The organism is Microbacterium sp. ZOR0019, from assembly GCF_000800925.1.
GTDB lineage: Bacteria > Actinomycetota > Actinomycetes > Actinomycetales > Microbacteriaceae > Microbacterium > Microbacterium aurugineum.
Map to the genome: position 1 here is coordinate 1 of NZ_JRKC01000044.1, position 57061 is coordinate 57061.

General features: G+C 67.8%; 51 protein-coding genes (1 of these 51 cut by a window edge). 36 read left to right on the forward strand and 15 right to left on the reverse strand.

Annotated features, from left to right (window positions below; genetic code table 11):
- The coding region (locus tag L978_RS09445; protein WP_047522759.1) for a hypothetical protein at positions 1-574 on the reverse strand (574 nt) is incomplete at its 3' end.
- Between the two features lie 60 nt (positions 575-634).
- Entirely contained in the window at positions 635-1138 is a 504-nt protein-coding gene (locus L978_RS09450) for a DUF4188 domain-containing protein (RefSeq protein ID WP_047522760.1), read from the reverse strand.
- Between the two features lie 70 nt (positions 1139-1208).
- On the opposite strand from L978_RS09450, the gene L978_RS09455 reads away from it, so the two are divergent.
- From L978_RS09455 to L978_RS18740, 7 genes are all read left to right on the forward strand, one after another.
- Positions 1209-1823 carry a MerR family transcriptional regulator gene (locus L978_RS09455; RefSeq protein ID WP_047522763.1) on the forward strand — a complete coding sequence of 205 codons (615 nt, stop codon included), beginning with the start codon at positions 1209-1211 and terminating at the stop codon, positions 1821-1823.
- 317 nt (positions 1824-2140) lie between these two features.
- A complete protein-coding gene (locus L978_RS09460) occupies positions 2141-2734 on the forward strand; it encodes a hypothetical protein (protein ID WP_156118266.1) in 594 nt (197 codons plus the stop codon).
- Positions 2731-3801 carry a hypothetical protein gene (locus L978_RS09465; RefSeq protein ID WP_047522766.1) on the forward strand — a complete coding sequence of 357 codons (1071 nt, stop codon included), beginning with the start codon at positions 2731-2733 and terminating at the stop codon, positions 3799-3801. The genes L978_RS09460 and L978_RS09465 overlap by 4 nt, the downstream gene beginning before the upstream one ends.
- Before the next feature lie 5 nt (positions 3802-3806).
- Positions 3807-7823 carry an Eco57I restriction-modification methylase domain-containing protein gene (locus tag L978_RS09470; RefSeq protein WP_052193516.1) on the forward strand — a complete coding sequence of 1339 codons (4017 nt, stop codon included), beginning with the start codon at positions 3807-3809 and terminating at the stop codon, positions 7821-7823.
- Positions 7820-11269, forward strand: a complete 3450-nt coding sequence (locus L978_RS09475; protein WP_047522768.1) for a helicase-related protein — start codon at positions 7820-7822, stop codon at positions 11267-11269. The genes L978_RS09470 and L978_RS09475 overlap by 4 nt, the downstream gene beginning before the upstream one ends.
- Positions 11270-11401: 132 nt before the next feature.
- Positions 11402-13153, forward strand: a complete 1752-nt coding sequence (locus L978_RS09480; RefSeq protein WP_197055639.1) for an AIPR family protein — start codon at positions 11402-11404, stop codon at positions 13151-13153.
- A gap of 110 nt (positions 13154-13263) precedes the next feature.
- A complete protein-coding gene (locus L978_RS18740) occupies positions 13264-13425 on the forward strand; it encodes a hypothetical protein (protein ID WP_156118267.1) in 162 nt (53 codons plus the stop codon).
- A 97-nt stretch (positions 13426-13522) separates the two neighbouring features.
- On the opposite strand, the gene L978_RS09485 is transcribed toward L978_RS18740, so the two are convergent.
- Both L978_RS09485 and L978_RS09490 read right to left on the reverse strand, forming a co-directional pair.
- Positions 13523-15358, reverse strand: coding sequence for a DUF262 domain-containing protein (locus L978_RS09485; protein WP_047522776.1), 1836 nt, complete (start codon positions 15356-15358; stop codon positions 13523-13525).
- On the reverse strand, positions 15355-16644 hold the full coding sequence (locus L978_RS09490) for a hypothetical protein (RefSeq protein ID WP_047522779.1): 1290 nt from the start codon (positions 16642-16644) through the stop codon (positions 15355-15357). Before L978_RS09490 ends, L978_RS09485 begins: the two co-directional genes overlap by 4 nt.
- 151 nt (positions 16645-16795) lie before the next feature.
- Here L978_RS09490 and L978_RS09495 point away from each other — a divergent pair, with 151 nt between their 5' ends.
- Positions 16796-17311: a hypothetical protein gene (locus tag L978_RS09495; RefSeq protein WP_047522781.1), complete on the forward strand. Its 516-nt coding sequence runs from the start codon at positions 16796-16798 to the stop codon at positions 17309-17311.
- 19 nt (positions 17312-17330) lie between these two features.
- Here the strand turns inward: L978_RS09495 and L978_RS09500 are convergent, their stop codons facing one another.
- Positions 17331-18560 (reverse strand): MFS transporter, encoded by a 1230-nt coding sequence (locus tag L978_RS09500; protein WP_052193497.1) that lies wholly within the window; start codon positions 18558-18560, stop codon positions 17331-17333.
- Positions 18561-18642: 82 nt separating this feature from the next.
- Between L978_RS09500 and L978_RS09505 the strand changes: the two genes are divergently transcribed.
- The 10 genes from L978_RS09505 (at position 18643) to L978_RS09550 (ending at position 30485) form a co-directional block, all read left to right on the forward strand.
- Positions 18643-18951: an ArsR/SmtB family transcription factor gene (locus L978_RS09505; protein ID WP_047522783.1), complete on the forward strand. Its 309-nt coding sequence runs from the start codon at positions 18643-18645 to the stop codon at positions 18949-18951.
- Positions 18952-19016: 65 nt separating this feature from the next.
- On the forward strand, positions 19017-19583 hold the full coding sequence (locus L978_RS09510) for a TetR/AcrR family transcriptional regulator (protein ID WP_047522785.1): 567 nt from the start codon (positions 19017-19019) through the stop codon (positions 19581-19583).
- A 100-nt stretch (positions 19584-19683) separates the two neighbouring features.
- Complete coding sequence (locus L978_RS09515) at positions 19684-21102, forward strand: MFS transporter (RefSeq protein ID WP_047522788.1); 1419 nt, start codon at positions 19684-19686, stop codon at positions 21100-21102.
- A 223-nt stretch (positions 21103-21325) separates the two neighbouring features.
- Complete coding sequence (locus tag L978_RS09520; protein ID WP_081996997.1) at positions 21326-22324, forward strand: Rossmann-like and DUF2520 domain-containing protein; 999 nt, start codon at positions 21326-21328, stop codon at positions 22322-22324.
- Positions 22321-23208: a pantoate--beta-alanine ligase gene (panC, locus tag L978_RS09525; RefSeq protein ID WP_047522790.1), complete on the forward strand. Its 888-nt coding sequence runs from the start codon at positions 22321-22323 to the stop codon at positions 23206-23208. Before L978_RS09520 ends, panC begins: the two co-directional genes overlap by 4 nt.
- Positions 23205-24074 carry a 3-methyl-2-oxobutanoate hydroxymethyltransferase gene (gene panB, locus L978_RS09530; RefSeq protein ID WP_047522792.1) on the forward strand — a complete coding sequence of 290 codons (870 nt, stop codon included), beginning with the start codon at positions 23205-23207 and terminating at the stop codon, positions 24072-24074. Before panC ends, panB begins: the two co-directional genes overlap by 4 nt.
- 224 nt (positions 24075-24298) lie before the next feature.
- Positions 24299-25639 carry an HNH endonuclease gene (locus L978_RS09535; protein WP_047522793.1) on the forward strand — a complete coding sequence of 447 codons (1341 nt, stop codon included), beginning with the start codon at positions 24299-24301 and terminating at the stop codon, positions 25637-25639.
- 257 nt (positions 25640-25896) lie between these two features.
- On the forward strand, positions 25897-26559 hold the full coding sequence (locus L978_RS09540) for a PadR family transcriptional regulator (protein ID WP_197055640.1): 663 nt from the start codon (positions 25897-25899) through the stop codon (positions 26557-26559).
- Positions 26560-26607: 48 nt separating this feature from the next.
- Positions 26608-28347 carry an ABC1 kinase family protein gene (locus L978_RS09545; RefSeq protein WP_047522795.1) on the forward strand — a complete coding sequence of 580 codons (1740 nt, stop codon included), beginning with the start codon at positions 26608-26610 and terminating at the stop codon, positions 28345-28347.
- 137 nt (positions 28348-28484) lie between these two features.
- A complete protein-coding gene (locus L978_RS09550; protein ID WP_047522797.1) occupies positions 28485-30485 on the forward strand; it encodes a BCCT family transporter in 2001 nt (666 codons plus the stop codon).
- Between the two features lie 4 nt (positions 30486-30489).
- Here L978_RS09550 and L978_RS09555 read toward each other — a convergent pair whose 3' ends face one another.
- On the reverse strand, positions 30490-32028 hold the full coding sequence (locus L978_RS09555; protein ID WP_047522798.1) for an SDR family oxidoreductase: 1539 nt from the start codon (positions 32026-32028) through the stop codon (positions 30490-30492).
- Between the two features lie 183 nt (positions 32029-32211).
- Between L978_RS09555 and L978_RS09560 the strand changes: the two genes are divergently transcribed.
- Both L978_RS09560 and L978_RS09565 read left to right on the forward strand, forming a co-directional pair.
- Positions 32212-32694, forward strand: coding sequence for an SRPBCC domain-containing protein (locus tag L978_RS09560; RefSeq protein ID WP_052193500.1), 483 nt, complete (start codon positions 32212-32214; stop codon positions 32692-32694).
- Complete coding sequence (locus L978_RS09565) at positions 32691-33008, forward strand: ArsR/SmtB family transcription factor (protein ID WP_047522800.1); 318 nt, start codon at positions 32691-32693, stop codon at positions 33006-33008. The genes L978_RS09560 and L978_RS09565 overlap by 4 nt, the downstream gene beginning before the upstream one ends.
- Positions 33009-33011: 3 nt before the next feature.
- Here the strand turns inward: L978_RS09565 and L978_RS09570 are convergent, their stop codons facing one another.
- Together L978_RS09570 and L978_RS09575 are read right to left on the reverse strand one after the other, a co-directional pair.
- Complete coding sequence (locus tag L978_RS09570; protein WP_047522802.1) at positions 33012-33764, reverse strand: SDR family NAD(P)-dependent oxidoreductase; 753 nt, start codon at positions 33762-33764, stop codon at positions 33012-33014.
- A 132-nt stretch (positions 33765-33896) separates the two neighbouring features.
- On the reverse strand, positions 33897-34649 hold the full coding sequence (locus L978_RS09575; protein ID WP_197055641.1) for a GntR family transcriptional regulator: 753 nt from the start codon (positions 34647-34649) through the stop codon (positions 33897-33899).
- A gap of 233 nt (positions 34650-34882) precedes the next feature.
- Here L978_RS09575 and ehuB point away from each other — a divergent pair, with 233 nt between their 5' ends.
- The 13 genes from ehuB (at position 34883) to L978_RS09635 (ending at position 48925) form a co-directional block, all read left to right on the forward strand.
- Positions 34883-35776, forward strand: a complete 894-nt coding sequence (gene ehuB / locus L978_RS09580; RefSeq protein ID WP_047522804.1) for an ectoine/hydroxyectoine ABC transporter substrate-binding protein EhuB — start codon at positions 34883-34885, stop codon at positions 35774-35776.
- Between the two features lie 12 nt (positions 35777-35788).
- Positions 35789-36508: an amino acid ABC transporter permease gene (locus L978_RS09585; protein WP_047522806.1), complete on the forward strand. Its 720-nt coding sequence runs from the start codon at positions 35789-35791 to the stop codon at positions 36506-36508.
- Complete coding sequence (gene ehuD / locus L978_RS09590; RefSeq protein WP_047522808.1) at positions 36505-37161, forward strand: ectoine/hydroxyectoine ABC transporter permease subunit EhuD; 657 nt, start codon at positions 36505-36507, stop codon at positions 37159-37161. Before L978_RS09585 ends, ehuD begins: the two co-directional genes overlap by 4 nt.
- Entirely contained in the window at positions 37145-37936 is a 792-nt protein-coding gene (gene ehuA, locus L978_RS09595) for an ectoine/hydroxyectoine ABC transporter ATP-binding protein EhuA (protein WP_081996992.1), read from the forward strand. Before ehuD ends, ehuA begins: the two co-directional genes overlap by 17 nt.
- A gap of 324 nt (positions 37937-38260) precedes the next feature.
- On the forward strand, positions 38261-38350 hold the full coding sequence (locus L978_RS18560) for a potassium-transporting ATPase subunit F (RefSeq protein WP_081996993.1): 90 nt from the start codon (positions 38261-38263) through the stop codon (positions 38348-38350).
- On the forward strand, positions 38350-40020 hold the full coding sequence (gene kdpA, locus L978_RS09600; RefSeq protein WP_047522810.1) for a potassium-transporting ATPase subunit KdpA: 1671 nt from the start codon (positions 38350-38352) through the stop codon (positions 40018-40020). The genes L978_RS18560 and kdpA overlap by 1 nt, the downstream gene beginning before the upstream one ends.
- A 2-nt stretch (positions 40021-40022) precedes the next feature.
- On the forward strand, positions 40023-42179 hold the full coding sequence (gene kdpB / locus L978_RS09605) for a potassium-transporting ATPase subunit KdpB (protein WP_047522812.1): 2157 nt from the start codon (positions 40023-40025) through the stop codon (positions 42177-42179).
- Positions 42180-42202: 23 nt separating this feature from the next.
- Positions 42203-42817: a potassium-transporting ATPase subunit KdpC gene (kdpC, locus tag L978_RS09610; protein ID WP_047522814.1), complete on the forward strand. Its 615-nt coding sequence runs from the start codon at positions 42203-42205 to the stop codon at positions 42815-42817.
- A 2-nt stretch (positions 42818-42819) separates the two neighbouring features.
- Entirely contained in the window at positions 42820-45324 is a 2505-nt protein-coding gene (locus tag L978_RS09615) for an ATP-binding protein (protein ID WP_047522816.1), read from the forward strand.
- Positions 45321-46016, forward strand: coding sequence for a response regulator (locus L978_RS09620; RefSeq protein ID WP_047522818.1), 696 nt, complete (start codon positions 45321-45323; stop codon positions 46014-46016). The genes L978_RS09615 and L978_RS09620 overlap by 4 nt, the downstream gene beginning before the upstream one ends.
- A 40-nt stretch (positions 46017-46056) precedes the next feature.
- Positions 46057-46446 (forward strand): ArsR/SmtB family transcription factor, encoded by a 390-nt coding sequence (locus tag L978_RS09625; protein ID WP_047522820.1) that lies wholly within the window; start codon positions 46057-46059, stop codon positions 46444-46446.
- Position 46447: 1 nt separating this feature from the next.
- Complete coding sequence (locus tag L978_RS09630; RefSeq protein ID WP_047522822.1) at positions 46448-47425, forward strand: SRPBCC family protein; 978 nt, start codon at positions 46448-46450, stop codon at positions 47423-47425.
- Positions 47426-47572: 147 nt separating this feature from the next.
- A complete protein-coding gene (locus L978_RS09635; protein WP_047522824.1) occupies positions 47573-48925 on the forward strand; it encodes a flavin monoamine oxidase family protein in 1353 nt (450 codons plus the stop codon).
- Here the strand turns inward: L978_RS09635 and L978_RS09640 are convergent.
- A complete protein-coding gene (locus tag L978_RS09640; RefSeq protein ID WP_047522826.1) occupies positions 48916-49641 on the reverse strand; it encodes a Pr6Pr family membrane protein in 726 nt (241 codons plus the stop codon). The genes L978_RS09635 and L978_RS09640 overlap by 10 nt on opposite strands.
- A 29-nt stretch (positions 49642-49670) precedes the next feature.
- The gene (locus L978_RS18355) at positions 49671-50234 is read right to left on the reverse strand and encodes a TetR/AcrR family transcriptional regulator (protein ID WP_052193505.1); all 564 of its coding nucleotides are present in this window, start codon (positions 50232-50234) and stop codon (positions 49671-49673) included.
- A gap of 37 nt (positions 50235-50271) precedes the next feature.
- Here L978_RS18355 and L978_RS09650 point away from each other — a divergent pair, with 37 nt between their 5' ends.
- Complete coding sequence (locus L978_RS09650) at positions 50272-51462, forward strand: FAD-dependent monooxygenase (RefSeq protein WP_052193506.1); 1191 nt, start codon at positions 50272-50274, stop codon at positions 51460-51462.
- A gap of 15 nt (positions 51463-51477) precedes the next feature.
- Here L978_RS09650 and L978_RS09655 read toward each other — a convergent pair whose 3' ends face one another.
- The gene (locus L978_RS09655; protein WP_047522828.1) at positions 51478-52230 is read right to left on the reverse strand and encodes a ribonuclease H family protein; all 753 of its coding nucleotides are present in this window, start codon (positions 52228-52230) and stop codon (positions 51478-51480) included.
- Between the two features lie 79 nt (positions 52231-52309).
- Between L978_RS09655 and L978_RS09660 the strand changes: the two genes are divergently transcribed.
- On the forward strand, positions 52310-53395 hold the full coding sequence (locus tag L978_RS09660) for a mechanosensitive ion channel family protein (RefSeq protein WP_052193508.1): 1086 nt from the start codon (positions 52310-52312) through the stop codon (positions 53393-53395).
- Here the strand turns inward: L978_RS09660 and L978_RS09665 are convergent.
- The 4 genes from L978_RS09665 to L978_RS09680 form a co-directional block, all read right to left on the reverse strand.
- Positions 53347-53598, reverse strand: a complete 252-nt coding sequence (locus L978_RS09665) for a hypothetical protein (RefSeq protein ID WP_194239324.1) — start codon at positions 53596-53598, stop codon at positions 53347-53349. The two genes, L978_RS09660 and L978_RS09665, sit on opposite strands and share 49 nt — an antisense overlap.
- An 82-nt stretch (positions 53599-53680) precedes the next feature.
- Entirely contained in the window at positions 53681-53995 is a 315-nt protein-coding gene (locus tag L978_RS09670; protein ID WP_047522860.1) for a protealysin inhibitor emfourin, read from the reverse strand.
- A complete protein-coding gene (locus L978_RS09675; RefSeq protein WP_047522830.1) occupies positions 53970-55040 on the reverse strand; it encodes a M4 family metallopeptidase in 1071 nt (356 codons plus the stop codon). The genes L978_RS09670 and L978_RS09675 overlap by 26 nt, the downstream gene beginning before the upstream one ends.
- A gap of 157 nt (positions 55041-55197) precedes the next feature.
- The gene (locus tag L978_RS09680) at positions 55198-55641 is read right to left on the reverse strand and encodes a hypothetical protein (protein WP_047522832.1); all 444 of its coding nucleotides are present in this window, start codon (positions 55639-55641) and stop codon (positions 55198-55200) included.
- A 160-nt stretch (positions 55642-55801) separates the two neighbouring features.
- On the opposite strand from L978_RS09680, the gene L978_RS09685 reads away from it, so the two are divergent.
- Positions 55802-57061: the 5' portion of an ABC transporter substrate-binding protein gene (locus L978_RS09685; protein ID WP_052193510.1), read on the forward strand. It continues 51 nt past the right edge of the window; only the first 1260 of its 1311 coding nucleotides appear in the window; the start codon lies at positions 55802-55804; its stop codon lies beyond the right edge, outside the window.

A 57061-nucleotide genomic window follows, 5' to 3' on the forward strand; every position in this document is an offset into this window, starting at 1 on the left:
GGGGGACGGTGTCGGCGGGGAAGGGCACGGCTTTCGAATACGGAGGTGCCGCCTCGCGCTCGGCCTCGCGGGCATTCAGCGAGGTCAGGTCGGACTGGATGAGGGAGAGGCGTTCGCTGATGTCCCCGCCCTGGGTAGTGACGGTGGCTTGCAGATCTTCCAGGCGTGACCGGGTGGCGGTGGTCGTGTCGTCGATGTGGGTGGTCTTGTCGCGGGTCTCGGTGACCTTCTCCTCGACCTTCTCGACCAACTTCTTGAGCGTGACGCCGAACGCGCTGAACTCCGAGAGGTCCGGCCAGAGCAGCAGCAGGACGAAGACGACCGTAGCGAGCACGCCGGCGCTCGTGAGGTTCGGGCCGGCGCAGGTGCGGGTGATGCCGTCCTTCTCGGAGTCGACCACTTCGCACACCTGGAACCATCCGGTGAGCGACAGGTAGACGGCCAGCCCGACGATGACGAGGACGAGGAGGTAGCGGAGGACCCGTCCGCCGGGGCTCTTCAGCGCGTCGTGGAGCTTCTCCAACCGGCCCGGCGTGGGCTTGGGGTCAGGGGTGGGAGGGGTGTCCGCCGTCATGGGGCTCATGGTGGCAGAACTCCGGGTGCTCCGGAAGGGGTGCCGCGGAAGGGAGCTGCGTCAGGACTCGGTGGCGGTTGAGGCCACGGTCCGTCCGTCCGCGAATCGCGCCTGGGCTCGGTCGTGCCGCTTGCCGACAGGGACCAGCTCCGTGGCCTTCGGCAGGCCCATCGGCTTGGTCGAGACGTACACGCTCTCGGCAGTGTCGACGCGGAAGGTCTCGTGCCAGACGCCCACGGCTCCCGGCGCCTTGCGGGCTGCGCGGTTGAAGGCGGTCCAGGCGGGGCGGTGCTCCTGATTCGGGTTGGAGGCGTAGGCGTAGAGCTTGTCGATCGATGACCAGTACTGCACGACGTAGGGTCCGCCCGAGCCGAGGAGCAGGTGGTAGCCGAGCAGGCCCGAGTCGGGTTCTGTGCTGAGTTCACGCAGCATCCGAGGCATGGCGACGAAGGCCGGCATCCACAGGTCGGGGCGCCACCAGCGGTTGATCTGCATCCCGATGTGGAACACGACGAGCTCGCCCTCGTGGCGGTGGGTCATGCGACCCGTGATGACTTTCGACATGGAGTCTCCTTGATTAGATAGCGTCACTATCCATAATGGATAGCGCTACTATCGATGTCAAGAGGTGGCCATGAGAATTTCCGAGCTGTCAGCCGAGGCCGGCGTGACCGTGCCGACGATCAAGTACTACCTGCGCGAAGGGCTGCTGCCCGAGGGCGAGCGGACGTCGCCGACGCAGGCCGCCTATGGCGAGAAGCACGTGGAGCGGCTGCGGGTGATCCGGGCACTGCTCGACGCCGGGGTGAGCATCGCCGAGACGCGGCGGGTGCTCGGGGCGCTGGACGATCCGCCGGCGAATGCCCATGACCTGCTCGGAACGGCGCACGCGGCGATCACTCCGCCGGTCGAGGACTCACTGGATCTGGCGGAAGCGGAGGCGCTGGTCGCCGGGCTCGGGTGGAAGCGGGGGATGTGCGATCAGGCGGTGCTGCACGCGGTCGCGCGCGCGATGCAGGGGCTGGAGCGCGTCGGGTTCACCGTGCCGGACGCGGTGATGGCGGAGTACCTCGCGAGCATGCGGCGGATTGCGGACGCCGAGATCGCCGGGGTGCCGGAGGAGTCTGCGGAGGCGGCCGTGCGGTACGTGGTGCTCGGGTCGGTGTTGGGGGAGCCGTTGTTGTTGGCCCTGCGGCGGGTGGCGCAGCAGGTGAGCTCGGGGGAGCGGTTTGGGGGAGGACGTCTGTGAACCGAGCCGGGAGCCGTTCCATCCGCACTAACGAGTGATCGAGAAACGAGGCTTGAGTTGGCCGGCCGACATGGCGTCGCTTCGATGGCGGCGATGCTCGGGTGAGGCTCTGGATAGGATCGGGGCCATGGCCTCCGCCGTTGAGACTGAGGGAGCTTGCACAAGAATCGGCGTCGTTGCGCGCCGACCGACTCAGCATCGAATATCAGCTGGAGTGATGGAACGGGCATCAAGGTAGACCAACCAATGTCGGAGGTCGGGCATAGCCTGAAAGACTTTCGCGCCACAGACCGAGCAGCGAAGGGAGGAGAGCACGAATGAACAGCTTCACTATAGGGCCGGCGCGTGTCGAGGTTCTGGAAGGTCAGCACGCGATTGCGGTTGTCCCGCCGAGCCAGTGGCATGGCGATAGGCAGGAACGACCCGCTCACGCAGTGCTCGCCAACGTCAAGGCCGACGATGGTCTCCGCGCACAGGTCTCGCTGGTCCGCTGGGATGACAGCGACGAGATCTCGCTCGGCTTCGCCGAGCTGCTTGCTGGCCCGTCGGACTACGAGCGGTTGGAGGATGCCGGAGCGATCTCGCCGAAGCTCGTGGAAGGCAAGCTGGTCGCACGGATTCGCGCGTTGCGCTACGGAAAGACTGGGCGGGCAACCGGCGCGGCGGTCGAGTGGTCGCAGATCAGCGAGTGGGCTGGCGGTGACGCGCAGGGGATGCTGGCCGACCTCGGAGCGACGCGCACGGGCGCGTATGGCGTGCTGCTGCCGAGCGCTACGCGCTTCAAGGCCGAGCCGGCTATCGAGGTGCCCATCGCTGACCCGGCGGCACTATTTGCCGTCTACGCGCTCACGCGCGTCGTGCCGATCATGACCGGCTACGGCAAGGAATCGGTGGAAGGCCCGAACGCATGAGCGGCGTCGACGTCTCCATCGCGCTGCCCGAGGACGAGACGCCTGGCGAACTCATCAAGGGCTACTTCACCCTCATGCGCGCATTCGGGTGGGATCTCTACGTCACAAGCCACTTCACCCTGCGAGACTCGTTGGGGTCGCAGTGGTTCGCGGCCCGGATCAGCGAGCTGAAGGACTCGGACCCGAAGAACTGGCGGCCCAACCACCGCTTCGAGCCGCAGGACCCCGGTGTGACCCTCCGCGACTACATCCACGAGCAGGACTCGCCGTATCTGAGCGTGTTCGGCGGACAGTTCCAGAAGCAGACCGCCGCTAAGAAGATCCTCGCCACGAGGAACACGTGGTTTCACTTCGGCGACGATCCGACGACCGCCCAGCTCGAGGAGGCGGCGAAGGTCGTGCGCGGATTCGTGCAGTCCAGCGACATGCACATCGTGGGGCGTATCGACGCGCTCATCGAGCGCCTGAGTGACCTGCGAACCGGACGCTATCCCGCGGATGCCGTGCCGAGTTCCCTTGCGCCGGTTCCTGCCGTCGTAGAGCCCGCGCCGCTCGATGCGCCAGAGGACTTGCCGCGCCCGAGTATCGGCGGCACCTGGGTTGGCCCCATCCCCGAGCTGCGCTATCGCATGACTCGCACGGGCGAAGTCGTGCACCCCGACACGATGGAATCCGTGCGCTCCAGGGTCACCGGCGACTTCGCTGACAAGGTGCGCGCTTGGACGGCCGTCGAGCCGCGTGGCCGCGAGCTGTGGATCGACACGGACGGGGCCGTTGGTGGGTTCATCGGCGCAACGCCGCGCCTGCTCGGCTACCTCGGCCCCGACCCGTCTGGCGACATCGCACGTGGGTTCTTCACCCCGCACTTCTACACCGTCGAGGGCGACGAGATCGCCGACGTCGACTCGGGAGAGCGCTGCAAGACACCTTTCGCCCAGGGGCTCGCGGACGGCGCGATGCTTCGGGCAACGACCTATGGTGATGTGCTGCTGGTCGGGGATGAGGGCGCTATCGACTGGGTGGCGACGGTGACGCCAGCCGAGTGGTTTCCAGGGCACCTCGGGTGAGCATCATGGAGAAAGCAGGGGACGTGTCGGTATTGCAGCTTGATGGATCGAGCACAGTTGTGTGGGCGGATGCGCCCGCGGGCGCGACCGATGCCATTGTCGTCCTCGGCCGGGATGACGCCGGGGCAGGAGCGGTCCAGGTCGGTGTCGCCCGCCTGGTCACGCGGCCGACGAAGGGCCTGCTGGACGACCTGTGGAAGTCGCGCGGCACGCGGGCTCCGATGGGCTTCATCGTCGCAGCCGTCACGCCGGACGGCGTGTGGATTCACTACCCGTCCGCGGACGCCCCGCCCATCGGTCCGATAACGGTCGGTCAGGCGGAGCGCCAGCTCCAGTCCGTGCTGGAGGAGGGGAACGGCCTCGCCGCCCACGGGCGCATTCGCGCCATCCAGGAGGCGATGTCCTCGGCGGGCACTGACGGTTTCTCCAACCATTTCCTGTTCGCCACCTATCACCTGAACCGCGACGTGCCTCGCCGCCCGGATTGGGAGTCTGCGAGCCAGAAGGCGACGCCGATCCTGCCCAAGCGCGGCATCGAGCTGGTCACCGCGCTCGGATTCGACGCCGAGCCCGCGGGGTCGGAGCGGGTGCTCGTCCTGCGCACCTCCAGCGGTCCGCGCCGCGCCGTCGCGGTGCTACTGCGTGACGACGAGCACTTCGATCAGAAGTCCACGACGTATCAGCTCACGCCCGTTGCCAAGGCGCTCGAGATCGCTGGCCGTGAGGACGTGCCGTGGGTGATCGCGCTGCGCAAATCCACCCTGCGGCTTTATCCCGGACGTGATGGCGTCGGCGTCGGCCAGCGCGGGCAGTCCGAGACCTTCTTCGAGCTGGACCTCGATCTGCTCGCACCCGAGCAGGCCGCGCTGCTCACGCTCATCTTCTCCGCCGATGCCCTCGACTCGGATGGCTCTGCGCAGCAGATCCTCGACGGCTCGGGCAAGTACGCTGCCGATCTCGGCACACGTCTGCGCGACCGTGTGTACGAGGGCGTGGTGCCTCGGGTCGCGCTCGCCATGGCCGATCAGCTCCCGTCGCTCGGACTCGCGCTCGACGCGTCCGGCCTCCAGACCGCGTACCGGCTCACGATGCGCATCCTGTTCCGCCTGCTGTTCCAGGCATACGGGGAGGCGACCGAGCTGCTGCCTGCGGGTCGCAACGACCACTACGACGCGAATTCGCTCCAGGCGTTCATCACCCGCGAGATTGGCACTTGCCCCGACCAGTTCTCCACCGAGTCGGCCGCGATCTGGTCGGACCTCACGCAGGTGTGGGAAGTCATCTTCCACGGCAACTCCCGCTGGGAGGTGCCCGCCTACGGCGGCAGCCTGTTCGACCCGGCCACCGAAGAAGGCGCGCTGCTGGCCCGCGTCAAGCTCACTGACAGCGTGATCGGCCCTGCCCTCCAGGAACTCCTCAGCGAAGAGACGGTCGACCAGACCTGGGGACCGGTCGACTTCCGTAGCCTCCAGGTGCGCGAGTTCGGCACGATCTATGAGGGCTTGCTGGAGTCCAGCCTTTCGCTCGCTGAGCAAGACCTCACCGTCGACAAGAACGACGCGTACGTCCCTGCGAAGGAGGGGGACAAGATCATGGCGACCGCGGGTCGCCCGTACTTCCACTCGGCGTCGGGGGAGCGCAAGGCGACCGGCTCGTACTACACGCCCAAGATCGTCGTCGATCACCTCATCGAGCGGTCGGTCGAGCCCGCGCTGAGAGCCCACCTCGACCGTATTCAGACGCTGATGGACGAGGGCAAGGAGCGTCAGGCCGCAGACGTCTTCTTCGACTTCCGCGTCGCCGACCTGGCGATGGGCTCCGCGCACTTCCTGGTCGCCGCCGTGGACAAGATCGAGCGCGGCATGCGCGACTTCCTCACCGCCACCGAAGTGCCGGGCGTGCGAGCCGAACTTGCGCGCCTGGCGGAGAAAGCGCGCGAGGCGCTCGGTCAGGACACGGACGGCGCGAAGGCGATCACGGACGGCCAGCTCCTTCGCCGTCAGGTGGCACGTCGCTGCATCTACGGCCTCGACATCAACCCGCTCGCCGTAGAGCTGTCGCAGCTCGCCCTCTGGATTCACACCTTCGTGCCCGGCCTGCCGATGTCGAGCCTCGACCACGGGCTCGTCCTCGCCAACTCCCTCACCGGGATCGGTACCATCGACGAGGCGATGGATGCTCTGAAGGCCGACGGCCTGTTCGAGCAGATCATCCGGGAGCCGCTGACGGCCGCACGCGACCTTCTCATCGACTACGCGAACGCTTCCGAGGCCGACAAGTCGGAGGTAGCCGCCGGTGCGGAGATGCTGGCGAAGGCACGCGACGCAGCGTCTCCGGCGAAGGCGATCTTCGACGTGGCCGTCGCCAAGCGCCTCGGTGTGACGATTGACGAGGCATGGGACGCCGAGCAGTTCGTCGCACTCGCAGCGATGCGGGAGGTGCGTGAGGCTGTCGACCCGCTCCGGCCTGCTCACATGCCATATCTCTTCCCCGAGGTGTTCCTCCGCGACCGGCCCGGCTTCGATGTATTGGTTGGGAACCCGCCGTGGGAAGAACTCGTCTACGAGGAGATCAAGTTCTGGACGATCCGGTTCCCCGGGCTAAAGGGACATCGGCCAGCGGATCAGAAGGCCCTGATTGAGTCGTACAGGGCGAGCCGTCCCGACCTCTTAGCGCAGATGGAAGTGGAAAAGGCAGCCACGAACGGCTTGAGGACGGTACTTGCGTCCGGCCCGTTTCCGGGGCTTGAGCGTGGACACGCTGACTTGTACAAGGCGTTTAGTTGGCGATTTGTCCACCTTGCGCGAGTCCGCGGTCGCTTCTCGGTCGTCCTGCCTCGCACGGCAGTTTCGGCCCTCGGGTCATCCGAGTGGCGGCAGACTATCCAGCGGTCTGGTCACTTCGAGGAAGTCGTCACATTGCTCAACACCGCGGGATGGGTGTTTCCCGGCGTCGACGGCCGATACTCGATCGGGCTGGTCTCGGTGCAGGCGGGGTCCAAGGGAGAGACAGCGGTTGCAGGCCCCTACGCGAGCCCATCCGCTTTCGAATCGGTTAGAGAGGACGCCAAGGCCCTGAGAGTATCGGGTGCAGCAATTAGCGCGTGGACGGCGTCCGCTGCTTTTCCTCAGCTCCCCAGCCCGTCGAGCCTCCCTGTGTTCGTGACCCTTCGTCAAGCACCCAACGTTGTCGGGGAGCGAACCGACTTGGCGTTTGCTCCTGTCCAAGGAGATTTCAACCAGACAACCGACTCCGACTTGTTCCATATCGGCGCTACCGAGGGGGAGGTTCCGGTACTGAAGGGCGCATCCTTCGACATTTGGAATCCGGACTTCGGCGCAGCCCACGGGTATGCCGACTTCTCCCAAGTCCGGAACAAGATCGAAGGCCGTTTGCCTCGGCAGACACGGACGTCTAAGAGCGCATACTTCGGCCTCGATGCCGCCGCGCTAGTCGCCGACCGTGCGCTGCCGATGGATAGGGCTCGAATCGTCTTCCGCGACATTACGAATCAGACCAACACGCGAACGACTGTGGTGGCGCTTGTTCCGCCCGGCGTCGTGCTCATCAACAGCGCTCCGTTCCTCGTCAATCGAGCCGCAAATGCGAAGTCCGAGGCATACCTGCTTGGCGTTCTTAGTTCGATACCGCTCGACTGGTACTCACGGAGGTATGTGGAGCTTCACCTCAACTTCCACATCTTCAACGACCTCCCGGTTCCGACTTATCAGCCGGGGACCGTCCTTGCAGACCGGGTGGTGGAGGTCGCGGGTAGTCTCGCAGCAGTCGATGAGCGGTACACGACGTGGGCCGAGGCGGTCGGTGTCGCGGTCGGTACAGCCAACGCGGAGCCGACGAAGACAGAGCTGATCGTGGAACTCGACGCGCTCGTGTCGCTCCTCTACGGCTTGACGCAGGAGCAGGTGGAGCACGTCTTTGCGACGTTCCATCGTGGCTGGAACTACACCGCGCGGCTGGAGCGTGTCCTCGCGTACTACGAGCAGTGGAAGGACGCGGTATGACCGAGCAGCTTCCGGTCTTTGCGACGAACCGGATCGCGCCGCCAATGACGGTGCGCGAGGAGGTCCGTCTACTGTTCCGGGTCAACAGGGAGGCGCTTGCGGTGCCGCCGAGCGCCGCGATTGCGACGGCGTACATCAACCCGGCCGGGTTCTTGCTGCTCGCCGATGAGCTGGAGAAGCTGCCGCGCATCCGCGTCTTGCTCGGTGCCGATCCGGTGCCCGATCCGCTGTTGCCGGTGGATGCCGACGCGGCACTGCAGAAGCGGCTTGATGCGGCGCTGACCGACCATGTGCGCTGGCTGAAGGCGGAGCGTGACGCGCTCGGCTTCGAGCTGAAAGCTACGCAGTCGGCGGGGCGGCTCGTGGCGTGGCTGCGCGCCGCCGATGAACGTGGTGAGCCGATTGTGGAGATCCGTCGCTACACGGGTGGGTTCCTGCACGGCAAGGCGTTCATCAGTCACCACCCGACGCATCCCGCGTATCTCGCGGGGTCGTCGAATCTGACCTATGCCGGGCTCACCCGCAACACCGAGCTGAACGTGGGTGCGTCGGGGCAGCACGGGTCGACGCCGCAGGTGATCGACTGGTTCGAGGAGTGCTGGGCCGACTCCGAAGCCTTCGACCTCGCCGGGTTGTACGAGCCGCTGTGGGCCGAGCACACCCCGTGGAGCGTGTTCCTGCGCATGCTGCTGGCCCGCTACGGCGAGCACCTCGACGACGAGCAGGCGGGTCCCACGCGGTTCGAGCTGACCCGGTTCCAGGCCGACGGCGTGAAGCGGATGCGGCGCCTGCTGGACGAGATCGGTGGGGTGCTCGTCGCCGACGAGGTGGGTCTCGGCAAGACGTTCCTCGCCCTCGAAGTGATCGCCGCCGCCACCGAACAGCAGCGGCAGCGCGTGCTCGTCGCGACCCCCGCTGCACTCAAGGCATCGGTCTGGGACCCGGTTCTGGAACGGTACGACATCTCCCGCCGTGTCTCGGTGCACTCCTACGAGGAGATCCGCAGCCGCATGGACCCCGAGCACCCGGAACACCTCGGCTTCTACGAGCGCGCCGAGGATGCCGCGCTGGTGATCGTGGACGAAGCGCACAACCTGCGCAACGCGGGAGCGGCGCGCTCGGAGGCACTGGATCGGATCATCCTCGCCGGGCGGCACCCGAAGAAGGTCGTGCTGCTCACCGCCACACCGGTGAACAACTCGCTCATCGACCTGGAGACGCTGGTCAAGTACTTCATCCGGGATGATGCGCGCTTCGCCTCCATTGGCATCCCGTCGATCCGCAAGTACATTCGCGATGCGCAGGCGCTCGATCCCGAGGCGCTGACGCCCGCGCACCTGTTCGACCTGATGGATCAGGTCGCGGTGCGGCGCACCCGCAAGTTCGTCAAGGACAACTACCGCGGCGAGACGATCGCCGGGCCCGGCGGCAAGAAGATCCCGGTCGAGTTCCCCGACGCCGACGTGCGCCGCGTCGACTACCAGCTCGATGAGCCGGGTGAGGCGTTGGTCGATGCGGTCACCTATGCACTCGACATCCCGGACGATGAGACGCACGTCGCGTCGTTCAGTGTGCGCCGCAGCGACCCAGGCCGTCTGTTGCTTGCGCGGTACGTCCCGAGCCGATATCTGAGGACCGAGGACCTGAACAAGACCGAGGTCTCGAACATGGGGCTGCTGCGCTCCGCCTTGCTCAAGCGGCTCGAATCCTCACCGACCGCACTGGCTGGCACGCTCGGCGTTCTGATCCAGACGCACGAGGCTTTCCTCTCGGCGCTCGGGAAAGGCACCGTGCTCGTCGGCGGCGCGCTGCGGGACTATGTGAACTCCGAGTCGGAAGACCTTGACGAGATCGTCGCCGGTCTCGACGAGAATGCTGAGCATCAAGCCACCACTGCTGAACTGTATGACGCAGAGCTGCTGGCATCGGATGTCGAGCGCGACCTCGTATTGATCCGTCAACTCCAGTCACTCGCCAGGGCCGCAGCGCAAGACGGTGAACCGAAGGTTGCGGCGCTCCTCGCAGAGCTGGAGCGAATTTCGGCCGACGCCGACAAGCCCGCCGTAACGAACGCACCCAGCGGCGACCGGCGGAAGGTCATCGTCTTCTCCACCTACGCCGACACCATCCGCGACCTGCACGAGCGGCTCATCCACGCGCTGGACGCGGTGCCTGACGGCTCGCCGCTCGCAGCGTACCGAGGCCGGGTCGCGCCCGCGGTGATCGGCGAGTTTGCGTCAGGTAAGACAGGCGGGATCAACCAGACTGCCCGAGCGAGGGCGGTGGCAAACTTTGTTCCGCGAACGGCAGGAGCGCTCAAGACCGATGGAACACCAGTGGAGAAAGACCTCTACGACATCCTGCTGACGACCGACGTGCTCGCCGAAGGCGTGAACCTTCAGCAGGCCGCGCATATCGTCAATTACGATCTGCCGTGGAACCCGATGCGCATCGTGCAGCGCCACGGCCGCGTCGACCGCATCGGCAGCCAGCACAAGTCCATCGAACTTGACGTCTTCTTCCCCGCCGAGCATCTCGACGAATTCCTCGGGCTGGAGCAGACCCTGATCCGCAAGCTCCGGCAGGCTGACGCCGCGATCGGCGCGGGCAAGGTGCTTCCCGGCGTCTCCCACTACCCGCCGCAGGAGCACCACGACCCCGACGCTATCGTCGGCGAGATCGAGGAACTCATTGATCAGGGCGGCGGCTCGGCGGCGGGATCAGGGGAGGAGTACCGGCGTCGCCTCGCCAACGCGCTCGACGCCGACCAGGCGCTCCGCGGACGGCTCGAGGACCTGCCGTACGGTATCGGCGGCGGGTTCGTGAACCCAGCAATCTCCGGCCGCTCCTTCGTGTTCTGCATGAAGATGGGCGACAGCGGCCACATCTGGTTCCGCAACGTGAATGCCGACGGCGCCTGGCAGCCTGTCGCCGACGAGGATGGTCGGATCGTGGTCGACGACACCTTGATTTCGCTCGTCACGGCTGACCCCGGCAGGCCTGACAGGCCGCGCTCTCTGCCCGACGAGGCGTTCCGCGCTGCCTACGAGGCATGGGCGCTCGCACAGGAGGATGCGCACGACGAGTGGATGCGCTCCACCGACCCGAATGCCCTCGCCGCCGAGATCCCGGCAGCCTTCCGCGACGCGCGGGAGATCATCCTGAACAAGGGCGGACACCTCGGCGCGGCACAGCTTCAGACCATCATGCGACTCAACACCGTGCCGACCGCCAAGGCGAGGAGGGCGATGCGAGCTGCGCTGCGCGCCCCCGGGAAGCCCGAGGCTGTTGTCGACGCGATCATCCAGGTGCTCGACGGTTTCGGCATCCAGCCTGCCGAGAAGGTCGAACCGCTCCCGCCCATCGCGCTCGACGACGTGCGCCTCATCGCTTGGATGGCGGTCGAGGGGACGAAGGCGACGGAGACCCGAGGAAGCGCGTCGTGAGAGCTATGGTCACGTTCTGTCTCCGGCTCACCCCTGGAGAACTTGGTCCTCATCGCGTTCCCACCGGTGAGTGCATCCTCCTCATCCCCGTAGCAAGAAGTGGAAAGGTCGTCGACGGCAATGAGTAATGAGGTGGTGCTTGTCGATCAGTTCATCAAGGCCGCGCAGGACAGCCGGGATGCGCCGTTGCCAGACGACGTTGCTTTCGAGCTGTTCGCTGCAGCGACTGTCCTCAATGGTCACAACATGAGTGACGAGGAGGTAGAAGCGGGGCGCATCGGAGGCGGTCTAGACGGTGGCCTGGACGCCGTGTACACCTTCCTCGATGGTCGTCTCCTCAGCGAAGACGCGGAGATCTTCGAGGATGGGTTCAAGCCGAGTGAGATTCGGAAGGGTGCTGAGCTCTCGCTTTGGTTGATCCAAGCAAAACGGTCCGAGGGGTTCGGAGAAGACGCCTTTGATAAGGCCGGGGCGAGTATGAAGAAGCTGCTCGACCTGAACTTCACCGACGAGCAGCTCGTTGGGATCTACTCGGCTGATGTAATCGAGCGCGTGCGCATTTTCACTCGTGCGTGGACTTTGCTGAGTATCCGGTCTCCGCGTATCTCGATTACGTTCGCGTACGTTTCGCGCGGCGATACGGCGAGCGTCTCTGGTGGCGTGGCGCAGAAGATGGCCGATGTGCGCACGGAACTCGGCGCTTTGGTCCCCGGTGCTGAAATCGATGTTCGCGTCGTGGGCGCCAAGGAGCTTTGGGCGATGGCGAGCGCGACGCCGGAATACGATCTTCAGCTCCGATTCAGGGACTACATCTCGGAAGGGGACTCCTACGCGGGCCTAGTCTCGCTGCCGGAGTACTTTCGGTTCCTGTCAGATGACAATGGGGCGCTGCGGGGGCATCTCTTCGACTGGAACGTGCGAGATTTCCAAGGTGCAGTTACCGTGAACAGGCAGATGAAGGCGACGCTGGAAGCTGATGACGACAGGGATTTCTGGTGGCTCAATAATGGAGTCACGATCCTATGTTCTGCGGTCAATATCGGTGGTGAGAAGACGTTCACTCTCTCGGGCGTCCAGACCGTCAACGGGATGCAAACGTCGCACGCGATTCATGACGTGCTCACGGCCACGGGTGCGGAGCTTGATCGGCATAAGCGCCGATCTGTACAGGTCCGTGTGATCAAGACCCTGGACGAGGCGACGCGTGATGACGTGATCAGGGCTACAAACAGCCAGACGAAGGTTCCTGACGCATCGCTTCACGCGACCGAGGATCTCCATCGACAGATCGAGTCGCACTTCGCCGCAAGGGGCTGGTACTACGACCGGCGGAAGAACTTCTACAAGAACGCCGGTAAGCCCGCGGACAAGATCATCAGCATCCCCACACTGGGCCAGGCAGTCATGGCAATCGGTCTCAGCCGTCCGGACGATGCGCGCGCGCGTCCGTCAACGCTGCTCAACAATGAAGCGGACTATGCCGCGGTGTTCAGCGTGTCATTGAGCTTGGATGTCTACCTCTGGATTGCCGCTGTTCAGCGGCGCGTCGATTCGCTCCTTCTGACTGAGGGCGTCGCAGATGCCCCGACTAGGACGAACACCCGCTTCTATATCAGCAGCTATCTCGTGACGAAGGCGCTGGGCGCGCAGATTTACAACCCGAGCCAGCTAAAGGCCCTCTCGCAGGTACCACTCTCTATAGACGTCGACGACGTCAAGGCTGCACTTTCTGTCGTCAGCGCGGAGATCCAAGGCATCGCCGATGATAACTCTTGGCAGGTCGATCGCGTGGCGAAGAGCGACATGCTGACAAAAGCGGTTGTTGCGCGGGCAGTCGCGGACGCAACCGAACAAGCCGAACCGGGTGCGAAGGAAGCCTCCTGAACGCTTCCTTCTAAGCCTGGGTCTGCTGCCGCATCTTCGGGTGCTGCGCCAGTGTCACCGCAATACACGCAACTGACGCCGTCGAGCATGCGGAGGATATCGAGCGCCTCGTGGATCTCATCAGCCCGGGGCGGGACCTCGGGTGTCAGGACATCCACGGCATCAGTTTCCGGGAGATCTTGCGAGAGCCGCAGTTCCTGGGCATCACGGCCGACCTGGTCGATCTGCTCTCACGGCGCTTGGAGTCGTGGCTCGCCGAACGCTACGCCTGATCTACCCGGGTAGATCAGATCACTGACGATGCTTCAGGTCCGAGCTGTGCTTCCCGATCTCCGCTCGAGTGTGGGCGAGGTCGATCCCCTCGACGAGCTAGCCCAAGACTTCGCCGAGCTCCGGCCCCTCGCCCTCACACAGTCGCGTCATCGCGCGAGCCACGGCTTCCGCGCGCAGCTCGATAAAGTTCGCGAAGTCCGGCCCGACCTGCGCCATAAGCTCGGCCCCGACGACCTCGTCCGGATACGGCCCTGCATCTCGAAGAGCCGTGACGGGGATCACGTGACTCCGCAATCGTGCCTCAACCGACTCCGCGCTCGGCGCAGCCTCGGCGCGCGCAGCCAGATAGGCGATCGGGTCGAGTCGACCGATCGTGCGATTCGTCCGCCACGTGATGAGGGCGCAGTTCAGTGCCAGGTTCGGATCGATTCCGGCGTCGCTCAGCAGCTTTGCCGGGAAGAGGTGGTGGTACTCGCGCTTTCGGACGTTGGAGGCGCTGAGTGGCGAGTCATCCGCGAAATCACGCGCACCGAAGTAGTTGGTCGCGGCGAGTATCGCGCGCGCGAGGCTGCTCCGCCCACTCGGCCACCCCGCGGCCTGGAGAGCCCGAGTACTGGGAAGCGGGTACACCTCGCGGTTGAGGACGGGCACGGTCGAGTCGAGCAACGCGAGCGCACCGGGTGTCGGCGCAGACGCGAAGGTGAGGAGCGGCTTGGCGTCTGCATGCGCACGAGTCGCCGCCGCGCCGTCGTAGCGTCCGGTGAAGAACGCGGTCCACAGGTACTTTCGGCCGACATGTTCGACCAGCCCTCGGGCGTCGCCGAGCTTAGGGGCACGAACGAACATCGCGGCCACGACAGGCACTGCTACGGCAGTGGGCAGTCGCTCGGCATCCCAGATTCGCATCTGCCCGAGAAGCTCGATCGCGTCGAGGAGGCCTTGTAGCGTGAGGTCCCATTCCTTGACGAGTCGATCGGCATCGATGCTGAAGAAGCCAGACTTGTTCGGCGAGAGATCCTGGTGCAGCGCGATCGTCTGAAGGAGGAGATCGGACACGGAACCGAAAGGGCCGACGTGCGGATGCTGCGCGACGAACGTGTCGATCATCTCCTGCAGCCGAGCTCCGGTCGCGTTCTCCACCTCTGCGACGACGATGTCGAACGGGCGAAGCGGCTTTGCATTGGTGTTCATATTGATGAACACCTCGAGAGCGACCGACTTGGGTGTGCTGGCGGGAAGATTCAAGTACGGGAGTCGATAGTGCTTGACCGTCTCACGGAGTGGAGAAACGACGTCGTCCTTGAGGAACCGTCGCCGCGCGTCGTAGGCCTCCATGGCGGCGAAGATCTGTGTCGCATCGGAATCGGCGTGGAGCGCGGGCTTGAGGTGCGAAGTCGCCTTCTCGATCCACGCGCCTACCTCATCATCCGACGCGGGGTCCAGAAGGTGCACGGGAACCAGACCTCGCTGTGCGCATTGAGCGGGGTCTTCGGTCCAGCGTGGCATCAACTGCCCGTTCTTGTTCTTCCACGTCGTGTACGACCAGACGTCGACGCCGTCATCATCGTTCTGGGGGTCCTCGTCGAGCAGTGGGTGATGGACGAAGAACTTGCGATCCTCGTAGTTGCCTTTGAGTGAGCGCCAAAGCGCGGTGAGTCGTTGCTGCCCGTCGAGAAGGTGCTCCGTGACCTTCGCATGCGTCTGCGGAGCGGTTACCAGCGGCCGCGAATGGAACTGCTCTTCCTCGCCGACGTCGAGGACAAGAGTGATCCCCAGCGGAAGATCACGGATGATCGTGCGCAGCATCGACTCGATTCGGCGTCGGTCCCAGGCCTCACCGCGCTGAAAACTTGGAAGGTGAAGCTTGCCGGCAGCGATATCGGAGAGCCACTGGTGGACGGGCCGATCAAGCGCTTTGCTCCCGGTGCTCATGACTCGCCCACCTCGCTCTTCGCGCTGCGGCGTCTGAATGTGCGTCCGGCGAAGTCGGCGAACGATCCCGCGATCTCCTTGGCCTTGTCCACGCCCTCCGCGCCGATGCGTGTCGCCGCCTCGATGCCTTCGGTGCCGAGGCGGAGCGCCGTGTCTACGCCGTCGCTGCCGGCTCGGAGCAAGTCATCGCGGGTGTCCGCAACTGCGGCCGACCAACGCCGGGACTCAAGCTCGTCTGGGGCCGCTTCGACGCCGAGGTGATCGTGGAAAGTTCCGACAGAGTCATTGACTGCGTTCCTCGACCGAACAATCGCCGGAGACTCGATGGGATTGAAGAGCACCTTCGAGTTCGCAAGCGACGCTGCCACATCCATGCGATTGAGGAGCTGCCGCGTGGCTTGTGTGATCACCTCCGCGCGGTTGGCCCGAGCCGTTCGGAGCGCGATTCGGTGACGGTCGAGTTCCTCGGGAGATGTCTGGAGGACGCGGTCGAGTTCGATGACCCCTGTCGCCTCCTGCAGGTAGAAGCAGTGTGCGAGCACAGCGAGCCAATCCTGCACGCGACAGTCGACGTTCTTCGACAGGTCGGCGAGGTCATTGACGGACTTGCTCTCAAGCTTTTCCGCAAGGGCATCGATCTGGCGCAAGGCGTATGCCTGGGTGCGCGCGATCGTCATCGCCGATCCCTGCACCTTTGACCAGGTCACGTCTGAAACGCCACCGACTTCCTTTCGGATGGTCAGCGCCTCTTCGAGCATCATGTCCACGCCGATCATGTCCGCGAGCACAGCATCTTTCTGCGCTCGGAGCACGTCATCGACCTTCTCGTCTATGACGGCGAGATAGTCGGTGATCTCTTCCATGGTCTGCTGCATCGCGACCTGGGCCATGATTCCCGCGACGCCCGCCAGCATGGCTGGGTTAGTCAGCATCGATCCCGGTGTCTTGAGAAACTGCAAATTCTTCGCGAACTGCCCATTGGGAGCACGGAGAGTTGCGTGCAGGTTTCCGCTTGAGGAGTTCGTCACCTTGGGTAGCTTCTGAGCAGCAGCCCACGACTCCTCAGTCAGCTTCATCCAGCGCCCGGAGTTCGCTGTGAGCTCGGAGCCTGCCTTGAGAGCAGCGGCGCCTCCTCCGAAGGCGCTCCCAAGCCGCGGAAGTTCAAGATCGCGAGACTCGAGGCGATTGGATGTCAAGAACTGTTCCACGCTGGACGCTGGGCCGATCAGCGCGAGCCCATCCCCGTCGGTGATCAGCTCGATCTCGGAGAGATCTACGTCGTCCATACGTGATGCCCTTTCGTGCGAAACCCATGCGCGCCTATGAAGATCATGGCGTATGCGAACGACAGCGCGACACTGCGCACCTCCCGGCCCTCTTCCCCCGCCCCCGGTTCCTCCGACATGATGAAGAGGACCGACCTCGAAGGAGCCCGCCGTGTCACTCACACCGTCCCCGGCGCCGCAGCCCGACACCACTGCCGCCGGGCTCCCCGGAGCTGTGGTGATCATAGGCATCCGGCGGCTCCTGATCTGGGCGCTCGTCGCGGGAGTCCTCTACTCCTCCTTGATGAGCGGCAGCAAGGGATTCTGTCCGGGCGGTATCGATGCCGACGGAGGTTTCATCGACTCCGAGGGCCGATCGGTCGAGCAGGCTCCGATGTGCGTCTCGTTGGCGCTCCGTCCCAGCGTGTTCGTCTATGTCGGCATCGCGCTGATCGTCCTGATCGCGATTGGGCGCGTCACCAAGGCATCGGATGAGCGGGCCGCCCTGAGGACGCTGGAACGCGCGATCCAAGGATCCGGTCTGCTCATCGCCATTGCGCTCGTGGTCTCGCACGTGTGGTTCCAGCTCACCCCGCTCGAGCACTTCTCGTCCGAGTCGTGGTCTTACTTCAGTCCGTTCCCGCTCGGGGTCGTCGACGTCGTGATCGAGCCGATGACGGGACCCTGACGGCCGGACGGCGCGCTGCCTACCGCCCCGCCCGTACCCGCAGTCCGAATGCGATCCCCGCGAGCGCGATCACCACGATCCCGTACCCGACGCACACCGCTTCGAGCCCGAACACCCCGACCAGCGCACCGGCGATCACGGCCGGCACTCCGAAGGCCAGATACGCCAGCACATACAGGACGGCGAAGGTGTCGGCCCGCTGCGTCGCCGGGATCTGCGGAGCCAACGACGCGACGACTCCTGAGAACGCAGTCCCGAAGCCCATGCCGGTGACCGCCGCCGCGACGAGGTAGAACGGCAGCGACCCCACCCCCAGCGCGATCAGCGACAGCAGCGTCCCGACCCCGAGCGCTGACGTGCCGAACAGCACCATCGATCGCGCGGAGATCCGCCGCAGCACGAAGGCCGTCACCGCACCGACACCGGCGAGCAGCACGACGCCGAGCCCCTGCCACACGTGCGCCTCCCCGCCGAGCTCGCCCCGCACGATGTTCGCGCCGAGCGACAGGAAGAGTCCACCCGTCGCCCACCCCGCGATCACGGCCGGAGCCCCACGCCCGAAGTCGGCCCGAATCGCCGGAGGGATCGACAGCCGGAAGCTCAGCGACGCCCACACTCCGGGCGTGCGCGGCGCGGTCTCCGGCACCAGCAGGAACAGCGCCGCCAGTACGAGGTAGACCGAGCTCAAGGGCGCGAACACGTCGAGCAGGGCCTCGCCGCTCACGTCGAGCATCACCCCGGACGCGAGCGCCCCGAGCGCGAGTCCGATCCCGGGGCTCAGTGCGTTCCACAGCGCCGCGACCCCGGCACGCCCGCCCGGTGCGAAGTCGAGCACCGTCGCCGACAGGGCCGAGATCAGCAGACCACTCGCCACGCCCTGCAGGATGCGCGCGAGGAACAGCACCGCGACGGCATCGACGTGCCAGAAGAGGAACATGCTTCCGGCCAGCAGCAGGAACCCGGCGATCGCGACCGGACGACGACCCACGTGATCCGAGAGCGAACCGGCGGTGAGGAGCGTGAGCAGCAGCGCCACCGCGTACACCGCGAACACGGCGCTGATCACCACAGCCGGGAACCCGATGTCCTGCGCGAGCACCGGATAGAACGGCGACGGCGCACTCGCCCCGACCATCATCAGGATCTGCGCCACGATCGCCAGCACGAATCCGAACCGCGCCCGGGGGACTGCACCGGGCGCGGTGCTGTCCGCCATCGACGGACGGATGATCGGCGCGGTGCTGGTCATGGCGACTCCTCATAAGGTTCGAGAATCATCGAACTATCGGAGCGTACTCGCCATCCTGCGATTGTTCAACTATTCTCGAACCATGCCTGGCGATCTCCCTCACCCGGAGCGCTCCGAGATCCAGCTCACGGACGTGCTCTTCGCGCTCAGCGACCCCGAGCGCCTCGCCATCGCGCGCCAGCTCGCCGACGGACCCCTCGACATGGCCGCCTGCCATGCCACCGATCCGAACCTCCCGAAGTCGACCAAGTCGCACTTCATGAAGGTGCTGCGCGAAGCCGGAGTCATCCGCAACGAGCCCCACGGACGCCGGCGGATGCTGACGCTCCGACGCGACGACCTCGACGCGCTCTTCCCGGGACTGTTGGATTCGGTGCTGCGCACTCCGTGACCGCCCACCGGCCGTCGCGCGTGGATTCGTTGCCCGCCCGTGAGAGTGAGTGTATAGTCACTCATATGTCCAGCACTCGCAGTTCCATCCTCTCGACAGCCGACGCCCGTCGGCCCCTCGTGGCTGCGGCAGCGCTGGCGGCGTTCGCACGCGGTGGCTATCACGGCACGACCGTCGCCGACGTGGCGCGCGAGGCCAAGATCTCGCCGGCCTACGTCTTCAAGCTGTACTCCGGCAAGGAGGCGCTGTTCGTCGTGGCGCTCGAGGCTTGCTTCGACGCGATCCTCGCCGCTCTCGAGGAGGGGGCGGATGCCGCCGCCGACACCTCGCCGGAAGGCGTGCTCGACGCGATGGGTGATGCCTACGCGCACCTCATCTCCGACCGGACGCTGTTGATGTTGCAGGTGCACGCGCAGTCGGTCGCCGAGATCCACGCCGTGGGTGGGGCGCTGCGGCAAGGGCTCGAACGCGTCACGACGTTCGCGAAGACCCGTTCACGGGCGAGCGACGACGACGTGCAGCGTTTCATCGCCTACGGGCAGCTCTGCCACCTGATCGTCACGACGCAGCTCGACGGACGCCCGGGGGACTGGGTCGCCCTGCTGACCAAGGGGATCACGCACCCCGACTGATGCTTCTGTCGGAGGCGGGTCTCTTTCCGCGCCCTCAAGAGTGAGTGAGCAATCACTCAATATCTTTTCCACCCACAAGAATCCAGAAACGGAGCACGACATGACCACCCTCACTTCCCTCCCGGCGGTCGCCGCACCGCGCAGCACGCGTCGCTGGGTCGCCCTCAGCGTCCTCGCCCTCGCCCAGTTCCTCGTGGTGCTCGACGCCTCGATCGTGAACATCGCCCTCCCCGTCATCGGGCGGCAGCTGGGCATGGATACCGCCACCCTCTCTTGGGTGATCACCGCCTACGTGCTCGCGTTCGGTGGCTTTCTCCTCCTCGGTGGACGCCTTGCCGACCGCTACGGGCACCGCCGGGTGTTCCTCCTCGGAGCGGCAGGGTTCGTGGCAGCATCCGCGCTCGCCGGGTTCTCCTTCTCGAGCGAGATGCTCCTCGCTGCACGCGCCCTGCAGGGTGTCTCGGCCGCGCTCCTCGCCCCGGCCGCTCTCGCGCTGCTGACCCAGCTCTTCCCGGACGACGCCGAACGCACCAAGGCACTGGGCGTGTGGGGAGCGGTCGCCGGCGCCGGATCCGCCGCGGGGGTGCTGCTCGGTGGGGTGCTCACGGCGACCCTCGGCTGGCAGTCGGTGTTCTTCGTGAACGTGCCGATCGGCGCACTCGTGCTCATCGCGATCCCGCTGCTCGTCACCCGTGACGGCCTCCGCGTCTCCGGGCGCCTGGATGCTGCCGGCGCCGTGACCGTCACCGCCGCACTGGTCTCGCTCGTCGGTGCCCTCAGTGCGGTCGAGCAGGTCGGGTTCGTGCACCCGTTGCCGCTGGGTCTGCTCGCCCTCGCGCTGGTGCTCGGCGTGCTCTTCGTGGCGATCGAGCGCCGCGCCGCCGCGCCTCTCGTCCCGCTCCGCGTGTTCCGGAACCGCAACCTCGCGCTCGGCAACATCGTCATGCTGCTGGGCGGGGCCACCATGGTCGCCCTCTTCTTCGCCCTCTCGGTCTACATGCAGGCCGTGCTCGGCTATGACGCCCTGACCGCAGGCCTCACGCAGCTGCCCCTCGCCGGTGTGCTCGTGCTCGTCGCCGGCGCGGTCCCCGCCGTGATCGCCCGCGTCGGCACACGGCCGGTGCTGATCGGGGCGCTGCTCCTCCTGGCGGCAGGGCTCGTGTGGCTCTCCGCATCTCCGGCGGATGCCGCGTTCCTCACGAACCTGCTCGGCCCGACCCTCCTGATCGGCGTCGGACTCGGCGGTGCGGTCGTCGCGACCACCCAGCTCGCCGTGGACGGCGTCGAGGGCGGAGAGGCCGGGCTCGCGGGTGGACTCGTCAACACCAGTCAGCAGTTCGGCGGCGCGATCGGGCTCGCGGTGCTCGGCACGGTCGCCGGGCTCCGCACCGCGGCACTCTCGGCGGAAGGGGCCTCCCACGCCGAGGCCCTCACGGGCGGGTTCTCCTGGCTCTTCCTCGGCGCGGCAGGACTGGCGGTCATCGGCGCGGCGATCGTCGCGGTCTGGCGCCGCGACTGAGGGTGTCGGAGTGAGCCCGTGGACGACGGCGCAGGGCACGTTCTCCACGGGCTCGTTCGCGTGGATGGGATCGAAATGACCCTCTGAGTTCGCCGGGAATCACGGTAATGACAAGTGCTTGTTGCGCGTTGGTTGGCATTCTGGCCTCAGATTTGGAACGGATGCCGAGATGGGCGGATACTTCTGGCATCCCGGCCGTCGTGAATCGGCTGGGGGAATCGACATGCAGACCTCCACCGCACTCGCGCCAGGAACGACCATCGCCATCGTCGGCGCCGGTCGTGTCGGACGCGTGCTCGCCGGGGCACTGCGCGCGGCCGGGTTCGACGTCCTCGGACCCCTCCGGCGCGACCAATCGATGCCGAAAGCGGACATCGCGCTGCTCTGCGTGCCGGACCGCGCCATCCCGGCGGTGGCGTTCGTCGCACGACCGCATGTGCGGTTCGTCGGACACGTCTCGGGTGCCACCTCGCTCGACGACGTCGACTTCCGTTTCCACCCGCTGCAGACCTTCACAGGGACGGAGCCGCCCGACGTGTTCCACGGCATCGGCGCCGCGGTCGCCGGCCGCACCGACGAAGCCCGCTCTGTCGCCGAGCAGCTGGCCCGCGTGCTCGGGACCCGTCCGTTCATGGTCGACGACGAGCACCGCGTGAGCTATCACGCGGCCGCATCGTTCGCCTCGAACTTCGTGCTGACGGTGCTCGATGCGGCCGAGCAACTCGCCGTCGCCGCCGGCATCCCCGAGGGCGAGGCCCGCGAACTCCTCACTCCGCTCGTCGGTCGCACCATCGAGAACTGGGCACGCGTCGGAGCGCAGGAAGCTCTCACCGGACCGATCGCCCGAGGGGATGAAGCCACGGTCGCGCGTCAGAGGTCGGCTACGGAGGAACACGACCTTCAGGCACTGTTCGACGCCCTCGCCGTGGCCACCCGAACGATCGCCTCGCGGGAGGCGGGGTCGCCAGGGGTGCTGCCGCGGGAGGCGGTGTCGCGGGAGGCGGTGTCGCGGGAGGGGGTGTCGCGAGGGGTGCCGTCGCGGGAGGAGGTGTCGCGGGAGGGGGTGTCGCGGGAGGGATCGGGTGAGATGGCGTCGCGGGAGATGGTGTCGCGGGAGGAAGGGTCGCGAGGGGTGCCGTCGCGGGAGGCGGTGTCGCGTGAGGGGGCGCGGGGGAACCCGTCGCGAGAAGTCGCCGGCGAAGAGAAGGAGTCTTCTGTATGAGGATCCTCCGCACGATCACCGAGGTTCGGGCAGCCGTTCGCGACGCTCGGCGCACGGACTCGTCGGTCGGGCTCGTCCCCACGATGGGGGCGTTCGATGACGGGCACCTCTCTCTCATGCGTGCGGCCCGAGCGGCTTCTGATCTCGTCGTCGTCTCGCTCTTCGTCAACCCGACGCAGTTCGGCGCGAACGAAGACCTCAGCACCTACCCGCGTGACGAGGCGCGAGACGCCGCGCTCGCCGAAGCCGAGGGCGTGGATATCCTCTTCGCCCCCGCGGCATCCGAGATCTACCCCGACGGGTTCGCGACGAACATCCACGTCGCCGGCCTCACCGATGTTCTCGACGGTGCGAGTCGCGGCGCACATCACTTCGACGGCGTCGCCACGGTCGTCACGAAGCTGCTCGGGATCGTCCGCCCTGATGCCGCCTACTTCGGGCAGAAGGATGCGCAGCAGGTGCTGGTCGTCCGCCGCGTCGTACGCGACCTCGACCTGGACGTGCGGATCGTCGCCTGCCCGATCGTGCGCGAGGCCGACGGGCTCGCGATGAGCTCGCGCAACGTCTACCTCGATGCGGACGCCCGTGCTCAGGCGACCGCGCTCAACCGTGCCCTCGACGAAGCGACCGCGGTGTTCGACGGCGGTGCCCGTGACGCCGGCAGCATCCTGTCGACCGCTCGTCGCGTGCTGGACGAGGCCGACATCGATCCGGAGTACCTCGAGCTCCGCGATGCCGAGACTCTGCGCCCTCTCGGACGCGTCGACCGCGACGCTCTTCTCGCCGTGGCTGCGCACGTCGGGGCCGCTCGGCTCATCGACAACCACATCCTCTCCGGGGGCGACGTCGCCGCCGGCCCCACCGCGACGGAGGTCCGCGCATGAGTGCCCAAGCTGCTTCCCACCCCCGTGTCACCCTCGCTGCCCTCGCCGCGAAGAAGGACGCGGGAGAAGCGCTCGTCATGGTCACCGCGTATGACCACCCCAGCGCGCAGATCGTGGAAGCTGCCGGGGTCGACATCGTGCTCGTGGGCGACTCGGCCGCGATGACCGTGCTCGGCTATGACAGCACGGTGCCGGTCACGGTCGACGAGATGCTCATGCTCACCAAGGCTGTTCGCCGCGGATTGACCTCCCCGCTGCTCATCGGCGACCTGCCCTTCGGGTCGTATGAAGCCTCTGACGAACTCGCCCTCGCGACGGCACAGCGCTTCATCAAGGAGGCCGGCTGCGACCTCGTGAAGATCGAGCGCGGCGGCACGACCGTCGACCGCGCTCGGGCCCTGGTTCGAGCCGGCATTCCCGTGGTCGGGCACGTCGGACTCACCCCGCAGACCGCGACGGCTCTCGGCGGCTACCGCGCGCAGGGTAGAACCGCCGAAGCCGCGCTCGCCGTGATCGATGATGCCCTCGCCCTGCAGGATGCCGGGTGCGCGATGCTCGTGATCGAAGCAGTGCCCTCCGAAGTGACCGCAGCCCTCATGCCGCGCCTCGACATCCCGGTGATCGGTATCGGCGCCGGAGCGGGTGCCGACGGGCAGGTGCTCGTCTTCCACGACCTCCTCGGGCTCTATGACGGCGGAGCAGCAAAGTTCGTCAAGCGCTACGCCGATCTGCGCGGTGCAGCCATCGACGGCGTCGAGGCATACGCGCGGGAGGTGCGCAGCGGTGCGTATCCCTCGGCGGAGCACGGCTACGCGATGGCGCGCGGTGAGGCGGCGCGCCTGGAGGAGATGCTCGCGACGCGCTGATCCAGCCGACGTGTGGCCGATCGCTGGCACGATCGAGCGCATCGCAAGCGTGCGACTCGGATCCGGGGTCACTGTGCGGGGTCATGTCTGTATAGTACATAGTTTCGAAGACTGGTGGCGTGTAGTCCCGCGCTTGTGGATAGTTTGCATGCATGCTTGGCGATATTCCGGCATGTAATCGAATAAAGCTTCGAAAGTAGAGCCATTCCGGGTTAGAGTGAAGCATGTCCACTTTGACCGGGTTGCACGAGGCGATGGCTCGCCTCGATGACGCGTGGTCGCGCGCCGAGGAGACCGACGATCTGTCTCGAGCGCAGCTGATCGCCGTCAACGATGCGATCGGTCTGTTGCAGCGGCGTCTGGATGCTGTGCACGTGGAGGTGGCGGCTGGTATCTCACGCGAGTCGCGCCCCGAGTTGGGAGCAGAGAGCCTCGCGAAGCAACAGGGCTTTCGGAGTCCGGCGAAGCTGATCGCAGCAACGTCGGGGGTATCGACGGGTGATGCGCAGCGTCTCGTCAAGGTCGGCGAGGCGACGGCGCCGCGTATGGACCTGATCGGAGCGCGCTTGCCGGCGAGGTATCCGCTCGTACGCGAGGCGCTGGCCACCGGGGCTCTCAGTGCGCAGGCGGCGGCGATGATCGTCGGGCTGCTGGATCGGTGTCGAGTGGCTGCCGGCCCGGAACGCATCGCCGAGGGGGAGCGGGTGCTCGCCGAGAAGGCTAAGGGCCTCGCGCTCGACGACGTCCGCAAGCTCGTGGTCCGCGCGGAGGCGTGGCTCGACCCGCACGGGGTCGAGCCGAAGGAGGAAGAGCGCCGCGGAAAGCGTGCGCTGACGCTGTTCGAGCGTGATGGCATGGTGCATCAGAGCGCGGTGCTGGATGCGGAATCGGCGGCTCCGGTCGTGACGGCGATCCGGGGGTATGTCTCAGCGGCGTTCGCGGCGCGGAAAGATGCGCCGGATCCCGATGCAGTCGATGCGGATCGTCGTTCGGTGCCGATGCTGCAGGCGGATGCGCTGGCCGTGTTCGCAGCTCATGTTCTCGGGTGTGCGCAGCGGGTGCCGTTGGCGGGTGCGACGGTCGTGGTGCGGATGCGGCTGGAGGATCTGGAGTCCGGATCCGGAGCCGCAGAGGTCGACGGGATCGAACAGCCGGTCAGTGTCGGTGCGGCGCGGCGGATGGCCGCGGGCGGGGGCGTGATCCCGTGCGTGCTCGGCGGTGCGAGCGAGGTTTTGGACTGGGGCCGGGAGAGACGCCTGTTCACCCGGGCGCAACGGTTGGCTCTGGTGGAGCGGGACGGTGGGTGCGCGATGTGCGGGTTGCCGCCGGAGATGACGAAGGCGCATCACATCCGCTGGTGGAGGCGAGATCTAGGGGCGACGGATCTGTCCAATGGGGTGCTGCTGTGTGAGACCTGTCACCATCGCATTCACGATAACGAGTGGGAGATCCGTATCGATGGGGCTGGCGCGGTAGGACGGGTGTGGTTCATTCCACCCGGATACGTCGACCCCGCCCGCACGCCGCGCCTGGGGGGACGTGCGCGCTTCGACATTGCGGCCTGAGCGCGACGCCGTGCGAGGTTCCCGACTGTCGGCGAGTGGTTGTCAGAGGGTGGTTGTCAGAGGGTGCCCTCAGAGAGCGGACATCAGAGAGCGGTTGTCAGAGATCGGCCCTCGGAGGGCGGTGATCAGCGGGTTCCTTCGTGCCCTGAACCGGGAGGGGTGGCACCCGAGACCTTGTCGCCGACCGAGAACTCCCACCCAACCCACAGCCTGAACGATATATCGTTGAGTATCGTTCACCACAGCAGGAGGTCATCATGAACAACGCATTCCCCTCCAACCCGTTCGGCGGCAACGGCGGCTCCGGGAACAACGGCGGCTCCGGCGGACCGGGCGGAATCTTCGGCGGATCCGGGTTCGGATCCGGCTCCGGGTTCGGCGCAGGCCCCGGTGGGCCCGCCGCCGCGATCTTCGAAGCCATGGACCAGCTCCGCAAGTCGTTCGAGTCCCGCCCATCCGGCGGCTCGCGCATGGCCCGCGGCGACGTCCGCGCCGCCGTGCTCTCACTCCTCGCCGAGAAGCCCATGCACGGCTACCAGATCATCAACGAGATCGCCGAGCGCAGCGGCGGCACCTGGAAGCCGAGCGCCGGCTCCGTGTACCCCACTCTGCAGCTGCTCGCCGACGAAGGACTCATCGAGGCCGAGGAGCAGAACGGCCGCAAGACCTACTCGCTCACCGAGGCTGGCCGCGCCGTCGCCGACGAGAGCTCCGAGACCCCGGCCCCGTGGGAGTCGTCGTCAGGCAAGGACGGCCACCGCGACAGCGCCCGGTTCAACGCACTCCCGAAGGCGGGCGTCGACCTCGCCGCCGCTGCCGCCCAGGTCGGACGAAGCGGCTCGCCCGAGCAGGTGCAGCAGACGATCGAGGTCCTCGACGAAGCCCGCCGTAGGCTGTACTCGATCCTCGCGCAGGACTGACCGCGCAGTGCGGCGGCATCGAGTGAGGACCTGCGAAAGGGCCACACGATGACGGATGCTGCGGCACGGGGTGCCCACCGCGCCCGGTACCGCCGCATCCTGTCGTTCGCCGGCCGGGAGTTCCTCAAGATCTGGTGGTTCGAGCTCGTCCTCCCGCGCCTCGGCATGAGTAGGGTCGCCGAGCGCACTCGCGGGCCACGGATGCAGACGTTCGCGCGCCGCTTCCACATGCTCGCCGTGGAACTCGGCGGACTCATGATCAAGGTCGGACAGTTCATGTCGTCGCGCCTCGACGTGCTCCCTCCGGAGATCACCAAGGAGCTCGAAGGGCTGCAGGACGAAGTCCCCGCCGTCCCCACCCCGGCGATCCGCGCGCTCGCCGAGGCCGAACTGGGCATCCCGCTCGAACGCGCCTACGCCTGGTTCGACGACACCCCGGTCGCGGCAGCCTCACTCGGACAGGTGCACCGTGCCCGACTCTCCGCACTCGACGCCGCCGACACCGGCCTCGAAGACGTCGTGGTCAAGGTGCAGCGCCCCGGGATCGACGAGATCGTCGCCGTCGACCTCGCGGCGCTCCGTCGGGTCGCACGTTGGCTGACCCGCGTGCGCCTCGTCGCCGACCGCGTCGACGCGCCCGCACTCGTCGAAGAGTTCGCCGAGACCAGCCGCGAGGAGATCGACTACCTGCACGAAGCCGCGAGCGCCGAACGGTTCCGCGAGAACTTCGCCGATGACCCCCGGGTCGGCATGCCGGAGATCGTGTGGGAGCGATCGACCCGCCGCGTGCTCACGCTGTCCGACGTCACCGCCATCAAGATCAACGACACGGATGCGCTGCGGGCCGCCGGCATCGACCCCGCGCAGGTCGCCGCGGTGTTCGCCGAGGTCATGTTCGACCAGGTCTTCACGCACAGCTTCGTGCACGCCGATCCGCACCCCGGCAACATCTTCGTCACGCCGACCTCTCCGCCCTCTCCGACCCCGTCGACCACGCCGACGGCGGATACGACAGATGCGACGCCCGGCGGCTTCCGGCTCACGTTCATCGACTTCGGCATGATGGCCGAGATCCCGGCGAGCCTCCGCGACGGCCTGCGCACCCTCCTGATCGCGGTCACCGGCCGCGACAGCCGTGGCCTCGTCGCGGCGGCCCAGGAGATCGGGGTCCTGCTGCCCTCCGCCGACACCCGCGAACTCGAACGCGCCCTCACCGCGCTGTTCGCCCGGTTCGGGGGAATGGGTTTCGCCGAGCTCAGCAAGGTCGACCCCCGCGAGTTCCGTGACTTCGCGGAGGAGTTCGGCGACATGGTGCGCTCGCTCCCGCTGCAACTGCCCGAGAACATGCTGCTGCTGATCCGCGCCGTCTCGCTGACCTCGGGCATGTGCAGCGGACTCGACCCCGCGTTCAACGTCTGGGACGCCGCCGAACCCTACGCCGGCCGTCTGCTGCGCGACGAGAGCGGCAACATCGTGCAGGCGTTCGCGAGCCAGGCGATGGACACGATGAACACGACCTGGCGCCTGCCGAAGCGCATCGACGACATCATCACCCGCGTCGACGACGGCACCGTCTCGTTCGACACTTCGCGCCTGGAACGCCGCCTCGATCGGCTCGAGGGCATCGCCCGGCGGATCGCCTCGGGCGTGCTCTTCGCGGCGATGCTCATCGGCGGTGCACTGCTCGTGCCGGCGGTGCCCCCGCTGGGCATCACACTGATCTGCGTCTCGGCGTTCCCCCTGCTGCACTCCCTATTCGCCGGCGTCGGCCGACGGGGCCCGCGGTAGGCGCGGCACGCCCGAGAAACCCGCACCGTCGAGCATGCACTCGCGCCCCCGCAGGCCCGGCGCGCCGGGGATCGAGCGGATGTTCCGGCATATCGCACAACGAGGGGGCGGCGCCGCGCGTGACAGGATGGGATGCCATGGAGACCCCTGACGAGAAGCCCGATGAACGCTCCGCAGGAAAGACCCCTCCGAGCACCCGGACAGGCGCCGTCGGCACGGGCGTGAACCGCCTGCCGGCCAAAGCCACCGAGACCGCCAAGAAGATCGTCCGCGACATCGCGGCGGTCCCCCCGCGCAGCGTCCACCCGGCGCTCGTCCCGGGCGTCTCGGTCGAGGAGACCGGTCGCACCTACCGCACCGACCCGCTCGTGTTCGGCGTGGCGGCGACCCTGACCCTCGCCTTCATCGCGTGGGGCGTGTTCGCGGGGGACAACCTCGCCGGCACCACCCGCACGGTCCTCGACTGGGTCGTCCAGTACTTCGGATTCTTCTTCACCACCATCGCCACCGTCATCCTGGTGTTCATGCTGTTCATCGGCTTCAGCCGCTACGGACGCATCCCGCTCGGGCGCGACGACGAAGAGCCCGAGTACTCGATGTTCTCCTGGATCTCGATGCTCTTCGCCGCCGGAATGGGCATCGGCCTCGTGTTCTGGGGTGCCGCTGAGCCGCTCACGTTCTTCGAGAGCCCGCCGCCGGGAACCGTCGAGGCGAGCACCCTCGACGCGATGCACACCGCGCAGACGCAGGTGCTGTATCACTGGGGTCCGCAGGCCTGGGCGTTCTATGCGCTCGTCGGCGGCGCGATCGCCTACGGCGCCTATCGCCGCGGCCGTACGCCCCTCATCTCCTCGATCTTCGCCCCGCTGCTCGGCGAGGGGCGCACGACCGGTCCGCTCGGCCGCACCATCGACGTCTTCTCGATCATCGTCACGCTGTTCGGCACGGCGGCGTCGCTGGGCCTGGGCGCCCTGCAGATCGGCCACGGCGTCGAGATCGTCAGCGGCATCGGCGAGCTCGGCAACGGCATCCTGATCGCCGTGATCGCCGTGCTCACGGCCTGCTTCATCGCGTCGGCCGTCTCGGGGGTCTCGAAGGGCATCCGCGCGCTGTCGAACATCAATGCGGTCGTCGCGCTCCTGCTCGCCTTCTTCGTGTTCTTCGTGGGGCCGACGCTGCTCATCCTCAACGTGATCCCGTCGGTCGCCGTGCAGTTCATCGGCGACCTCCCGCAGATGATCGGCCGCTCGGCATCGCAGGGCGAAGCGGCTGAGACGTTCCTGTCGGGCTGGACGATCTTCTACTGGGCGTGGTGGATCTCCTGGTCGCCGTTCGTCGGCATGTTCATCGCCAAGATCTCGCGCGGGCGCAGCCTTCGCCAGTTCGTCTCCGTCGTGATCGTGGTGCCGTCGGCCATCTCTCTCGTCTGGTTCGCGATCTTCGGCACCACGGCGATCCAGCAGCAGATGGACGGCGCGAACCTCACGGTCGACCCGCCGGAGGAGGTCCTGTTCGGCGTGCTCGAGAACCTGCCGTTCTCGCTGATCACGAGCGCCATCCTCATCGTGCTGATCGCCATCTTCTTCGTCACGGGAGCGGATTCGGCCTCCCTCGTGATGGGCACGCTGTCTCAGCAGGGCAGGCCGGAGCCGTCGCGCTGGGTCGCCGTCGTGTGGGGTGTGCTGGTCGGAGCGATCGCCGCGGTGCTGCTCGTCATCGGCGAGGAGGGCAGTGGTCTGCGATCGCTGCAAAACGTCACGATCATCGCCGCGCTGCCCTTCGCGATCATCATGGGGTTCATGATGATCGCCTTCATGAAGGATCTCCGACGCGATCCGCTGATCCTCCGTGAGCGTTATGCTCGCGCGGCCGTCCGGCACAGCGTCATGGCCGGTCTCGAGGAGTACGGCGACGACTTCGCGCTCGTGCCGGTCGAGTACGACCACTCGGAGGACGACCTCGACTGGATCGACGAGTCGACCGTCGACGAGACGCTCGCCGAGGTGTACGAGGCCGCGACCGAGGCGATCGACATCATCCCGCCCGCCGAGGTCGATGCGGTCGTCGATGCGTCGATCACGGACCCGACGGCCGCTCCGGACCCGACGGCTGCCCCGGAGCAGCCCCGCACGGACTGATCCGCTAGGACGCCTCCTCGGCGGCAGCGGTGATGCGGGCGGCCATCCCGGCGAAGATCAGTCCGTGGAAGGGCAGCACCGCGAGCCAGTACAGGCGTCCGCTCAGTCCGCGGGGGAAGAAGATCGCGCGCTGCTCGTAGCGCGCGCCTTCGCCGTCCGGCACCGCGCGCAGCTCGAGCCAGGCCTCGCCGGGCACCTTCATCTCAGCGCGGAGGCGCAGCAGGGATCCGGCCTCGGTCCTCTCGACCGCTTCGACGCGCCAGAAGTCGATCGCGTCGCCGACCCTCGCCGCGGTGCGGCTCCGGCGGCCGCGACGCAGGCCCACGCCGCCCACGATCCGGTCCATGAACCCCCGCACCGCCCAGAGCAGCGGGGAGGAGTACCAGCCGTTCTCGCCGCCGATGCCCAGGATCACGCGCCACAGTTCCGCCGCGGAGGCGCGGGTGGCGACGGACCGCGAATCCGTGAACACGGTGCGTCCGGCCCAGTCCGGGTCGCTCGGCAGCGGGTCACTGGGCGCGCCCGACACTTCTGAGTCCTGCCAGCTGGTCTCGATGCTGTCGCCGCGCACCCGTCCGAGCGCGAGGTCGACCGCACGCCGATACGGGGTCAGGCCGTCTTCGGGCCGCGGGATCAGCTCGTCGACCGCGTGATCCTTCATGATGCACTCGTTCTGCAGCGATGCCACGAGCGGACGGGCGATCGAGCGCGGCACCGGCGTCACCAGGTTCACCCAGTGCGAAGCGAGCCCCGGCGTGAGCACGGGGAGAGCGGCGATGGCGCGCTGCCGGAGCCCGGCTTCGACGGCGTAGCCGTTCATCATCTGCCCGTACCGCAGCACGTCCGGCCCGCCGATGTCGACGGCACGGTTCACATCGGCGTCGACGCGCGCCGCCCCGAGCAGGTAGTGCAGCACATCGCGGACGGCGATCGGCTGGATGCGGTTTCGCACCCACTTCGGCGCCGGCATGTACGGCAGTACGTCGGTGAGGTGGCGGATCATCTCGAACGACGCCGACCCCGAGCCGATCACGACGCCCGCTTGCAGTACGAGCGTCGGCACGCCGGACTGCAGGAAGATCTCCCCCACACGAACACGCGAGCGCAGGTGCGGTGACAGCTTCGCGTCGTCGGGATGCAGTCCGCCGAGGTACACGATCCGGCCCACATCTGCCCGCGCTGCGGCCTCGGCCACCGTCGTCGCCGCCCGCTCATCGCTCTCCTCGAAGCCCTTGCCGGCGGACATCGAGTGGATCAGGTAGTACACGACGTCGACGTCGTCCATCGCCGTGGCCACGGCATCCGCATCATCCGCCGAGCCTTCGACGATCTCGCAGTCGCCGCCCCAGGGGAAGGAGGCCGCGCGCGCGGCGTCACGCGCCAGGACCCGCACCCGGTAGCCGGCGTTCAGCAGCCGCGGGGTCAGGCGTCCGCCGATGTATCCGGTCGCCCCGAGCACGAGGGCACGCGGAGCGGAACCGTCATCGCGGGGTGCGGCGCGCAGCGCCTCTTCACGGCCGGTGGGGTGGGTGAGTTCGGGCATACGTCGAGCGTAGGTCGCCGCCGCGTCCGGTGGAACGGGGTTGCGGGGTGTCACGGCGACAGATACGGGCACGAATCCTTATTGCAACCCAGGGATTGCTACACCAGGCATAATATGCAACTATAGAGTTGCAGTCGGTCGCCGGGCCGACAGAACATGCAGGAAACGCCGAAAGGAACCATCATGGTGAACATGACCCGCAACGAGGCATCGGTCGTCGACGAGGAGACCTTCTCGGTTCGACGGACCATCTTGATCGCGGCACCCGTCGACAAGGTCTGGCGGGCCGTGGCCGAGCCGGAACACATCTCCCGGTGGTTCGGGCGCACCGTGCTCGACGGCACCGGGGTCGGCGCGACCGGCACGATGACCTTCCCCGACTACGACGTGATCCCCCTGCGGGTCGACGGGTACGACGAGCCGCGGCGCATCACCTACCGCTGGAACAACGACGACGCCCTCGGCGCGTTGCCCGACAGCATCGACGAGACCACCTCGACGGTCTTCACCTTCACTCTCGAAGAGGCCGAGGGCGGCACGCGCCTCACGGTCGTCGAGAGCGGCTTCGAGCGCACGTCCGACCCCCGCGCCAACCTCGAGTCGCACCGCGCGGGCTGGGACCTGGAGCTGGACAAGATGGTCACCCTGGTGGAAGCCGAAGCATGACCGCAGCACCCCTCCTGCCCATGTTCTCGGCGCTCGCGGACGAGACGCGCTGGCGCATCCTGACGGAGCTCGGCGAGGCGGACGCTTCGGCATCCGCGCTCGCCGGGCGCCTTCCGGTGTCCCGTCAGGCGATCGCGAAGCATCTCGCCGTCCTTCAGGAGGTCGGTCTCGTCGAGCCCGTGCGGGTCGGCCGTGAGGTGCGCTTCCGCGTCGTCGGCGCCGAGCTCTCCGCCACCGCGGCGAAGCTCGACGTGATCGGGCGCGAGTGGGACCGCCGCCTCGCCGCGATCAAGGAGATCGCGGAGGGGCTGTAGTCCTCAGAGGGCGGTGTATCCGCCGTCGACGAGGTGGTAGCTGCCGGTGATGAAGCTCGCGGCGTCACTGGCGAGGAACGCGATGAGGTTCGCGACCTCGTCGGCCTGGCCCAGTCGGCCGATCGGGTGCTTGCTCACGAGGAACTCCTTCGCCTCGTCGCCCATGTTCGCGAGCAGCGGGGTGTCGATGAAGCCGGGGCCCACCGAGTTCACGCGCACCCCCTTCGCCGAGTACTCGAGCGCTGCCGACTTGGTCATGCCGACCACGCCGTGCTTGGCGGTGACGTAGGCGGGCGAGCCGGCGAACCCGACGCTTCCCAGGATCGAGGCGATGTTCACGACCGATCCGCCGCCGTTCGCGAGGATCGACGGGATCTGCGCCTTCATGTTCCGGAACACGGCGTTGAGGTTGATCGCGATGACCTTGTCCCAGGCGTCGTCCTCGTACTCCGCCGTCGGAGCGGTCGCGCCGCCGATGCCGGCGTTGTTGACGCCGATACGCAGCGGTGCCAGGGCGTTGGCGACCTCGATGGAGGAGGCGATCCAGGCGGCGTCCGTCGCATCGCCCACCGAGGCCTCCGCCGTTCCGCCAGCCGCGCGGATCTCCTCGACGACCGCGTTCGCGTGCTCCGCGTTCAGGTCGTTGACCACGACCGCTGCGCCGTTCTTCGCCAGCAGGAGGGCGGTCGAGCGTCCGATTCCGCTGCCTGCTCCCGTCACGATCGCCGAGCGGTTCGAGACGTCGTACTGAGCCACGAGAGACTCCACTTCCGGGCGGGCACGGTGCCGGGAGATCTTCTCGGACGGTCCGTCCTTCCTTCCACCCTACGCCTTCACGACCAGGGTGGATTCACGTGAATGGAAGTGTCCCCGTGTGGAAGGTGCCGGTCAGGCGTCGGCCACGTCGATCCTGCTGAGCGTGGGCGGTGCCAGGATCGCACCCGTCTCCACGGTCTCGACATCGCGCCGGCCCGTGAGGCGCGCGACCGCATCGTCGAACTGCTCGTCGAGCGCGGCCAGTGCGCCCGGTGCGTCGTGGTGCGACAGCGCATCGATCAACGCCTGATAGGTGGGTGAGACGGAGGCGGGCACCGCGTACCCCTCATCGGCGCTGAAGCTCGCGATCCGCGTCTGGAGCGCGAGCGTCATCATGGCGCGGGAGAGTCGAGGGCTCTGCGCGGCGTTCACGAGGGCCTGATGGAACGCGATGTCCGCGTCGCCGATGCCGAGTGCGTCCGCGCGGGTGCTCGCCTGTCTCAGCTCGGCCAGCGCGCTCTCGAGCTGCTCCGCCGCGGGAAGCCGGTTCCTCACGATGAGGCGCACGGCTTCGCATTCCACGGCCCGGCGCTCGGTGTACAGGTCGGCGATGCCCTCGACCGGGATCACGCTCACGCGCAGGCCCCGACCCGGAAGTGCCGTCAGTGCACCCTCCTGCACGAGTCGCTGCGCCGCCTCGCGCAGGGGACCGCGGCTCACGCCGAGCTTCGCGGCGATGTCCACCTCGCCCAGGGGGCTGCCGACGGGCAGTGCGCCGGAGAAGATCGCCGAACGGAGCTCGGCCGTGATCAGGTCGACGGTCGAGGGCCGTGCCATGCGGAAGACCGCGCCGGGCATCCCGTTCGGGGCGGGCGTGAGTGGCATGAGCGCTCCTGAGTCGATCGTCGGTGACTCCATTCTGCATCCGACGTGTGTCGGAGCCCGACACGTGTCCGCACGGGCCGGGCACCCCACCATAACGAGTTTGTATAAATGTAGACAATCCGACAGTCTGAATGTGCACAAACGGTCGATCCGGCATAACGTGGCCGTCGGCCCGAGACCGGAGAACGGTCTCGCCCGCCCAACCGCACGCCCGATATCGAAAGAGGAACCGTATGCCCTCCACCCGAACTCATCTGCGCGCCGGCGCCGTCGCGGCCTCCGCCGCGCTCGTCGTGACTCTGGCCGCCTGCTCGTCGTCCGGCACGGACGAGGAGAGCGGCTCGACGCTCGAGCAGCTGCAGAACGACGGGAAGATCACCGTCGCGATCGCCGACGAGCGTCCGTACTCGTGGGTCGAGGGCGGCGAGCCCACCGGCGCGACCATCGCCATGCACCGCGAGATCTTCTCGAACATGGGGATCGACGACGTCGAGGTGGTCGAGGTCGACTGGAACTCGCTGATCCCCGGACTCAAGGCCGGCCGCTTCGACGCGATCAGCGCCGGGATGTCGATCCTGCCCGAGCGCTGCGAGGAGGCGGCGTTCAGCGATCCCGAGATCATGTACACGACCACGCTGATGGTGCCCGAGGGCAACCCGCGCGGTCTCACCGACCTCGACTCGGTCGTCGACGACCCCGACGTCACGCTCGCCGTGCTCGGTGGAGGGATCGAGAGCGGATACGCCGAGAAGCTCGGCATCTCGAACACGGTGTCGGTGGACAACGCGCAGTCCGGCATGGACCTCGTCGCCAACGGGCGCGCCGACGCCTTCGCGATGACGGCGATCTCGCTGAACTGGATGGCGGACAACAACCCGGACGCCGGCGTCGAGACGACCGAGGCGTTCGTCCAGGAGATCGACGGCGTGCCGCAGATCGGTGCCGGGTCGACCGTGTTCCGCACCGGCGACACGGAACTCCTCGACGCATACAACGAGCAGCTCGCCTCCATCACGGGTGACGAGCAGGCCTACCTCGACCTCGTCGGGGAGTACGGCTTCACCGCGGAGAACCTCCCGCCGTCCGACCTGACGACCGCCCAGCTCTGCGCGGGCGAGCTCGGCTGAGGCCACCGGCGAATGGACAATCTGTCCGCGTTGTGGGCGGCTCTGCCCGCGATCGGCGGCGGCGTGCTCGTCACGCTCACGCTGACCGTGGGCGGGGCCCTCCTCGCGCTCATCGTCGCGGTGGTGCTCGGTCTCTCGGTCCGTGCCGAGAACATCGTCATCCGGGGCACCTCGCGGGTGATCATCGAGTTCTTCCGCGGCACGTCGCTGGTCGTGCAGCTGTTCTTTCTCTTCTTCGTGCTGCCCCAGCTCGGCGTCTCGATCTCCCCGATCGCGTGCGGCATCCTCGGCCTCGGTCTCAACTACGGTGCCTACGGTGCGGAGGTCATCCGCGGCTCGATCAACTCCGTCCCGACCGGGCAGTGGGAGGCGACCACCGCCCTGAGCATGACCCCTGCACACCGGATGCGCCGGGTCATCTTCCCGCAGGCCTGGGCGCTCATGATCCCGTCTCTGACGAATCTGCTCATCCAGTTGCTCAAGGGCACCGCGATCGTCGGGTTCATCACGCTCATCGACCTGACCGTGGCGCTGGACCGCCTCCGCATCCAGACCGACACCTTCTTCTACGGCGTCGTCGGCATGGTGCTCTACTTCGTGATCGCCTACGCGCTGACCCTCGTGATGAACGCCCTGGAGGTGCGCGCGAAGCACAAGCTCGGGCGCGGGGAGTCGCTGGCTGCGACCCTGCGCTTCCGCTCGCCCGTCACCCGAGGGGAGACCGCCGCATGAACGGACCCGTCTGGAGCTGGGACACCGCCTGGGCGGCGCTCCCGCACCTGCTCGAGGGATTCTTCACGGTCACCCTCGTCGTCACCCTGGCCGGGAGTGCGATCGCCGCCGTGCTCGGCCTCGTGATCGCCGTGGTGCGCCGCAGCGCCCCTCGGCCCGTCGCTGCGAGCGTCGGCTTCCTGGTGAACTTCATCCGGATGACCCCGATCGTCATCCAGCTGCTCTTCGCCTACTTCGCACTGGTGACCGTGGATCCGCTGACCATCGGCATCGCGGTGTTCGGCATCCACTACGCGACCTACATGGCCGAGGTCTACCGTGCCGGTATCGAGTCCGTCCCGCGCGGGCAGTGGGAGGCTGCCACCGCCCTGAGCATGTCCCGCCCGCGCACCTGGACCGCCGTGGTGCTCCCGCAGGCGATCAGGGCGACCGTCCCCTCCCTGGGCAACTACGTGATCTCGATGCTGAAGGACACCCCGTTCCTCATCGCCATCACCGTGGCGGACATGGTCAGCAACGCCCTGGAGTTCGGCGGGAACAGCTTCCGCTACCTCGAGCCCATCACGCTCGCCGGTGTGATCTTCTTCCTCGCCAGCTACCCCGCATCCGTCCTCGTCCGCAGATTGGAGAAGCGCCTTGAATACGCCTCCTGAGAACTCCCGTCCCGCCATCCGCTTCGACGCGGTGCACAAGCGTTACGGCGACCACGTCGTGCTCGACGGCCTCACCTTCGACGTGCAGCAGGGCGACCGGGTCACGCTCATCGGGCCGAGCGGTTCGGGCAAGACCACGATCCTCCGTCTGGTGATGACGCTGGAAGAGGCCGACGGCGGATACATCTTCATCGACGGGGAGCCGCTCACGCACGTCGAGCGCGGCGGCAAGCGCGTGCCGTTGCGGGAGAAGCACCGCAACGAGGTGCGCAAGCGCATCGGCATGGTCTTCCAGCAGTTCAACCTGTTCCCGAACATGACCGTGATGGAGAACCTCATCGAGGCCCCCGTGCACGTGCTCGGCATGTCGAAGGCGGCGGCCACCGCGAAGGCCACCGACCTGCTGCAGAAGGTCGGCCTCGCGGACAAGGCCGACGCCCATCCGCTGCAGCTCTCGGGTGGCCAGCAGCAGCGGGTCGCCATCGCCCGGGCGCTCGCGATGGACCCGGAGATCCTGCTGCTGGACGAGGTCACCAGCGCTCTGGATCCCGAGATCGTGGGGGAGGTGCTCGGCGTGCTGCGCGACGTCGCCGAGACGACCGACATCACCATGCTCATCGTCACCCACGAGATGCAGTTCGCCCGGGACGTCTCGAACCGCGTGCTGATGTTCGATCAGGGCAGCATCGTCGAGGAGGCCGACCCCGAGACGATGTTCTCCGCGCCGCGCGAGCAGCGCACGAGGGACTTCCTCTCCGCCGTGCTGAGCGACTGAGCCTCGAGCGCGTTTCCCCCTCCCGCTCCTCGCGTCGTCGACGCGAGGAGCGCCCTCCCGGTGGAGGACGAGGAAGCGACGATCCGACGATCCTGTGAGCGCCCCGTGAGGGTCGCCGGGATCGTCGTATGGGTTCTGTAAGGGCGGTCAAAGCAGGGGCACCGAGGGGTGTTGTATCGGGTGTTGCGTCCTCGAGACGCGCGGTCGCCGCCCGGCGATCGCCGCAGCCTGAATGGAGCTCTCTGTGCTTGACCTCGTCTACGTGCTGGGCGTGATCGTCCTGTTCGTGACCGTCGGCCTCGTCGGGAAGGCGGTGGAGAAGCTGTGATCGTGTTCGAGCTTCTCGCGACCGTGCTCGGCGTCGCTGCTGTCGTCTACCTGGTGTTCGCCCTCGTGAAGCCGGAGCGTTTCTGATGGAGTGGGGCTTCCTCATCGCGAGCGTCGCCACCCTCGCGCTCGCCCTCGCCCTCGTCTACCGGCCTGTCGGCGACTACATGGCCTGGACCTTCACGACGACGAAGGACTGGGGTGTCGAGCGCGGCATCTACAAAGTCATCGGCGTCGACCCGAAGCGCGAGCAGTCCTGGCAGGCATATCTGCGTTCGGTTCTCTCCTTCTCGATCGTGGGCGTCCTGCTGCTCTTCGCGCTCCAGCGCACGCAGCAGTGGCTGCCGTACGCCCTCGGCAACGAGAACGTCGAGTCGGGGGTGGCGTTCAACACCGCGATCTCCTTCGTGACCAACACGAACTGGCAGGCCTATTCGGGTGAGGCGCTGTCGTACACCGTGCAGTTCGCCGGTCTCGCGGTGCAGAACTTCGTGTCGGCAGCGACCGGAATCGCCGTCGCGATCGCGCTCGTGCGCGGCTTCGCATACCGTCGATCCGGCGTCATCGGCAACTTCTGGGTCGACCTCGTCCGCGGTACCTTCCGCATCCTGCTCCCGCTGTCGATCGTCGCGGCCATCGTCCTGATCGCCGGCGGCGTCGTGCAGAACTTCAACGGCTACGTCGATGTGAGCACGGTCTCCGGTGGCACGCAGACGATCCCTGGTGGTCCCGTCGCCTCTCAGGAGGCGATCAAGGAGATCGGCACGAACGGCGGCGGCTTCTACAACGCGAACGCATCCCACCCCTTCGAGAACCCCGCGGCGTGGACGAGCCTGCTGCAGTGCTTCCTGATCCTGCTGATCCCCTTCTCCCTGCCGCGGACGTTCGGCAGGATCGTCGGCGACAACCGTCAGGGGTACGCGATCCTCTCCGTCATGGGAACGCTGTTCCTCGCGTCGACCTTCGCTCTCGCGGCGTTCGAGTTCGCGGGCCGCGGTTCGGCTCCGGAACTCGCCGGCGCCGCGATGGAAGGCAAGGAGGCGCGGTTCGGGCTCGTGCAGTCGGTGCTCTACGCGTCGACGACCACGCTCACCTCGACGGGCTCGGTGAACTCGATGCACGACTCCTATACGGCTCTCGGCGGAATGATGCCGATGGTCAACATGCTGCTCGGCGAGATCGCGCCCGGTGGTGTGGGCGCCGGCCTGTACGGGATGCTCATCATCGCCGTGATCGCCGTCTTCGTCGCCGGCTTGCTCGTCGGACGCACGCCGGAGTACCTCGGGAAGAAGATCGGGCCGCGCGAGATGAAGCTCGCGAGCATGTACATCCTCGTGATGCCGATCCTCGTGCTCGGGGGCGTCGCCCTCAGCTTCGCGATTCCCGCGCTCCGCGGCAGCATCGTCGACGAATCGCTCGCGAACAGCGGTTCGCACGGCCTCTCCGAGGTGATCTACGCGTTCGCCTCCGCAGCGAACAACAACGGATCCGCCTTCGCGGGCCTGACCGCGAGCACTCCGTGGCTGACGGCAGCACTCGGTGTCGCAATGCTCCTCGGACGGTTCCTGCCGATCGCCCTCGTGCTGGCCCTGGCCGGTTCGCTGGCCGCGCAGGACAAGGTCCCCGCCACGGCGGGCACGCTGCCGACGCATCGACCGCTCTTCATCGGTCTCACCGTCGGCACCGCGGTCCTGGTGACCGCACTCGTCTTCTTCCCCGTTCTCACGCTGGGTCCCCTGGCGGAAGGGCTGCTGTAACCATGTCCACCATCACGCACACCCCGTCGCCCGAGACATCGGAGGCGACCCCACCCGCACCGCGCAAGACGCTCACCTGGGCGCAAGTGCGAGCCGCTCTCCCGGGCGCGCTGCGCAAGGTCGACCCGCGCGCCCAGTGGCGCAATCCCGTCATGTTCATCGTGTGGGTCGGCGCCGCCCTCACCACGCTGCTCGCCGTCGCCGAGCCCTTCCTGGGCGGCCCCGCGACGTCGGGTGGCAGCAGCGTCCCGTGGTCCTTCACCTGGATCATCGCGGTGTGGCTGTGGCTCACGGTCGTCTTCGCCAATCTGGCCGAGTCGATCGCCGAAGGACGCGGCAAGGCGCAGGCCGACACGCTGCGCAAGACCCGTACCAGCACCACCGCCCACCGCGTCGACGACTATGACCCGGCGAACGACGGTTCTGCCGAGGCCGCGCGCATCTCCGACGTCTCCTCCGCGGATCTCCGCCTGGGGGACACGGTCGTCGTGTCCGCCGGTGAGCTGATCCCCGGCGACGGTGACATCGTCTGGGGCATCGCGAGCGTCGACGAGTCCGCGATCACCGGCGAGTCCGCACCCGTCGTGCGCGAATCCGGGGGAGATCGGTCAGCGGTCACCGGCGGCACGCGCGTGCTCTCGGATCGCATCGTCGTGCGCATCACCTCGAAACCGGGGGAGACGTTCGTCGACCGGATGATCGCTCTCGTCGAGGGGGCCGCGCGCCAGCGCACCCCCAACGAGATCGCGTTGAACATCCTTCTCGCGTCGTTGTCGATCGTGTTCGTGGTCGTCGCACTCACACTGAACCCGATCGCCTCCTACCCGGCGAGCCCCGCGAGCATCACCGTTCTCATCGCGCTGCTCGTCTGCCTCATCCCGACCACGATCGGTGCCCTCCTGTCCGCCATCGGCATCGCCGGCATGGATCGCCTGGTGCAGCGCAACGTCCTCGCGATGTCCGGTCGCGCGGTCGAGGCCGCGGGCGACGTCACGACACTGCTGCTCGACAAGACGGGCACGATCACGTACGGAAACCGCCGTGCGAGCGCGTTCGTCCGCATCGACGGTGTCCAGGAGCGAGAGCTCATCGAGGCGGCCGCGAAGTCGTCGCTCGCCGACCCGACGCCCGAGGGCAAGTCGATCGTCGACCTGGCACGTGCCGAGGGCGTCGACGTCGAGGCGGATGCCGGCGGTGAGATCGTCCCGTTCACGGCTCAGACCCGCATGTCGGGACTGGACCTCGACGACGGGACGCAGATCCGCAAGGGCGCGGGCAGCGCCATCACCGCCTGGCTGGAGGAAGACGGTGCGCGTCTGCCGAGCAGCGAACTCGCCGAGCTGGACGAGCACGTCCAGCACATCTCGCAGTCCGGCGGGACGCCTCTGGTCGTCGCCGTGAAGGCGGCCGATGGCCGTCGCCGGGTGCTCGGCGTCATCCACCTGAAGGACATCGTCAAGGAGGGGCTGACCGAGCGGTTCGCCGAACTCCGCGCGATGGGCATCCGCACCGTCATGGTCACGGGTGACAATCCGCTGACGGCCGCGGCGATCGCCACGGAGGCGGGAGTCGACGACTTCCTCGCCGAGGCGACGCCTGAGCAGAAGCTGGCGTACATCCGCAAGGAGCAGGACGGCGGCAACCTGGTGGCGATGACCGGCGACGGCACCAACGATGCGCCCGCGCTCGCGCAGGCCGACGTGGGTGTGGCGATGAACACGGGAACGTCGGCCGCGAAGGAAGCCGGCAACATGGTCGACCTCGATTCCGACCCGACGAAGCTCATCGACATCGTCGCGATCGGGAAGCAGTTGCTCATCACGCGCGGCGCGCTGACCACGTTCTCGATCGCGAACGACATCGCGAAGTACTTCGCCATCATCCCGGCCATCTTCATGGGCGTCTTCCCGCAGCTCGCGGTGCTGAACGTCATGGGGTTGCACTCTCCGGCATCGGCGGTGCTGTCCGCGGTGATCTTCAACGCCATCGTGATCGTCTTCCTCGTGCCGCTCGCCCTGCGAGGAGTGAAGTACCGCCCGCTCAACGCCTCGAAGATCCTCGGACGCAACCTCGCCGTATACGGACTCGGCGGCATCATCACACCCTTCATCGGCATCTGGCTCATCGACCTGCTCGTGCGCCTGATCCCCGGCTTCTGATCTGACAAGGAGATCGCACACTCATGAACGCTGGAACACGCAGCGGCGGCCGCACCCTCTGGGTCGCGGTTCGCGCGATGCTCATGTTCACCGTGGTCCTCGGCATCGGCTACACCCTGCTCATCACCGGCATCGGGCAGCTCGCATTCCCCGCACAGGCGAACGGCTCAGCCCTCGTCTCGAAGGGCGGGGACGTCGTCGGATCCTCGCTCCTCGGTCAGTCGTTCACCGACGAGGAGGGCAACCCGCTTCCGGAGTACTTCCAGAGCAGGCCGTCGGCGGCCGGCGACGGCTATGACGGCACGGCGTCGTCCGGCACCAACCAGGGGCCGGAGAATGAGGACCTCGTCGCGGCGATCGCCGAACGCAAGGCACAGATCGCCGAGTTCAACGGGGTCGACGAGTCCGCGGTGCCCGCAGACGCGGTGACCTCGTCGAGTTCCGGCCTCGACCCGCACATCAGCCCGGCCTACGCGCAGATCCAGATCGCCCGTGTCGCCGACGCGCGCGGGATATCGGAGGACGAGGTCGCCGTGGCGGTGGAGGCCGCCACGAGCGCTCCCAACCTCGGGTACCTCGGGGAGTCGGTCGTCAACGTCGCCGAGCTCAACCTCGCACTCGACGAGTCGGCGGGCTGAGCATGACTCGGGGGCGGCTTCGTGTGCTGCTCGGCGCCGCCCCCGGCGTCGGCAAGACCTACACCATGCTCGAAGAGGGGCGCCGGCTCCTCGCTGAGGGCAAGGACGTCGTCATCGGCATCGTCGAGACGCACGGCCGTGCGGCCACCGCGACCATGACCGACGGGCTCCCGGCGATCCCTCGGATGAACGTGGGTCACCGCGGCGTCGAACTCGAGGAGATGGATCTCGCTGCGCTCTTGACCCGAGCGCCCTCCGTCGCGCTCGTCGATGAGCTCGCCCACACCAACGCACCCGGCTCCCGCAACGAGAAGCGCTGGGAGGACGTCGAGGAACTCCTCGCCGCGGGGATCGACGTGATCTCCACGCTCAACATCCAGCACATCGAATCCCTCAACGACGTGGTCGAACAGATCACCGGCGTGCCGCAACGCGAAACCGTACCCGACAACGTGCTGCGCAGCGCCGATCAGATAGAGGTCATCGACCTCGCCCCGCAGGCGCTTCGCGATCGTCTCTCCGGCGGATTCGTCTACCCGGCCGAACGCATCGACGCCGCGCTGTCGAACTACTTCCGCCTGGGCAACCTCACCGCGCTTCGCGAGCTCGCCCTCATCTGGCTGGCCGATGAGGTCGACCAGGCGCTCAAGGGGTATCGCGCTGAGCACGGCATCGACAGCACCTGGGAGGCGCGGGAGCGCGTCGTCGTCGCCCTCACCGGAGGAGCGGAGGGGGAGACCCTTCTGCGGCGCGGGTCCCGGATCGCGGCGCGGTCGGCCGGCGGCGAGCTGATGGCCGTGCACATCACCAGCCAGGACGGTCTGCGCGCGGCGAACCCGGTCGTGCTGACGGAGCAGCGCGCCCTCGTCGAGAAGCTCAACGGCACCTACCATCAGGTCGTCGGCGAGGACATCCCGACCGCCCTGGTCGAGTTCGCACGATCCGTCAACGCCACCCAACTCGTGCTCGGTGCCAGTCGGCGCGGACGCTTCACGGCGGCGTTCACCGGCCCGGGCATCGGCGCGACCGTCGTGCGCGAGTCCGGTGACATCGACGTGCACATGGTCAATCACTCCGCCGCAGGTCGTCGCTTCGCGCTGCCGCCGCTCACCGGGGCGCTGACCCGCAAGCGCCGCGTACTCGGCTTCCTCGTCGCGCTCCTCGGCGGCCCGCTGCTGACGTTCTTCCTCAGCTTCTTCCGCAGCCCCGAATCGATCACGACCGATGTGCTGAGCTACCAGCTGCTCGTCGTGATCGTCGCGCTGGTCGGCGGTATCTGGCCGGCGCTGTTCGCCGCGGTCCTGTCCGGGCTCACCCTGGACTTCCTCTTCGTCGAGCCCCTCTACACGATCCACATCCACGAGCCGCACCACCTGCTGGCGCTCGTCCTGTACGTCATCATCGCCAGCATGGTCAGCTTCATCGTCGATCGCGCCGCTCGATACACGCGCGCCGCGCGGCGGTCTGCCGCAGAGTCCGAGCTGATCCAGACGATCGCCGGCAGCGTGCTCCGCGGCGAGAACGCGATACAGGCGCTCATCGACCGCACGCGGGAGGCGTTCCACCTCGCGGGAGTCCGTCTGATGCGTGGCGACGAGGTCATCGCGCGCGCCGGGGAACCCCTGGCGGACAACCGCCACACCGACATCCGCATCGGTGACCACGCTGTGCTCGAACTCCACGGGGGCGATGTGGCAGCGTCCGAGCGTCGGCTGCTGGCGGTCATGACCGCTCAGCTCGCCGCGGCGCTCGAGCACCAGCGCCTCGAGAGAACCGCGAAGGAGATCGAGCCGATCGCGGCCTCCGACCGTGTGCGCGGCGCTCTGCTCTCTGCGTTGAGCCATGACCTGCGTCGCCCGCTCGCCGCTGCTGCCGCCGCCGTCGGCGGCTTGCGCGCTGCGGGACCCGACCTGGACCGGCGCGACAAGCAGGAGCTGCTCGACACCGCGGACGAGAGCCTCACCGCGCTCGCGACGCTGGTGACGGATCTGCTCGATGTCAGCCGCCTCCAGACCGGGGTGCTCGCGATCGCCGACATCCCGACCGATCCGGCCGAGGTGATCGCCCCCGCTCTCGACGAACTCCAGCTCGGTCCCACCGACATCACGCTCGCGCTCCATCACGGGGAAGCGGTGGCGCAGGCGGATCCGGTGCTGCTGCAGCGTGTGGTCGTCAACCTGCTCACCAACGCCCACCGGTATTCCCCTCCGGACGTGCCCGTGCACGTCAGCACCAGCACCTTCGGTGATCACCTCGAGATCCGCATCATCGACCGCGGGCCCGGTGTCCCGGCCGAGAAGCGCGACGACATCTTCGTCCCGTTCCAGCGCCTCGGTGACACCGACAACTCGTCCGGTCTCGGGCTCGGCCTCGCGCTCTCCCGAGGCTTCGTCGAAGCCATGCACGGGACGCTCACCCCGGAGGACACCCCCGGCGGCGGACTGACCATGGTCATCGCGCTGCCCGCCACCATTCCCGCACCCGGCACATCGGAGGAGACCGAGTGAAGATCCTCATCGCAGACGACGACCCGCAGATCCTGCGCGCGCTCCGCATCACCCTCACGGCCAAGGGATACGACGTGGTCACGGCATCGGATGGCGCCGCCGCCATCGCTGCGGCCATCGACCACCACGCAGACCTGTTCCTCCTCGATCTGGGTATGCCGAAGCTCGACGGGATCGAGGTGATCCATGGAATTCGCGGATGGTCCGCGGCGCCGATCCTCGTCGTCTCGGGGCGGGCGGGTGCTTCCGACAAGGTCGAGGCGCTCGACGCCGGCGCCGACGACTACATCACCAAGCCTTTCGCCGTCGAGGAGCTCCTCGCCCGGATCAGAGCCCTGACCCGCCGGGTGCCCCAGGAAGAAGCACTTCCCCTCGTCCGGCTCGGCGACATCACCATCGATCTCGCCGCACGCAGCGTCTCCCGCGAGTCCTCCGACGGCAACCGGCAGATCCGGCTCACCCCGACGGAGTGGCAGATGATCGACATCCTCATCCGCAACGCCGGCAAGCTCGTCACCCGGCAGACGCTCCTCACGGCCATCTGGGGCAACGAGCACATCGAGGACACCGGGTACCTGCGTCTGTACGTGTCGCAGCTCCGCAAGAAGCTCGAGGACACGCCGTCGGAGCCGGTGCACATCATCACCGAGCCCGGGATGGGGTACCGCCTGCTGGGCCTGACGGTCGACTGACTCTTGACATGGTCTTCGCGCAGGCCTAACGTACAACCAAATGGTTGTACAAACGGAGTTGAGCGAAGCGGAGGTCGACCGTGTGTTCCACGCACTGGCGACGTCGACCCGGCGCGACATCCTGCGCCGGACGATCGAGCGGGAGCAGTCCGTCTCGACCCTCGCCACTGAATACGAGATGTCGTTCGCCGCGGTGCAGAAGCACGTCGCCGTGCTCGAGGCCGCGAACCTCATCGTCAAGCGCGCCGAGGGACGCGAGCGGCTCGTCCGCGCGAACCCCGAGATGATCGCCCGCGCCAGGGCGCTCCTCGCCCGATACGAAGAGCTGTGGCGATCGCGCATCGCCCGACTCGACGACCTGCTGGCCGAGACGCCTCGGTCAGGCCCCGCCGACACCACCGGCACCACGAACCCGCAACAAGGAGACTGAAATGCCCGTCACCGATGTCACCACCGATACCGAGAACCTCACGATGACCGTCGTCGCCGACTTCGCCGCCCCCATCGAGCGGGTGTGGAGCGCATACTCCGACCCGCGTCAGCTCGAGCGCTTCTGGGGCCCTCCCGGGTGGCCGGCCACGTTCACCGCCTGGGACCACACCGTCGGCGGCCGCGCCGTCTACTCGATGAACGGCCCGCGCGGCGAGAAGTCTTCCGGATCGTGGGAGTTCGTATCGATCGACGAGCCCCACGGCTTCGAGGTCATCGACTCCTTCGTGGATGAGGACGGCACACCGCTCGACGGCTTCCCGGCGCAGCGCATGTCGTTCGCCTTCGAGTCCACCGCCGACGGCACGCGCATGGTCACGACGAGTCACTTCGACTCGGTCGATGCGCTCGAGCAGGTCGTCGAGATGGGCCAGGTCGAGGGCATCACGATGGCGATGGCGCAGCTCGACGCCGTTCTGCAGGACCTCCGCGCCTACGCGCAGGGCAAGGGCACCCGTGTGGAGCTGCTCGACGACACGCACGTGCGCATCACCCGCCTCGTCGAGGGGCCGCGCGAGCTGGTCTGGCGCGCGCACTTCGAGCCCGAGCTCATCCGCCAGTGGATGCTCGGCCCCGACGGCTGGGAGATGACGGAGTGCGTCGCCGCCACCGAGGTGGGCCAGTCGTACCGGAACTCCTGGGCGCCGGTGGGCGACACCGAGGGGCAGCCGTTCGGCTTCGAGGGCGAGGCGCTGCTGATCGACGCCCCGCGCCGCGCGGTCAGCACCGAGCGGATGCAGGGCATGCCGACCGAGACCCTCAACGACCTGAACCTGTACGAGGAGGACGGCGCGACCCTCGTCACGCTCCTCATCGAGTACCCGGACAAGGAGACGCGCGACATGATCCTCGCCACCGGCATGGCCGACGGCATGGAGCAGTCGTTCGCTCGCCTGGAGCGCGAGCTGCTCGCCGTCTGAGCGTTCACAACTCAGGAAGAACCGGCCGGATCCGACAAGATCCTGCCGGTTTCCGCGTCGGCGGGCGTGCTTTTCCTGAATTGTGCGCACCCGGCCGGCGGGCGTCGACGGACAGAACCCACCCGCGCGGGATAAAGTGGCGACACGATGAGGATCACGCGCCGCACTCTGCTCCTCGGCGCCGGAGCCGGCGTCGCCTCGGTGCTTCTCGCATCCTGCACCCCGGAACCCGCGCCGACCCCCACGCCCACCCGGACGCGCGAGCCCGAGCCGCCGCCCGGTGTCCCCGCGCCGGCCGGCAGCATCCGCAGCACGTGGACGAGTGACCCGTTCTCCCTCGGCGCCGCCAGCTTCACGCCCGTCGGCGTCCTCGCCGGCACCCGTCTCGCGCTGGCGAAGCCCGTCGACGATCGGCTGTTCTTCGCGGGCGAGGCGACCGACGAAGACGCCCCCGGAACGGTGCGCGGTGCCATCGCCTCGGGCGCGCGCGCCGCGGAGGAGCTCCTGATCCCGGCGACATCGGGGGAACGCGTCGCCGTGGTCGGTGCGGGCCTCGCCGGTGCGACCGCGGCCGCCCTGCTCGCGGGCGGCGGGATGCAGGTGACGGTCTTCGAGGCGAGGGACCGCGTCGGTGGACGGGTGTCCTCCCGCGTCGACGACTCCTGGCCGGTGCCCGTGCAGCTCGGTGCCTGGCTGTTCGGCGCGGACGACGCCGAGGTGCTCGACCGGCTGAGCGGCGGAGAGGTCGGCATCGTCGATCTGGCCGGTGATCTCTGGCGCACCCCCGACGGCGACATCGACCCGGTCGACTCCGAGCCGTTCGAGGCCGCCATGGTGGCATCGCAGGCTGCTCCGGAGGACTCGTCGGTGGCCGATGCCCTGACCGCGGCGGGCATCGACCCCGCCGATCCTGGCACCGCCGCTCTGCTCTCGCTCCTCGCCTCCCGCAGTGGTGCCGGTGCCGACGAGCTCTCCAGCTGGTTCGCCCCGCCGCTGCCCACCGGGGATCTGACCGCGGCGCGCGACGACCTCACCCCGTTCGTCGAACACGCACTCGACGGCGTGCGGGTGGGGCTCAACTCCCCGGTCGCCCTCCTCGCCTACGACGACACGGGCGTGAGCGTTCGCCTCGGCACGGGGGAGGCGCTGTCCTTCGACCGGGTGCTCGTGACGGTGCCGCTCGGGGTGCTGCAGGACCGCAGCATCGAGTTCGATCCCCCGCTGCCGTTCTCCAACCGAGGCGCGGTCTCCGCCCTCGGCATGGGGGCGATCGAGACCGTGTGGCTGCGATGGGACGAGCCCTTCTGGGACAGCGACGAGGCGATCTGGCACGCCGTGGGCGCTGACGTCGCGATCCCGACCTGGATCAACCTGCGTGCGGCGACCGGCGAGAACGTGCTCGTCGGGATCGTCGGAGGCCCGGCCGCCGTGGAGTTCGCGGAGCTCGACGAAGACGCCGCCCTCGACGCGGCTCTCGCCTCGCTCGCGCTCTACACCTGAGCGACCTTCTCGCCGGCGGGTTCCGGCTCGGGCAGCGGTGCGGCGGAGGCGTCCTCCCCACCCTCGCGTAGATCGCGGGGCAGAGGCATCCGGCTGATCAGCACGAGCACGGTGGCGACGGCCGCGAACGAACCCAGCGCGATTGCCGAGGAGATCACGAACTCGGCCGGTCCGCTCACCTGTCGCGGGTCGAGGAAGTAATACGGATACCACCCGATCAGCGGTCCGCGGATCAATGTCGCGACGCCCCACACCACCGGATAGGCGAGTGACACCGGGATGACCCGCCACGGCACGGTCCGGTGTCCGGGAGCCAGCGCCCAGGCCGCCACGGTCACCGCCGGAAGCCAGAAGTGCAGCACCTGATCGGACCACGGCACATCGATGCGGATCCCGCGGATGCCCGCCTGCCACACGAGGATCGCGAACACCAGCCCCGCCGTGATCGTCCAGGTCAGCACGAGGGCGAGAGCGACCGTGAGCCACCGGGGGTCCTTCGCACGACGCAGCGCGAGGATGCCGGCGACGGTGAGCAGCACCACGAACGCGATGTTCGACTGGTTGGTCAGGTACGCGAAGAAGTTCTGGCTCGCGACGGTGTTCGACGCCAACCCCCAGCTCAGTCGGTGGATGAGCGCCACGAGGCAGATGGCGGCGGCACTGAGGCGGAGCAGCCCGAAGACGGTACGCGCCTTCACCGCTGCGTCACCCGCCATTCCTTCATCCGCTGAGTCTACGGACCGGCTCACCGGATCATCGAGAGGAGGAGCCGTCCTGCCTCCTCGCGCGGGAGCGTGGCGAACATCGGCAGCTCCAGCACGTACCGTCCGAACAGGAAGCCGACGATCGCCACGGCCATCCGCCGCGCGTGCTCGCGCCCGAAGTCGGCCACGAGAGGTTCGAACACCGCCACCTGGATGTAGCCGCTGATCGACGCGGCGGACTCATCCGCGGCGGCGAGACGCCGTGCGAGACCGACGAGCTGCGCACCGTGCTCCGGATGCTCCCAGACTGCGAGGATGCCGTGCGCCAGGCGCGAGAGGTCGACGGGACCGTGACCGTCTCGTCCGCGGGCGAGCGCGATCACATCATGCGGTGCTGCGCGCAGGGCGATCGCCGCGGCGACGAGGTCGTCCCGCGATCCGAAATGATAATTGACCAGGGTGTGGCTGACGCCGACTTCCGCGGCCAGTCGACGGGACGAGATGGCCGCCAGATCACCTCGAAGAACGTGCTTCTGCGCTGCCTCGAGCAGCCGAGCCCGTGCCGTCGACGATCCGCGCGGACGGCCCGGCGATTTATTGACCATTCTCGCATCGTCGCACGCGGAGCGGGACGCTGTCTGCATGGACACGAGAAGCGACACCGATACCGACACCGTCATCGTCGGAGGTGGGCCCGCCGGGCTCATGCTCGGACTGCTGCTCGCGCGTCGCGGGCTCCGGGTCACCGTGATCGAGAAGCATGCCGACTTCCTCCGCGACTTCCGGGGCGACACGATCCACCCCTCCACTCAGGAGCTTCTGGGGGAGCTCGGACTGCTCGACGACTTCCTCGCGCGCCCCCACGCCGATATGTCGGAGGTCACGCTCAGCTGGCACGGCACCGAATTGACCCTGGCCGACTTCTCGCACCTGCCGACGGCGAGGAAGGTGATGACGTTCATGCCGCAGTGGGACTTCCTCGACCTGCTGGCCTCGTCGGCGGAGGAGTTCCCGGGGTTCCGCCTGCTGCGTTCGACCCGCATCCAGGACGTCGTGCGCGAGGAGGGGCGGATCGTCGGGGTCACCGGAACCGGGCCGGACGGACCGGTCGACATCCGTGCACACCTCGTCGTCGATGCGTCGGGACGTGACTCCGAGCTCCGTGCCGCCGCCGGGCTCTCACCGGTCGGGGTGGCCGCGTCGATGGATGTCCTGTGGTTCCGGCTGCCGAAGGACGGCGACGAGGTGTACCCGTTCATCCAGGCCGGCGCGGGCATGGCCATCACGATCGACCGCGGGGACTTCTTCCAGATCGCGCACGTGATCCCCGCAGGTGCCTGGACGGGCTCCGAAGACGACCTGCATCGGATGAACGAGCGTCTGCGCCGCATCTCGCCTCGCCTCGGCGCCGCGGCCGCGCACCTCCGTCCGGCCGACGTGCACCTTCTGCGTGTGCGCCTGGAGCGGCTGCGTCGGTGGCACGTCGACGGGCTCCTGTGCATCGGCGACTCTGCGCACGCCATGTCTCCCGCGGGAGGCGTGGGGATCAACCTGGCCATCCAGGACGCGGTGGCCACCGACCGCATCCTCGGGCCGGTGCTGGGTACCCGTGCGCCGCAGCGTGCGGACCTCCGCCGGGTCGAGCGTCGTCGCGTCTGGCCGGTGATCGTGACCCAGGCGATCCAGCGACGGCTGCAGGGGCCTCTCCTCGCGTCGGGCGCCGCGGACGCACCTCTGCCCTTCCCGTTGCGGATGCTGCGGGATCACCCTCGCCTGTCCCGCATCACCGGGCGCTTCGTCGGGATCGGAGCCCGCCCCGAATACCTCCGGTGACCCCGGCGGTGCGCGTCAGATCAGCCGACGGAGAGCCTCTTCGAGCGAGACGCCCTGCGCGTCCGCGCGGTCGCGCAACCGGGCATGCTCGTCCGAGGTGAGCGGGATGCGCAGTTCGATCGGGTCGTCGTCGGGCGCGTCCGTGGAGCCCGGATCGTCGAGTCCGTCGAGCAGGTCCGAGGTCTCGGCCCACAACGGCTCCGCGAGCGTGGTCGATGGCGCGGCGGCCACCGGGGCGGAGCCCGTCGCAGGAACGGAGGCCGCCACAGGAGCGGATGCGGCCACGGCGGCACCGGCACCGGTGGCCCGCGTGAAGCCCGGACCTCGACGCGGCTCCTCCCCGGCCTGGTACGCCTTCGCGGCCGCGTTCGCACGCTCGTCGGCTGCCTCGTTCAGAGGGTGTCCGGCGTGGCCTTTGACCCAGGAGAACTCGACGTCACGCCCACGGATCGCCTCGTCGATGCCCTCCAGCAGGTCGCGGTTGAGCACGGGCCCGCCGTCGGACTTCCGCCAGCCCTTGCGCTTCCACCCCGGCATCCACTTGGTCACGGAGTCGATCACGTAGCGGCTGTCGCATTCGATCATCAGCTTCTCGTCGATGCCGGCCGTCGCACGCAGCAGCTCCAGCACCGCCCGCAGCTCGCCCTGGTTGTTGGTGCCGTGCGGGGAGCCGCCCGCCGCCCAGTTCGCGTCGTCGATGTACCAGGCCCAGCCGTTGGGGCCGGGGTTGCCCAGGGCGGAGCCGTCTGCGGCGGCGGTGATCGTCATCCCTCCACCGTAATGCGGTCACCGGGTGCGCGATCGCCGCGCACTCGCGTCCTCCGTGCGCGCCGCCTAGGGTGGACGGATGTCTTCCGGCACCGAATGGGAATCCTTGGTCGGCACGGCCGTGGTGATCGCGATCGCGGTCCTCGCCACCGTCGCCGTTCTCGTACTGCTGCGTCTGGTGGCCGCGCTCGTGAGCCGTCGTCTGCCGTGGGTGCGTGATTTCGCGCGCAGGGTGCGCAACGCCACGACGGCCACGGCGCTGGTCGTCGCGGTGTGGATCGCGATGGCGATCACGGCGCCCGCCGAGCAGGGATGGTGGCCGGCGGTCTCGCGACTGTTCCTGATCTCGACCATCCTCGTCGGGTCCTGGCTGTTCGCCGCGGCGATCTCGTTCGGTTTCGAACGGCTGATCGAGCGCGAGGAGACCGTCCTGGTCGGTCCGGAGGCGCGACGTCGGCGCACGCAGCTGCTCGTCATCCATCGGCTCGTGCTGGTGTCGATCGCCGTCCTGGCTCTGGGGGCCGTGCTGTTCACCTTCCCCGAGATGCGGGCCGTGGGCACGAGCCTCCTCGCGTCGGCGGGTATCGCGAGCATCATCGCCGGCCTCGCGGCGCAGTCGATCCTCGGCAACCTCATCGCCGGGATACAGGTGGCCTTCACGGACGCGATCCGCGTGGGCGACGTCGTCGTGGTCGAAGGCGAGTGGGGACGGGTCGGCGAGATCAACCTGTCGTACGTGGTCGTCTACATCTGGGATGAGCGACGCCTCGTCGTGCCGTGCAGCTACTTCACCTCGACGCCGATCGAGACGTGGACGCGCAGGTCGGACAAGATCCTCGGCACCGTCTACCTGGATCTGGACTGGCGGGTGCCGATGGACGCACTGCGCGCGGAGTTCACCCGCATCGTCGAAGCCTCGCCCGCCTGGGACGGGCGCTCGTCGAGCGCACTGGTGACGGACGCACAGGGCGGGTACGTCACCGTCCGGTTGGTGATGTCGGCGAAGGACTCCGACGACCAGTGGACGATCCGCTGCGAGGTGCGGGAGAAGATGATGAGCTGGTTGCAGCGGGAGTACCCGGACGCCCTCCCGCGCACCCGGGTGGAGTTCGGACCTCAGTCGGACTCGGCGTCCGCGTCGTCGACGGGCTCCTCCGCCTCGTAGTCGCCCACGGTCTCCGCCGCCGGCTCCGCGATCGGGAAGACGATCGAGCTGACCTCGGTCGTCGCCCCGAAGCCGAGGCCGAGCGAGAGGGGGTCGACGGCGGGTTCCTCGCCGAGCACCTCGGCCTCGGAGCGCTTCACGGGCTCGGAGGGCAGTGCCCAGGGGCTCTGTTCTTCTTCCGGCTTCTGCTGGAACATTCCCATGGGTCCATTGTGAACCCACGCCTCGACGCGGAGGCCGGATTCACACGGAATTGATCGGACGCCGGGGGTGGGCGCGCAGTGGTCAGCTCTTGGCGGCCGCCGCCTGCCGGACCGCCTCGACGAGCGCGCGCCAGGGTCCGTCGAGCGCGGAGTCGGGCAGCTCACGCTCGCGGCGTTCGACCGGAGTCCGGGCGCGGATGCGCCAGACGAAGCGGTCGGCGCCGGTCTCGGTCGGCGCCTCCTGATCCCAGGGGCACCGGTCGATCAGGTCGATCCATTCGCCGGCGTCGTCGGGTCCTGCTTCCACCTGCCATCGGCGACGGATGCCGGCGATGCCGCCCGTGCGGACGACGGCGATCACGATCGGTGCGTCAGTCGCGGGAGGAGGCTCGCTCATCTGCATAGACTCCCACGACGGTCCACGCGCGTCGAGCCGCCGTGGCCGTGGCCTCGTCGATCGTGGTGGCCGCGGCGACCGTCGCATCGGCGAACTCGAGGAAGGACGCCGTGCTCGACAGGCCGCCGGCGAGGGCCCGGTACCAGACGGCCCCCGCGCGCTCCCAGGCCTTGCCGCCGAGGTCGAGCGCGAACAGGGCGAACGCGCGGTTGGGGATGCCCGAGTTGATGTGCACCCCGCCGTTGTCCTCGGTGGTGCGCACGAAGCCGCTCATGTGATCGGGCTGCGGATCCTTGCCGAGCTCGTCGTCGTCGTAGGCGGTGCCCGGGGCGATCATCGACCGCAGGGCCGCGCCCTCGACGGCATCCGTGAAGATCTCGGCACCGATGAGCCACGTGGCGCTGTCGGCCGTCTGCCCGAGTGCATACTGCTCGGTCAGAGCACCGAAGACGTCGGCGATCGACTCGTTCAGCGCGCCCGGCTGGCCCTGGTATTCGAGGTTCGCGGTGTGCTGCACGACGCCGTGCGCGAGCTCGTGGCCGATCACCGTGAGTGAGCCGGTGAAGTGCTGGAACACCTCGCCGTCGCCGTCACCGAACACCATACGCTCACCGTCCCAGAACGCGTTGTCGTAGTCGACGCCGTAGTGCACGGTGGCGTCCAGCGGGGCTCCGGCGTCATTGAGGGAATTGCGCCCGAAGGCGGACAGCAGCATCTCGAAGGTCGCTCCGAGGCCGTCGAAGGCTTCGTTCACCGCGGTGTCGGCCACGGGGGCGTCGTCTTCGCCGCGCACCACCGCGCCGGGGAGGCGCTGGGTGTTGCCGGCGTCGCTGATGGTGCGGTTCGGAGCATCCGACAGCTGGGCGACCAGGTCGCCGTTCTCGTCGATCGACAGGTCGATGCGGGCGCGGAACGGCGGTCGTCCGGCCGTCAGCGTCTGCCGCGCCGCAGCCGCGGCCTTCGGGAAGCGCCCCGATTCGGCCAGGCGTGCGAGCAGGTACGACGGGACGACTCCGTGACACTGTGTCGATGTTGCGCTGCTCATGGATCGACCCTACGCCGGGTGTCCGACGTCTGCGGGAACGGGCCGGGCAACCGCGCGGATCGTGAAGGAGATCTCACGGTGTGAAGGAGAGGTTCGCGCGGACTCCCCTTCGGAACGTGAGATCTCCTTCACACCATGCGCGCCCGCCGGGTACGTCTCACTCGTGCTCGATGCTCAACACGGTGGTGCGGATGCCGTCCGACTCGTACTGCACCGGCATCCCGGGGTGTGCGGACGAGAACCAGAAGATCCCGTCGGCGGTGTCGTATCGACGGCAGGTGAGCTCGCCCAGGGGGGAGGACAGCGGCACGGTCGACATGCTCGTCGTCTCGGCGTCGAACGCCGCGTGACCTTGGAGCTCGGTCCAGGTCACCCGGCTCGAGACGACGGCGTTCGGGTCGGCCGCGGCCCACCGATCGAGGGTCGCGCCCTCCTCATCCGTGTGGTGGAAGCGGTTGACGTGTTCGCCCAGCGGTCCGTCCGGGCCTTCGAGGAGGAGGTGGATGCGCTTCCCCCTGCCGGTGGCGTCTCTGATCTCTTCGGCGGTGAACGGCGTCGGCAGGAGGCCGGGGCCGAGCAGGTGCGGGTCGGGATCGGTCATGCACCCAGTCTGCGTCACGGGTGACCGGTACGTCACGGGATGGTCTCGATGTCCGTCACCCGAGGGAGATCCTTGACAGAATTGCGTTCTGTATACAGAATACGAGTGCGCCGGAAAGGCGCTCCCGACACGATCTTCCAATGATGAAAGAGGTAGCGAGATGGCACGTGCGAACGTGACGCGGTATCTGGCATTGGGTGCCGCCGGCGCTCTGGCCCTGGGGCTCGCCGCGTGCAGCGGCGGCGGAGGAGGCGGTGGCGTCGACGCCGACGGCAACGCGACGGTCATCTGGTCCACCTGGGGCACGGCGGACGAGCTGACCCGCTACGAGGAGTTCAACAAGGACTTCATGAAGCGCCACCCCGACATCACCGTCAAGCTCCAGCCCGTCGCCGGCTACGGCGACTACCACTCCAAGCTGCTCGCACAGCTCACCAGCAACACGGCACCCGATGTCTTCTACGTCGGTGACGACATGATCGGCCAGTTCGTCGATTCCGACAGGCTGATGCCGCTCAGTGACCTGATGGAATCGGACGCGAGCAAGACCACGAAGGACGACTTCTTCCCCGGACTCTTCGGCGCGGCGGAGGAGGGCGGCGAGGTCTACGCGGCCCCGAACGACTCCAACCCCGACGTCTTCTGGTACGACAAGCAGGCGCTGGAAGCCGCCGGGATCACCGAGGACCCCGCGACGCTGGCCGAGAACGGCGAGTGGACGACCGACAAGTTCCTCGAGATGAACGCCACCCTCCACGACGCGGGGCTCACCGGGACGATGTACTGGAACTACTGGGCCACCCACTGGAGCTGGCTGTCGTCCCAGGGCCTTCCCGCGCCGTACGACGAGGCGGGAGCGTTCGTCGCGAACCAGGACGACGCCACCGTCGCTTCCGTGCAGGAGCTGGGCGACCTCTTCCAGGACGGCACCTTCGTCGTCGCCGACACGCTTCCCGACGGCGCCGGAGCCGACAGCATCTTCGTCACGCACAAGGCCGGTTTCTTCGTGCAGGGCCGCTACACGATCGGCACGGTCAAGGCCACGGGCGAAGAGGACAGCTACGACATCGTCCGCTGGCCGACGCCCGACGGTGAGGCCGCTCCCACCGGTGTCGCGACCAGTTTCCTCGCGATCAACGGCAAGACCAAGGTGAAGGACGCCGCGTTCACGTTCTGGACGGAGTTCCTCTCCGCCGAGGGGCAGACCTTCCGCCTCGAAGGGGGCGGGAACGCGGTCCCGTCGATCAAGGGTGCCGACGACGTGGTGCTCGAGGGGGACTACCCCGTGCACGCGCAGACGTTCCTCGACATGCGCGACATCGGGTTCACGAACTACCCCGCTGAGGCCAGGGTCCCGGGCCTGCCGGTCGCCATCTCCGAGGAGTTCCAGAAGCTCTACGAAGGCAAGACCGACGCGCAG

Bases quoted from the DNA above. Each gene is read 5' to 3' on its own strand.
- L978_RS09450 (WP_047522760.1), bottom strand. From the start codon at position 1,138: ATGTCGAAAGTCATCACGGGTCGCATGACCCACCGCCACGAGGGCGAG.
- L978_RS09455 (WP_047522763.1), top strand. From the start codon at position 1,209: ATGAGAATTTCCGAGCTGTCAGCCGAGGCCGGCGTGACCGTGCCGACG.
- L978_RS09460 (WP_156118266.1), top strand. From the start codon at position 2,141: ATGAACAGCTTCACTATAGGGCCGGCGCGTGTCGAGGTTCTGGAAGGT.
- L978_RS09465 (WP_047522766.1), top strand. From the start codon at position 2,731: ATGAGCGGCGTCGACGTCTCCATCGCGCTGCCCGAGGACGAGACGCCT.
- L978_RS09470 (WP_052193516.1), top strand. From the start codon at position 3,807: ATGGAGAAAGCAGGGGACGTGTCGGTATTGCAGCTTGATGGATCGAGC.
- L978_RS09475 (WP_047522768.1), top strand. From the start codon at position 7,820: ATGACCGAGCAGCTTCCGGTCTTTGCGACGAACCGGATCGCGCCGCCA.
- L978_RS09485 (WP_047522776.1), bottom strand. From the start codon at position 15,358: ATGAGCACCGGGAGCAAAGCGCTTGATCGGCCCGTCCACCAGTGGCTC.
- L978_RS09490 (WP_047522779.1), bottom strand. From the start codon at position 16,644: ATGGACGACGTAGATCTCTCCGAGATCGAGCTGATCACCGACGGGGAT.
- L978_RS09500 (WP_052193497.1), bottom strand. From the start codon at position 18,560: ATGACCAGCACCGCGCCGATCATCCGTCCGTCGATGGCGGACAGCACC.
- L978_RS09505 (WP_047522783.1), top strand. From the start codon at position 18,643: ATGCCTGGCGATCTCCCTCACCCGGAGCGCTCCGAGATCCAGCTCACG.
- L978_RS09510 (WP_047522785.1), top strand. From the start codon at position 19,017: ATGTCCAGCACTCGCAGTTCCATCCTCTCGACAGCCGACGCCCGTCGG.
- L978_RS09515 (WP_047522788.1), top strand. From the start codon at position 19,684: ATGACCACCCTCACTTCCCTCCCGGCGGTCGCCGCACCGCGCAGCACG.
- L978_RS09520 (WP_081996997.1), top strand. From the start codon at position 21,326: ATGCAGACCTCCACCGCACTCGCGCCAGGAACGACCATCGCCATCGTC.
- panC (WP_047522790.1), top strand. From the start codon at position 22,321: ATGAGGATCCTCCGCACGATCACCGAGGTTCGGGCAGCCGTTCGCGAC.
- panB (WP_047522792.1), top strand. From the start codon at position 23,205: ATGAGTGCCCAAGCTGCTTCCCACCCCCGTGTCACCCTCGCTGCCCTC.
- L978_RS09535 (WP_047522793.1), top strand. From the start codon at position 24,299: ATGTCCACTTTGACCGGGTTGCACGAGGCGATGGCTCGCCTCGATGAC.
- L978_RS09540 (WP_197055640.1), top strand. From the start codon at position 25,897: ATGAACAACGCATTCCCCTCCAACCCGTTCGGCGGCAACGGCGGCTCC.
- L978_RS09545 (WP_047522795.1), top strand. From the start codon at position 26,608: ATGACGGATGCTGCGGCACGGGGTGCCCACCGCGCCCGGTACCGCCGC.
- L978_RS09550 (WP_047522797.1), top strand. From the start codon at position 28,485: ATGGAGACCCCTGACGAGAAGCCCGATGAACGCTCCGCAGGAAAGACC.
- L978_RS09555 (WP_047522798.1), bottom strand. From the start codon at position 32,028: ATGCCCGAACTCACCCACCCCACCGGCCGTGAAGAGGCGCTGCGCGCC.
- L978_RS09560 (WP_052193500.1), top strand. From the start codon at position 32,212: ATGGTGAACATGACCCGCAACGAGGCATCGGTCGTCGACGAGGAGACC.
- L978_RS09565 (WP_047522800.1), top strand. From the start codon at position 32,691: ATGACCGCAGCACCCCTCCTGCCCATGTTCTCGGCGCTCGCGGACGAG.
- L978_RS09575 (WP_197055641.1), bottom strand. From the start codon at position 34,649: ATGCCACTCACGCCCGCCCCGAACGGGATGCCCGGCGCGGTCTTCCGC.
- ehuB (WP_047522804.1), top strand. From the start codon at position 34,883: ATGCCCTCCACCCGAACTCATCTGCGCGCCGGCGCCGTCGCGGCCTCC.
- L978_RS09585 (WP_047522806.1), top strand. From the start codon at position 35,789: ATGGACAATCTGTCCGCGTTGTGGGCGGCTCTGCCCGCGATCGGCGGC.
- ehuD (WP_047522808.1), top strand. From the start codon at position 36,505: ATGAACGGACCCGTCTGGAGCTGGGACACCGCCTGGGCGGCGCTCCCG.
- kdpA (WP_047522810.1), top strand. From the start codon at position 38,350: ATGGAGTGGGGCTTCCTCATCGCGAGCGTCGCCACCCTCGCGCTCGCC.
- kdpB (WP_047522812.1), top strand. From the start codon at position 40,023: ATGTCCACCATCACGCACACCCCGTCGCCCGAGACATCGGAGGCGACC.
- kdpC (WP_047522814.1), top strand. From the start codon at position 42,203: ATGAACGCTGGAACACGCAGCGGCGGCCGCACCCTCTGGGTCGCGGTT.
- L978_RS09615 (WP_047522816.1), top strand. From the start codon at position 42,820: ATGACTCGGGGGCGGCTTCGTGTGCTGCTCGGCGCCGCCCCCGGCGTC.
- L978_RS09625 (WP_047522820.1), top strand. From the start codon at position 46,057: ATGGTTGTACAAACGGAGTTGAGCGAAGCGGAGGTCGACCGTGTGTTC.
- L978_RS09630 (WP_047522822.1), top strand. From the start codon at position 46,448: ATGCCCGTCACCGATGTCACCACCGATACCGAGAACCTCACGATGACC.
- L978_RS09635 (WP_047522824.1), top strand. From the start codon at position 47,573: ATGAGGATCACGCGCCGCACTCTGCTCCTCGGCGCCGGAGCCGGCGTC.
- L978_RS09640 (WP_047522826.1), bottom strand. From the start codon at position 49,641: ATGGCGGGTGACGCAGCGGTGAAGGCGCGTACCGTCTTCGGGCTGCTC.
- L978_RS18355 (WP_052193505.1), bottom strand. From the start codon at position 50,234: ATGGTCAATAAATCGCCGGGCCGTCCGCGCGGATCGTCGACGGCACGG.
- L978_RS09650 (WP_052193506.1), top strand. From the start codon at position 50,272: ATGGACACGAGAAGCGACACCGATACCGACACCGTCATCGTCGGAGGT.
- L978_RS09655 (WP_047522828.1), bottom strand. From the start codon at position 52,230: ATGACGATCACCGCCGCCGCAGACGGCTCCGCCCTGGGCAACCCCGGC.
- L978_RS09660 (WP_052193508.1), top strand. From the start codon at position 52,310: ATGTCTTCCGGCACCGAATGGGAATCCTTGGTCGGCACGGCCGTGGTG.
- L978_RS09665 (WP_194239324.1), bottom strand. From the start codon at position 53,598: ATGGGAATGTTCCAGCAGAAGCCGGAAGAAGAACAGAGCCCCTGGGCA.
- L978_RS09670 (WP_047522860.1), bottom strand. From the start codon at position 53,995: ATGAGCGAGCCTCCTCCCGCGACTGACGCACCGATCGTGATCGCCGTC.
- L978_RS09675 (WP_047522830.1), bottom strand. From the start codon at position 55,040: ATGAGCAGCGCAACATCGACACAGTGTCACGGAGTCGTCCCGTCGTAC.
- L978_RS09680 (WP_047522832.1), bottom strand. From the start codon at position 55,641: ATGACCGATCCCGACCCGCACCTGCTCGGCCCCGGCCTCCTGCCGACG.